50 protein-coding genes and 1 pseudogene (1 of these 51 only partly in view) are annotated in these 57,051 nt (G+C 66.4%); 35 read left to right on the top strand and 16 right to left on the bottom strand.

Features of this window, described 5'->3' with window-relative positions; all coding sequences use genetic code 11:
* Positions 1 to 504, top strand: the 3' portion of a protein-coding gene (locus tag V7778_RS08230; protein WP_335553675.1) for a PRC-barrel domain-containing protein. Its footprint begins 168 nt before the window's first position; only the last 504 of its 672 coding nucleotides appear in the window; its start codon lies off the left edge, out of view; the stop codon is at positions 502 to 504.
* A 169-nt stretch (positions 505 to 673) separates the two neighbouring features.
* On the opposite strand, the gene hrpA is transcribed toward V7778_RS08230, so the two are convergent.
* A complete protein-coding gene (gene hrpA / locus V7778_RS08225; RefSeq protein WP_335553669.1) occupies positions 674 to 4,765 on the bottom strand; it encodes an ATP-dependent RNA helicase HrpA in 4,092 nt (1,363 codons plus the stop codon).
* Between the two features lie 55 nt (positions 4,766 to 4,820).
* Here hrpA and argA point away from each other — a divergent pair, with 55 nt between their 5' ends.
* Together argA and V7778_RS08215 are read left to right on the top strand one after the other, a co-directional pair.
* Positions 4,821 to 6,134: an amino-acid N-acetyltransferase gene (gene argA / locus V7778_RS08220; protein WP_335553667.1), complete on the top strand. Its 1,314-nt coding sequence runs from the start codon at positions 4,821 to 4,823 to the stop codon at positions 6,132 to 6,134.
* 51 nt (positions 6,135 to 6,185) lie between these two features.
* Entirely contained in the window at positions 6,186 to 6,458 is a 273-nt protein-coding gene (locus V7778_RS08215) for an oxidative damage protection protein (protein ID WP_335553664.1), read from the top strand.
* A 97-nt stretch (positions 6,459 to 6,555) separates the two neighbouring features.
* Here V7778_RS08215 and V7778_RS08210 read toward each other — a convergent pair whose 3' ends face one another.
* Positions 6,556 to 6,885, bottom strand: coding sequence for a hypothetical protein (locus V7778_RS08210; protein ID WP_335553661.1), 330 nt, complete (start codon positions 6,883 to 6,885; stop codon positions 6,556 to 6,558).
* 18 nt (positions 6,886 to 6,903) lie between these two features.
* A complete protein-coding gene (rpiA, locus tag V7778_RS08205) occupies positions 6,904 to 7,581 on the bottom strand; it encodes a ribose-5-phosphate isomerase RpiA (RefSeq protein ID WP_335553658.1) in 678 nt (225 codons plus the stop codon).
* A gap of 249 nt (positions 7,582 to 7,830) precedes the next feature.
* On the opposite strand from rpiA, the gene V7778_RS08200 reads away from it, so the two are divergent.
* Positions 7,831 to 8,397, top strand: a complete 567-nt coding sequence (locus tag V7778_RS08200) for a PEP-CTERM sorting domain-containing protein (RefSeq protein WP_335553656.1) — start codon at positions 7,831 to 7,833, stop codon at positions 8,395 to 8,397.
* Positions 8,398 to 8,407: 10 nt separating this feature from the next.
* Here V7778_RS08200 and V7778_RS08195 read toward each other — a convergent pair whose 3' ends face one another.
* From V7778_RS08195 to edd, 3 genes are read right to left on the bottom strand one after another with little or no spacing between them, the layout of a single operon-like run.
* Positions 8,408 to 8,950 (bottom strand): Rhs element Vgr protein, encoded by a 543-nt coding sequence (locus tag V7778_RS08195; RefSeq protein ID WP_335553653.1) that lies wholly within the window; start codon positions 8,948 to 8,950, stop codon positions 8,408 to 8,410.
* Between the two features lie 10 nt (positions 8,951 to 8,960).
* Positions 8,961 to 9,587, bottom strand: coding sequence for a bifunctional 4-hydroxy-2-oxoglutarate aldolase/2-dehydro-3-deoxy-phosphogluconate aldolase (eda, locus tag V7778_RS08190; protein WP_335553649.1), 627 nt, complete (start codon positions 9,585 to 9,587; stop codon positions 8,961 to 8,963).
* Positions 9,584 to 11,503, bottom strand: a complete 1,920-nt coding sequence (gene edd, locus V7778_RS08185; protein WP_335553646.1) for a phosphogluconate dehydratase — start codon at positions 11,501 to 11,503, stop codon at positions 9,584 to 9,586. Before edd ends, eda begins: the two co-directional genes overlap by 4 nt.
* A 224-nt stretch (positions 11,504 to 11,727) precedes the next feature.
* Between edd and pgi the strand changes: the two genes are divergently transcribed.
* From pgi to tal, 6 genes are all read left to right on the top strand, one after another.
* Positions 11,728 to 13,371, top strand: coding sequence for a glucose-6-phosphate isomerase (gene pgi / locus V7778_RS08180; RefSeq protein ID WP_335553643.1), 1,644 nt, complete (start codon positions 11,728 to 11,730; stop codon positions 13,369 to 13,371).
* 27 nt (positions 13,372 to 13,398) lie between these two features.
* Positions 13,399 to 14,295: an SMP-30/gluconolactonase/LRE family protein gene (locus V7778_RS08175; protein WP_335553641.1), complete on the top strand. Its 897-nt coding sequence runs from the start codon at positions 13,399 to 13,401 to the stop codon at positions 14,293 to 14,295.
* Between the two features lie 621 nt (positions 14,296 to 14,916).
* Entirely contained in the window at positions 14,917 to 16,386 is a 1,470-nt protein-coding gene (gene zwf / locus V7778_RS08170) for a glucose-6-phosphate dehydrogenase (RefSeq protein ID WP_335553639.1), read from the top strand.
* 8 nt (positions 16,387 to 16,394) lie between these two features.
* Positions 16,395 to 17,249, top strand: a complete 855-nt coding sequence (locus tag V7778_RS08165; RefSeq protein WP_335553636.1) for an SIS domain-containing protein — start codon at positions 16,395 to 16,397, stop codon at positions 17,247 to 17,249.
* Positions 17,250 to 17,452: 203 nt separating this feature from the next.
* Positions 17,453 to 17,950 carry a GAF domain-containing protein gene (locus tag V7778_RS08160; RefSeq protein ID WP_335553633.1) on the top strand — a complete coding sequence of 166 codons (498 nt, stop codon included), beginning with the start codon at positions 17,453 to 17,455 and terminating at the stop codon, positions 17,948 to 17,950.
* A gap of 217 nt (positions 17,951 to 18,167) precedes the next feature.
* On the top strand, positions 18,168 to 19,097 hold the full coding sequence (gene tal / locus V7778_RS08155) for a transaldolase (protein WP_335553631.1): 930 nt from the start codon (positions 18,168 to 18,170) through the stop codon (positions 19,095 to 19,097).
* Between the two features lie 84 nt (positions 19,098 to 19,181).
* Here tal and V7778_RS08150 read toward each other — a convergent pair whose 3' ends face one another.
* Entirely contained in the window at positions 19,182 to 19,799 is a 618-nt protein-coding gene (locus V7778_RS08150) for a TetR family transcriptional regulator (protein WP_335553628.1), read from the bottom strand.
* 166 nt (positions 19,800 to 19,965) lie between these two features.
* Between V7778_RS08150 and V7778_RS08145 the strand changes: the two genes are divergently transcribed.
* From V7778_RS08145 to V7778_RS08135, 3 genes are read left to right on the top strand one after another with little or no spacing between them, the layout of a single operon-like run.
* Positions 19,966 to 21,186 (top strand): efflux RND transporter periplasmic adaptor subunit, encoded by a 1,221-nt coding sequence (locus V7778_RS08145; RefSeq protein ID WP_335553625.1) that lies wholly within the window; start codon positions 19,966 to 19,968, stop codon positions 21,184 to 21,186.
* A gap of 27 nt (positions 21,187 to 21,213) precedes the next feature.
* A complete protein-coding gene (locus V7778_RS08140) occupies positions 21,214 to 24,369 on the top strand; it encodes an efflux RND transporter permease subunit (protein WP_335553622.1) in 3,156 nt (1,051 codons plus the stop codon).
* Positions 24,366 to 25,796 (top strand): efflux transporter outer membrane subunit, encoded by a 1,431-nt coding sequence (locus V7778_RS08135; RefSeq protein WP_335553620.1) that lies wholly within the window; start codon positions 24,366 to 24,368, stop codon positions 25,794 to 25,796. The genes V7778_RS08140 and V7778_RS08135 overlap by 4 nt, the downstream gene beginning before the upstream one ends.
* A 159-nt stretch (positions 25,797 to 25,955) precedes the next feature.
* On the opposite strand, the pseudogene V7778_RS08130 reads toward V7778_RS08135, so the two are convergent.
* Positions 25,956 to 26,359 (bottom strand): annotated as a pseudogene (locus V7778_RS08130) (helix-turn-helix domain-containing protein); the annotation flags it as partial.
* A gap of 194 nt (positions 26,360 to 26,553) precedes the next feature.
* Between V7778_RS08130 and V7778_RS08125 the strand changes: the two are divergent.
* Positions 26,554 to 26,994 carry a thioesterase family protein gene (locus tag V7778_RS08125; protein ID WP_211518553.1) on the top strand — a complete coding sequence of 147 codons (441 nt, stop codon included), beginning with the start codon at positions 26,554 to 26,556 and terminating at the stop codon, positions 26,992 to 26,994.
* A 121-nt stretch (positions 26,995 to 27,115) separates the two neighbouring features.
* Positions 27,116 to 27,925, top strand: a complete 810-nt coding sequence (locus V7778_RS08120; RefSeq protein WP_335553610.1) for a hypothetical protein — start codon at positions 27,116 to 27,118, stop codon at positions 27,923 to 27,925.
* Between the two features lie 16 nt (positions 27,926 to 27,941).
* On the opposite strand, the gene hemW is transcribed toward V7778_RS08120, so the two are convergent.
* The 5 genes from hemW to V7778_RS08095 form a co-directional block, all read right to left on the bottom strand.
* Positions 27,942 to 29,189: a radical SAM family heme chaperone HemW gene (hemW, locus tag V7778_RS08115; RefSeq protein WP_335553607.1), complete on the bottom strand. Its 1,248-nt coding sequence runs from the start codon at positions 29,187 to 29,189 to the stop codon at positions 27,942 to 27,944.
* Complete coding sequence (rdgB, locus tag V7778_RS08110; protein WP_335553604.1) at positions 29,186 to 29,770, bottom strand: RdgB/HAM1 family non-canonical purine NTP pyrophosphatase; 585 nt, start codon at positions 29,768 to 29,770, stop codon at positions 29,186 to 29,188. Before rdgB ends, hemW begins: the two co-directional genes overlap by 4 nt.
* A 117-nt stretch (positions 29,771 to 29,887) precedes the next feature.
* Positions 29,888 to 30,622, bottom strand: coding sequence for a ribonuclease PH (gene rph / locus V7778_RS08105; protein WP_335553601.1), 735 nt, complete (start codon positions 30,620 to 30,622; stop codon positions 29,888 to 29,890).
* 12 nt (positions 30,623 to 30,634) lie between these two features.
* Positions 30,635 to 31,561, bottom strand: coding sequence for a PP2C family protein-serine/threonine phosphatase (locus V7778_RS08100; RefSeq protein WP_335553896.1), 927 nt, complete (start codon positions 31,559 to 31,561; stop codon positions 30,635 to 30,637).
* 9 nt (positions 31,562 to 31,570) lie between these two features.
* Positions 31,571 to 32,545, bottom strand: coding sequence for a serine/threonine protein kinase (locus V7778_RS08095; RefSeq protein ID WP_335553598.1), 975 nt, complete (start codon positions 32,543 to 32,545; stop codon positions 31,571 to 31,573).
* Positions 32,546 to 32,709: 164 nt separating this feature from the next.
* Here V7778_RS08095 and V7778_RS08090 point away from each other — a divergent pair, with 164 nt between their 5' ends.
* The 5 genes from V7778_RS08090 to V7778_RS08070 all read left to right on the top strand — a co-directional run bounded on the left by V7778_RS08090 (position 32,710) and on the right by V7778_RS08070 (position 39,151).
* Positions 32,710 to 33,597, top strand: a complete 888-nt coding sequence (locus tag V7778_RS08090; RefSeq protein ID WP_335553596.1) for a YicC/YloC family endoribonuclease — start codon at positions 32,710 to 32,712, stop codon at positions 33,595 to 33,597.
* Between the two features lie 141 nt (positions 33,598 to 33,738).
* Positions 33,739 to 34,386 (top strand): guanylate kinase, encoded by a 648-nt coding sequence (gene gmk, locus V7778_RS08085; protein WP_335553593.1) that lies wholly within the window; start codon positions 33,739 to 33,741, stop codon positions 34,384 to 34,386.
* A gap of 54 nt (positions 34,387 to 34,440) precedes the next feature.
* Entirely contained in the window at positions 34,441 to 34,644 is a 204-nt protein-coding gene (rpoZ, locus tag V7778_RS08080) for a DNA-directed RNA polymerase subunit omega (protein WP_093557479.1), read from the top strand.
* A 78-nt stretch (positions 34,645 to 34,722) separates the two neighbouring features.
* Positions 34,723 to 36,966, top strand: a complete 2,244-nt coding sequence (locus V7778_RS08075; RefSeq protein ID WP_335553582.1) for a RelA/SpoT family protein — start codon at positions 34,723 to 34,725, stop codon at positions 36,964 to 36,966.
* Positions 36,967 to 36,979: 13 nt separating this feature from the next.
* Positions 36,980 to 39,151 carry an O-linked N-acetylglucosamine transferase family protein gene (locus V7778_RS08070; protein ID WP_335553579.1) on the top strand — a complete coding sequence of 724 codons (2,172 nt, stop codon included), beginning with the start codon at positions 36,980 to 36,982 and terminating at the stop codon, positions 39,149 to 39,151.
* Between the two features lie 6 nt (positions 39,152 to 39,157).
* On the opposite strand, the gene V7778_RS08065 is transcribed toward V7778_RS08070, so the two are convergent.
* The 3 genes from V7778_RS08065 to greB all read right to left on the bottom strand — a co-directional run bounded on the left by V7778_RS08065 (position 39,158) and on the right by greB (position 40,931).
* On the bottom strand, positions 39,158 to 39,583 hold the full coding sequence (locus V7778_RS08065) for a YciI family protein (RefSeq protein ID WP_335553577.1): 426 nt from the start codon (positions 39,581 to 39,583) through the stop codon (positions 39,158 to 39,160).
* A gap of 169 nt (positions 39,584 to 39,752) precedes the next feature.
* Entirely contained in the window at positions 39,753 to 40,358 is a 606-nt protein-coding gene (locus V7778_RS08060) for a biliverdin-producing heme oxygenase (protein ID WP_335553575.1), read from the bottom strand.
* 3 nt (positions 40,359 to 40,361) lie between these two features.
* Positions 40,362 to 40,931: a transcription elongation factor GreB gene (greB, locus tag V7778_RS08055; protein ID WP_335553572.1), complete on the bottom strand. Its 570-nt coding sequence runs from the start codon at positions 40,929 to 40,931 to the stop codon at positions 40,362 to 40,364.
* Between the two features lie 60 nt (positions 40,932 to 40,991).
* On the opposite strand from greB, the gene V7778_RS08050 reads away from it, so the two are divergent.
* The 15 genes from V7778_RS08050 to V7778_RS07980 all read left to right on the top strand — a co-directional run.
* Positions 40,992 to 41,624 (top strand): hypothetical protein, encoded by a 633-nt coding sequence (locus tag V7778_RS08050; RefSeq protein WP_335553569.1) that lies wholly within the window; start codon positions 40,992 to 40,994, stop codon positions 41,622 to 41,624.
* On the top strand, positions 41,621 to 43,114 hold the full coding sequence (locus tag V7778_RS08045; RefSeq protein WP_335553567.1) for a sensor histidine kinase: 1,494 nt from the start codon (positions 41,621 to 41,623) through the stop codon (positions 43,112 to 43,114). Before V7778_RS08050 ends, V7778_RS08045 begins: the two co-directional genes overlap by 4 nt.
* Positions 43,111 to 43,758: a response regulator transcription factor gene (locus V7778_RS08040; protein WP_335553564.1), complete on the top strand. Its 648-nt coding sequence runs from the start codon at positions 43,111 to 43,113 to the stop codon at positions 43,756 to 43,758. Before V7778_RS08045 ends, V7778_RS08040 begins: the two co-directional genes overlap by 4 nt.
* Positions 43,759 to 43,870: 112 nt before the next feature.
* The gene (locus V7778_RS08035; RefSeq protein WP_335553562.1) at positions 43,871 to 45,475 is read left to right on the top strand and encodes a GGDEF domain-containing protein; all 1,605 of its coding nucleotides are present in this window, start codon (positions 43,871 to 43,873) and stop codon (positions 45,473 to 45,475) included.
* Between the two features lie 351 nt (positions 45,476 to 45,826).
* Positions 45,827 to 47,287 carry a flagellin gene (locus V7778_RS08030; RefSeq protein ID WP_335553558.1) on the top strand — a complete coding sequence of 487 codons (1,461 nt, stop codon included), beginning with the start codon at positions 45,827 to 45,829 and terminating at the stop codon, positions 47,285 to 47,287.
* Between the two features lie 85 nt (positions 47,288 to 47,372).
* Positions 47,373 to 47,723 (top strand): flagellar protein FlaG, encoded by a 351-nt coding sequence (locus V7778_RS08025; RefSeq protein ID WP_335553556.1) that lies wholly within the window; start codon positions 47,373 to 47,375, stop codon positions 47,721 to 47,723.
* 166 nt (positions 47,724 to 47,889) lie between these two features.
* Positions 47,890 to 50,541 (top strand): flagellar filament capping protein FliD, encoded by a 2,652-nt coding sequence (gene fliD, locus V7778_RS08020; RefSeq protein WP_335553554.1) that lies wholly within the window; start codon positions 47,890 to 47,892, stop codon positions 50,539 to 50,541.
* 26 nt (positions 50,542 to 50,567) lie between these two features.
* Entirely contained in the window at positions 50,568 to 51,020 is a 453-nt protein-coding gene (fliS, locus tag V7778_RS08015) for a flagellar export chaperone FliS (protein WP_335553552.1), read from the top strand.
* A gap of 2 nt (positions 51,021 to 51,022) precedes the next feature.
* Complete coding sequence (locus V7778_RS08010; protein ID WP_442920708.1) at positions 51,023 to 51,352, top strand: flagellar protein FliT; 330 nt, start codon at positions 51,023 to 51,025, stop codon at positions 51,350 to 51,352.
* Between the two features lie 16 nt (positions 51,353 to 51,368).
* On the top strand, positions 51,369 to 52,490 hold the full coding sequence (gene fliK, locus V7778_RS08005; protein WP_335553551.1) for a flagellar hook-length control protein FliK: 1,122 nt from the start codon (positions 51,369 to 51,371) through the stop codon (positions 52,488 to 52,490).
* On the top strand, positions 52,483 to 52,800 hold the full coding sequence (locus V7778_RS08000; RefSeq protein ID WP_335553550.1) for an EscU/YscU/HrcU family type III secretion system export apparatus switch protein: 318 nt from the start codon (positions 52,483 to 52,485) through the stop codon (positions 52,798 to 52,800). Before fliK ends, V7778_RS08000 begins: the two co-directional genes overlap by 8 nt.
* Positions 52,793 to 53,542, top strand: a complete 750-nt coding sequence (locus tag V7778_RS07995) for a flagellar brake protein (protein WP_335553549.1) — start codon at positions 52,793 to 52,795, stop codon at positions 53,540 to 53,542. The genes V7778_RS08000 and V7778_RS07995 overlap by 8 nt, the downstream gene beginning before the upstream one ends.
* A gap of 108 nt (positions 53,543 to 53,650) precedes the next feature.
* Positions 53,651 to 55,303, top strand: coding sequence for a PAS domain S-box protein (locus V7778_RS07990; RefSeq protein ID WP_335553547.1), 1,653 nt, complete (start codon positions 53,651 to 53,653; stop codon positions 55,301 to 55,303).
* Positions 55,304 to 55,482: 179 nt separating this feature from the next.
* Positions 55,483 to 55,947: a carboxymuconolactone decarboxylase family protein gene (locus V7778_RS07985; protein ID WP_335553545.1), complete on the top strand. Its 465-nt coding sequence runs from the start codon at positions 55,483 to 55,485 to the stop codon at positions 55,945 to 55,947.
* A 49-nt stretch (positions 55,948 to 55,996) separates the two neighbouring features.
* Positions 55,997 to 57,051: HD-GYP domain-containing protein (locus tag V7778_RS07980; protein ID WP_335553543.1), on the top strand; the 1,055-nt coding region annotated here is incomplete at its 3' end.

The raw sequence follows: 57,051 nt of genomic DNA, 5'->3' as shown, positions 1-57,051 counted from the left end.
CAGGTGGCCTACGCCGTGCTGGCCTTCGGCGGCTTCCTGGGTATGGGCGAGAAACTGTTCGCCGTGCCCTGGCAGGCACTGCACCTGGACACCGCCAACCACCGCTTCGTGCTGAACGTGGAGAAGGAGAAGCTCAAGCATGCGCCGGGCTTCGACAGGGATGCCTGGCCCGACATGAGCGACATGAGCTGGGCCAGCGGCATCCACAGCTTCTACGGGACCGACGTCAACCAGCCGGGTGCGCCCAGCATGGGGCCGGGCGTGGCCGTGGGCGGGCTGGTCGGCGGCGCCAGCACGGGCACGGGGTCGTCGCGCATGGGCAGCGGGATGGGGTCGAGCATGGGGTCCGGGTCTGCCGGCGGTGGCGACCTGGGCAGCGGCACGGCGGGGACCGGTGCGGGGGGATCGGCGTCGTATGGCCCGGGGGGTAGCGCGGATCCGCGGCCGGGGCACGATGGGGATGACAAGGATTTGAGCAGGATTCGGGGGAGTAATATTGGCTGAGTGTGGCTGTGGTGGTATGCGTAAAACTTGGGTCCCCGCCTGCGCGGGGATGACGTTGATTGAGGTGCGTGAGTTTCTTTAGGCGACTCGTTAGCCCGCACCTTTAACCCGTCATCCCCGCGCAGGCGGGGACCCAAGTTCAACCAGCCCAGGAACAGCCGCCCCAGCCTTACCGAATCATCGACTCCCACACCTTCTGCAACCTCTTCGCCGACACCGGCATCGGCGTGCGCAGCTCCTGCGCGAACAGCGACACCCGCAGCTCCTCCAGCATCCACCTGAACTCCACCATGCGCGGATCGTTGTTCTTGCCCGCCTGGTTCTTGAGCGTGCGCTGGAACTGGCTGGCCGCGTTCTGCCACTCCGCCATCAGCTGCGCGTCGCGCGAGGCGTTGGTGCGCAGCTTCTCCATGCGGACGTTGATCGCCTTCAGGTAGCGCGGGAAGTGCGCCAGCTGTGCATACTCGTTGTCGGCGATGAAGCGCTTGTGCACCAGTCCCTGCAACTGCCCCTGGATGTCGGCCGCCACAGCCTGCGGCAGGCTTTGCAGGCGCTTCGGCATGCCGTGAAATTCGGCCAGCACCTGGCCGGCCAGGCGCGCGACCTCGTTGATCAGGAGGCCGAGACGCCCCTTGCCCTCGTCCTTGCGCTTGTTGAACGAAGCCGCGTCAGTCGGCAGCGGATCCTGCAGGCAGGCGATGTCGATCGCCTTGGCCACGATCTGGTCGCGCAGGTCTTCCTGGGTGCCCACGCTCATGAACTGCATGCCCATCTGCTGCAGGCCGGGGATGTTCTTCTCGGCGAACTTGAGCTGCTCCTTGAACTGCAGCGCGAACAGGCGGCGCAGGCCGACGCGGTGGGTGCGCGCCGCCACGTTCGGGTCGTCGAAGACCTCCAGGTCGCAGTGCGTGCCCTTGTCCACCAGCGCCGGGAAACCAATCAGTGTCAGCTTGCCCTGCTTGATCTCCAGCAGTTCGGGCAGTTCACCGAAGCTCCAGCTGGTGATGCCGGTGTGCTGGCTGGCCGGGGTTGCTCCCGCTGCCGCCGGCGCAGGCGCGGCGGCGGGCTGGGCGCCCTTCCCCTTGCCCGCCGGCGGCGGCGCCGCTGCGGGCTGCTGCGCGCGTACGGGCGCAGCCGGAGCGGCCGGCTTGGCCTCGGCCAGCTTCTGGAAGCTCTGGCGCGCCTGTCCGCCCAGCTCGGCCTGCAGGGTCGCCAGGTTGCGCCCCACGTCCAGCTGGCGGCCATGCTCGTCGATCACCTTGAAATTCATGAACAGGTGGGCCGGCAGGGTCTCGAGCTTGAAGTCCGTGGTCAGCACCCGCACCCCGGTCTGGGCGTGGATGTCCGCGATCAGGACGTCGATCAGGTCGCCCCGGCCGAAGCTGCCCGCCACGTCGATGCGGTCGACGAACTTGGCCGCATATTCCGGCAGCGGCACGCAATGGCGGCGCAGCTTCTGCGGCAGGGATTTCAGCAGCAGGTGCACTTTTTCCTTGAGCATGCCCGGCACCAGCCAGGCAGCACGCTCCTGCGGAATCTGGTTCAGCGCGAACAGCGGCACCGCCAGTGTCACGCCGTCGCGCACGCTGCCCGGCTCGAAGTGGTAGCTCAGTCCCATCTCGATGCCGGTGACGGTCATCATCTTGGGGAACAGCTCGGTGGTGACGCCGGCCGCCTCGTGGCGCATCAGCTCTTCGCGGTTCAGGAACAAGAGCTTGGGATTGTCGCGGGCCGCGTCCTTGTACCACTTCTCGAAGCCCGCGCCGTTCACGACCGTGGCCGGGATTTCCTTGTCGTAGAAAGCGTGGATCAGCTGGTCGTCCACCAGCACGTCCTGGCGGCGCGACTTGTGCTCGAGGTTCTCGATCTCCTTCACCAGCTTGTGGTTGTGGGCGTAGAACGCCAGGCGGGTTTCGTAGTCGCCCGCGACCAGGGCGTCGCGGATGAAGATCTCGCGCGCCTCCAATGGGTTGTGCTGGCTGTAGTTGATGCGGCGGTTGCTGTAGACGACGATGCCGTACAGGGTCGCGCGTTCCAGCGCCGTGACTTGCGCCTGGCGTTTTTCCCAGCGCGGCTCGCCCCAGGATTTCTTGAGCAGGTGGCCGCCGATCTTCTCGATCCACTCGGGCTGGATCTGGGCGATGGTGCGCGCGTACAGGCGTGTGGTCTCGACCAGCTCCGCCGCCATGATCCAGCGTCCGGCCTTCTTGCCCAGGGTGGAACCCGGCCAGATGTGGAACTTGATGCCGCGCGCGCCCAGGTACACGCCGCCCTGCTCGTCCTCGGCCTTGAAGCCGATGTTGCCCAGCAGGCCGGTCAGCAGCGCCAGGTGCAGCTGCTCGTAGGTCGCCGGGGATTCGTTCAGGCGCCAGCCCTGCTCGCGCACGATGGTGAGCAGCTGCGAATGCACGTCGCGCCACTCGCGCAGGCGCAACTGCGACAGGAAATTGGCGCGGCAGTTGTCTTGCAGCTGGCGGTTGGTTTTCTTGTGCTCGATCGCTTCCTCGAACCACTTCCAGATCTTGAGGTAGCTGAGGAACTCGGACTTCTCGTCGGCGAATTTCTTGTGCTTCTCGTCGGCCTGCTGCTGGTATTCGATCGGGCGGTCGCGCGGATCCTGCGTCGACAGCGCCGAGGCGACGATCAGCATCTCGCTCAGGCACTGGTTGTCCAGCGCGGCCAGGATCATGCGGCCCACGCGCGGGTCGAGCGGCAGCTTGGCCAGCTTGCGGCCCAACGGGGTCAGCTCGTTGGTGTCGTCGACCGCGCCGATCTCTTGCAGCAGCTGGTAGCCGTCGGCGATGGCGCGCCCTTGCGGCGCCTCAATGAAGGGGAAAGTCTCGACGTCGGCCAGGCGCAGGGATTTCATGCGCAGGATGACCGAGGCCAGCGAGGATCGCAAAATCTCCGGATCGCTGAACTTGGGACGCTTGTTGTAATCGTCCTCTTCATAGAGGCGGATGCAGACGCCGTCGGCCACGCGGCCGCAACGGCCGGCGCGCTGGTTGGCCGCCGACTGGGCGACCGGCTCGATCTGCAGCTGTTCCACCTTGTTGCGGAAGCTGTAGCGCTTCACGCGCGCCAGGCCGGTATCGACCACGTAGCGGATGCCCGGCACCGTCAGCGAGGTCTCGGCCACGTTGGTGGCCAGCACGATGCGGCGCGCGTTGGTGGTGCGGAACACGCGGTCCTGCTCCTCGACCGACAGGCGCGCGAACAGCGGCAGGATCTCGACGTGCGGCGGATGGTGCTTGCGCAGCGCCTCGGCGCAGTCGCGGATTTCGCGCTCGCCCGGCAGGAAGACCAGCACGTCGCCCGAACCGATGCGGCACAGTTCATCGACGCCATCTACGACGGCGTCCATCAGGTCGCGCTTGTCTCTTGCCAACCCGCGGGCAGCCTGCGCCTTCGGCGGCGGCTCGCCCGGCTTGGTGCTCGATCCGACCGGGTCGCGGTCCACCGGGCGGTAGCGCACTTCGACCTTGTACAGGCGGCCCGAGACCTCGATGACCGGCGCAGGCTTCTCGGGCGTGCCGAAGTGGCGCGCGAAGCGGTCGGCGTCGATGGTCGCCGAGGTGATGATGATCTTGAGGTCCGGACGGCGCGGCAGCAGCTGCTTCAGGTAGCCGAGCAGGAAGTCGATGTTCAGGCTGCGCTCGTGCGCTTCGTCGATGATGATCGTGTCGTAGGCCTTGAGCAGCGGGTCGGTCTGCGTTTCCGCCAGCAGGATACCGTCGGTCATCAGCTTGACCGAGGCGCCCTTGTGCAGGGTGTCGTTGAAGCGGACCTTGTAGCCCACGTGCTCGCCCAACGGTGAACCGAGTTCCTGGGCGATGCGCTTGGCGGTCGACGACGCCGCGATCCGGCGCGGCTGGGTGTGGCCGATCAGGCCCTTCTCGCCGCGGCCCAGGGCCAGGCAGATCTTGGGCAGCTGGGTGGTTTTACCCGAGCCGGTTTCGCCCGAGACGATCACCACCTGGTTCTCGCTGATGGCCTTCGCGATCTCGGCGCGCCGGCCTGAGACCGGCAGATCTTCGGGGAAGGTAATCGGTGGCAGAGGATTGCGCGGAACTTCCTCGCGCGGCGGGCGTGGCGGACGCTCCGCGCGCGGCGCGGCGGCGCCGGGCTGCTCTCGCTTGCCGTCGCGTGCCGGCGGCGCGCGGCGCTCGCCCTCCGCACGGCGCGGACGCTGTTCGGATGCTTGGTTCGGGGATGCGGCGCGCGCCGGCTGCGGCGGAGGCTTGTTACTCTGTTCAGACATTGATTTTTACAAGGTATTTGGTGCGCACATCGCGCAGCGAATTATAATGCGGCAAATGGAAAACCCTACCCAATTCGTCCAGTGGCTGCGCTCAGTCGCGCCGTATATTCATGCCTTTGGCGGCAAGACCTTCGTGGTCGCCTTCCCCGGTGAACTGGTCGCCTCCGGCGCCCTGCCGGTGCTGGCGCAGGATTTGTCGCTGCTGGTCGGGCTCGGCATCCGCATCGTGCTGGTGCACGGCTCGCGGCCCCAGGTCGCCGAACAGCTCGCGCTGCGCAATGTCGAAGGCCGTTTCCACAACGGTATCCGGATTACCGACAGCGCCGCGCTCGAATGCGCGAAGGAAGCCGCCGGCGAATTGCGCCTGGATATCGAAGCCGCCTTCAGCCAGGGTTTGCCGAACACCCCGATGTCGCACGCCCAGATCAGTATCGTCTCGGGCAACTTCGTGGTCGCCCGCCCGCTCGGCGTGATCGACGGCACCGATTTCGAACTGACCGGCGTGACCCGCAAGATCCACGCCGAAAAGATCCACCCGATCCTGCAGACCGAGGACAGCCTGGTGCTGCTGTCGCCGCTGGGTTTCTCGCCCACCGGCGAGATCTTCAACCTGACGATGGAGGACGTCGCCGCCGCGGCCGCGATCGCCCTGCACGCCGACAAGCTGATCTACATCACCGAAACCCCGATGATGAAGGATGCCGGCGACGCCGAGCTGCGCGAACTGTCCTCGCACCAGGCCGAAGCGGTGCTGCAGGCGGGCTTCCTGCCGGCCGACGCGGCCTTCTACCTGCAGCATGCGATCAAGGCCTGCAACAGCGGCGTCGACCGCGCCCACATCGTGCCCTTCTCGACCGACGGCTCGGCCCTGCTCGAGGTCTTCACCCACGACGGCGTGGGCACCATGGTCAGCCACGAGAACCTGGAAAGCCTGCGCCAGGCCACAATTGAGGACGTCGGCGGAATTATCAAGCTGATCGAGCCGCTGGAAGCCGACGGCACCCTGGTCTACCGCGGCCGCGAGCTGATCGAGCGCGAGATCGACCAGTTCTCGGTGATCGACCACGACGGCGTGATCTTCGGCTGCGCCGCCCTGTACCCGTTCCCGGAATCGAAAATGGGCGAGATGGCCTGCCTGACCGTGAGCCCGGACGCCCAGACCCAGGGCGATGGCGAGCGCATCCTCAAGCACATGGAAAACCGCGCCCGTTCGGCCGGTCTGAACAAGCTGTTCGTGCTGACCACCCGCACCTCGCACTGGTTCAAGAAGCGCGGCTTCGTGCCGGCCACCGTGGACGACCTGCCGAAGGACCGCCAGCACATGTATAACTGGCAGCGCCGGTCACAGGTTCTGATCAAGTCTTTATAATGGCGGTTTGACACCGTCTCTGAATCACATCTTCGAACACAGGAGTACACGATGGCCCGCACCGTCCACTGCATCAAACTGAACAAGGAAGCCGAAGGGCTGGATTTCCCGCCGGTTCCTGGCGAAATGGGCAAGAAGCTCTACCAGTCCGTTTCGAAGGAAGCCTGGCAGGCGTGGCTGAAGCACCAGACCATGCTGATCAACGAGAATCGCCTGAACCTGGCGGACGACCGCGCGCGCAAGTACCTGGCGACGCAGATGGAGCGTCATTTCTTTGGTGAAGGCGCGGATCAGGCGGTGGGTTACGTGCCGCCGACGGCATAAGCCTCAGTTAGCGGCAGGTTAAGGGACTTGGGTCCCCGCCTTCGCGGGGACCCAAGTTTTTCAGCAAACTTGTAACGCTGCCGAAGCAACTAAGGGCTCACATCTTCCTGCACTGGCGCAACTCACACCGCGCCATGAACACCTTCCCATCCTCGCAGCGCATCCGGTACACCTCGATCGGCCCCGCCTCCGTCACGAGCCCGGCACCCTGCCCGCTCGTACACCCCTGCTCGCGCGCCAGCTTCTCGACCGTCGCGGAAGAAACGCCAGTACGGAACGGCACCCGCTCGATCGGCGCGCCGTTCGCGTCGACCAGCTGCGGCGCCGCCGGTGTCGCGGCGGCCACCGGCGCCGGCGTCTCCATCTTGCTCTTGAACATGGAACAACCGCCCAGCAGGACGGCCACCAGCAGCAGCGCGCGTTTCATGGACAGTCCTCGTTGCGTTTAGAACGACAGGGTCTTGACGCCTTCCGCCATGCCCAGCAGGCAGACATCGGCGCCGCGCTGCGCGAACAGGCCGACAGCGATCACGCCGACGATCTGGTTGATCTGGTTCTCCAGCGCCACCGGATCGGTGATCGCCAGGCCGGCCACGTCGATGATCTCGCCGCCATTGTCGGTAATGAAGGCGTCGTCGCTGCCCGCCTTGGTGCGCAGGCGCGGCTGGCCGCCCAGGGCTGCCAGCTTGCGCATCACGGCCGCGCGCGCCATCGGGATGACTTCGACCGGCAGCGGGAACTTGCCCATGGTCTCGACCAGCTTCGAGCCGTCGGCGATGCAGACGAACTTCTGAGAAATCGAGGCCACGATCTTCTCGCGGGTCAGTGCCGCGCCGCCACCCTTGATCATCGCACCGGCCGCGTCGATCTCGTCCGCGCCGTCGATGTAGACGGCGATGGACTCGACCTCGTTCATGTCGAACACGGGAATGCCGTGGCCGCGCAGGCGCGCCGCGGTGCCTTCCGACGAGGCCACGGTGCCCTTGATGCGGTCCTTGATCTTGGCCAGTTCGTCGATGAAGAAGTTGGCGGTCGAGCCAGTGCCGACGCCGATGATTTCGCCGTCGACCACGTAATCGATGGCGGCGCGCGCCACTGCCTGCTTGAGTTCGTCTTGAGTCATGATGCTCTGTTGGTAGAAGAAGAATCCGCCATTTTAAAGGATTCGTATCGCATTCCGTGCAAAACCACCCACGCGCCAACGAGTGCAGCAGACGAATTTCCAAGCAGAAATAATTGTTAATGTCGAAAAACTTTACATTGGCGTATTGAGCTAGCTCAGCATTTCGCCCCAAGGTATTGTTTGCATTGGAAAATTTCTATCTGGCATCCTAATTGCTTTGAGACTAGAAACATTTCTTAAAGGCAGACCATGAAATTCGCAGCACGCTCTATCCTGACCACCATCGCCGGCATCGGCGCCGCCCTCGTCTCAAGCGCCGCCAGTGCCGGCTATATCGGCAATCAGGTGACCATGAACTTCACCGCCATCGACGCAACTTCGGCGATCAGCTTCTCCGTGCCGCAGACCGTCGGCAGCGGCGTCGAGTTCACCGGCCAGAGCACCGATGTCTTTGGCCAGGTCTGGACCGTCAGCGTCGACGTGTTCGACACCGGCGTCATCGTCAAGACGGACGCCGGCAGCTATGGCAATATCAGCAGCTACGACAACCGCTTCCTCCTGGACCTCAGCTTCAACGGCGCTCCGGTGTCGGCCATGGAACTGACGGATTTCTCGATCGTTGCGCCGTTCGGCAACGCCCTGACCAGCATCACCCCGGGTGAAGGCAACATCCGCTTCGGTTTCAATGCCATGTACTCGACGGCGACCTACACCTTCGAAAACATCGCGGCTACCCAGGTGCCGGAACCGGGCAGCGTCGCGCTGCTGGGCCTGGGCCTCGCCGGCCTTGGCGCCCTGCGCCGCAAGCGCCGCTGATCGACGCCAGTCAGTTCCAGCGTAGGAGCCGGCGCAGCGTGCCGCGATGCAGGCTCGCCCGGCTCGACGGATCGGCCAGGAACAAGGCCAACACCTTTTCATACAGTCCCAGGCTGGCGCGATACTGGTGCTGGCGCATCGCCTCCGGCTTGCCTAGGTGCTTCAGCACGAAGTAATCCGCCAGCAAATCGCCCTGCGCTTCCATGTTGTAGTCCGCCAGGCTCGCGCCTTCGCGCAGGGTGTAGTCGTAGGACAGCCCGATCCGGAAGGCCCCGCGCAGCCGCACCGGATAGCCCAGCTGGTGCTGCCACACATGCACCATCTCGTGCATGAACCAGTGGATCGCGCCCGGATCGCCGCGCGTGTAGTCGGGAAGAAAGCAGGAGTGGTGGAAGTACAGGCTGCCGTTCGGCGTCATGCAGCAGTTCCTGGGCTGGAACGGCAAATACCGCCGGTTGTGCACGCGCACCCGGCGGTAGTCGATGGCGTTGCGGAACAGCAGCGACGCCATCTCGATCTCGCCCGCGCTCAGCGGGCGCGCGAGCGTCGGCATGCGGATCCGCTTACTGCTGCGGACGCAGTGCCGCGGCCGCCTTGGCCAATTCGGTGATCTGGTCCCACTGGCCGGCGTTCATCAAGTCCTTCGGGGTCAGCCAGGAACCGCCCACGCAGGCCACGTTCTTGCAGGCCAGGAACTTGGGCGCCGTCTCGATCGAGATGCCGCCGGTCGGGCAGAAGGTGATGTCCGGCAGTGGGCCGCCGATCGCATTCAGCATGCCCACGCCGCCCGCTGGCACCGCCGGGAACAGCTTGAGCTGGCGGAAGCCCGCCTCGCGCGCCGCCATCACTTCCGAAGGCGTCATCACACCCGGCAGCAGCGGCAGGCCGCTGGTCCTGGCCGCCTCGATCAAGGCCGGGGTCAGGCCCGGCGACACGCCGAACACGGCGCCGGCGTCGCGCGCGGCGGCGAATTCTTCCGGCTGGGTCAGGGTGCCGACGCCGACGATAGCGCCTTCGACCGCGCTCATGTCGCGGATCGCCTTCAGGCCGTGCTGGGTGCGCAAGGTCACTTCGAGCACGCGGATGCCGCCGGCGACCAGCGCCTTGGCCAGGGGTACGGCGTGGTCCGGATCGTCGATGGCGATCACCGGGATGACGCTCGCCGAGCGCATGATGTCAAGTAAGGTCATTTCTGCGTCCTAAAGAGAAAGTCTTCGTCGGAACCCGGCATGATCTCGCCGGCGTCGACGCCTTCATGCAGGGGTACGGTGGTGGGAATCGGCGAGGGCAGCGGGAAGGTGGCCGCGCCCTCTTCCGCCGCGCTGATGGCGTTGCGGAACACGGCGAACAGCTCGCGGCCCATGCCGATGTGGCTCTTCGACAGGTCGGCATGCGCCATCTTGCGCGCGGCCCAGACGTCGCTCGGCACCAGGGCGTCGAGCGTGCCGGCGGTGGCGTCGACGCGGATCATGTCGCCGTCGCGCACCAGGCCCAGCGGGCCGCCGGCCAGGATCTCGGGTGAGACGTGGATCGCCGCCGGCACCTTGCCGGACGCGCCCGACATGCGGCCGTCGGTCACCATCGCCACGTGGAAGCCGGCGTCCTGCAGGTTCGCCAGCGCCGGGGTCAGCGCGTGCAGTTCCGGCATGCCGTTGGCGCGCGGGCCCTGGAAGCGGATCACGGCCACGAAGTCGCGGTTCAGCTTGCCCGCCTGGTAGGCGTGCATGAAATCGTCCTGCGAGTCGAAGGTCAGGGCCGGGGCCTCGACCACGTGGTACTCGGCCTTGACCGCCGAGATCTTCATCACCGCGCGGCCCAGGTTGCCCTGCACCAGCACCATGCCGCCGTTGTTGCTGAACGGGTTGGAGGCCGGGCGCAGCACGGCTTCGTCGCCGCTGTTCTGCGGCAGGTCGCGCCAGACGGCCTTGCCGTCCTCGCCCAGGAAGGGCTCTTTGCAATGGGCGCGCAGGCCATGGCCCAGGATGGTGTTGACGTCCTCGTGCGCCAGGCCGGCGTCGAGCAGTTCGCGGATCACGAAGCCCGGGCCGCCGGCGGCCTGGAAGTGGTTCACGTCGGCTTCGCCGTTCGGATAGATGCGGGTGAGCGAAGGCACCACCTTCGACAGCTCGTCGAAGTCGTTCCAGTCGACCACGATGCCGGCGGCGCGCGCGATCGCGATGATGTGCAGGGTGTGGTTGGTCGAGCCGCCGGTCGCGTGCAGCGCGACGATGGCGTTGACGATGCTCTTCTCGTCGACGATGCGGCCGATCGGCATGTAGTTGCCACCCTGCTGGGAGATCGCCACCGCGTGCTGTGATGCGGCCGCGGTGAGCGCGTCGCGCAGCGGGGTGCCCGGGGTGATGAAGGCGGCGCCCGGCATGTGCAGGCCCATCATTTCCATCAGCATCTGGTTGCTGTTGGCGGTGCCGTAGAAGGTACAGGTGCCGGCGCCGTGATAGGAGGCGGATTCGCCTTCCAGCAGCTCCTCGCGGGTGGCCTCACCCTTCGCGTAGCGCTGGCGGATGGCTGCCTTTTCCTTGTTCGAGATACCGGTGGTCATCGGACCGCCCGGCACGAAGATGCCCGGGATATGGCCGAAGTGCAGCGCGCCGATGAGCAGGCCCGGCACGATCTTGTCGCAGATGCCCAGGTAGAGGGCGGCGTCGAACATATTGTGCGACATGCCCACGGCGGTGGCCATGGCGATGGCGTCGCGCGAGAACAGCGACAGTTCCATGCCCGGCTGGCCCTGGGTCACGCCGTCGCACATGGCCGGCACGCCGCTGGCGAACTGGGCCACGGCGCCGACTTCGCGCACGGCTTCCTTGATCACTTTCGGGAAATACTCGAAAGGCTGGTGCGCCGACAGCATGTCGTTGTAGGACGAGACGATCGCCACCGAGGGCTGCTTGTATTCGCGCAGCTTGAGCTTGTCGTTGGCCGGGAAGGCGGCGAAGCCGTGCGCCAGGTTGGTGCACGACAGCGAACCGCGCTGCACGCCCTGCACGCGCGCGGCTTCGAGGTGCGCCAGGTAGGCCGCGCGCGACGACTTGCTGCGCTGGATGATGCGATTGGTAACCTGTTCAACTACAGGGTGGAGCGCCATGTTCGTTCCTTCCAAAATTTTGTACCTGAAATTTTACTACAGAATCATGCCATGCGCTTGCCACCCGCCTTTACCCCTTTTGACGGGGTGACCTGATCGGTCCGATTGCCGGACCGCGGAGACAATGAGAGAACGCGCACGAACTTTTATGTAGTGAATTTACGAGCGCTTCCCTGTATTATTCGCCTATCTATCATGACAATAGTGCCACGCACCTCGATCCCATGCGCCAGCCTCCCCTGACCAGCACCGCCGCCTTCCAAGCCCTCGATCAACATGCAGAAGATGCCGAACTGTGGCAGATGCGCGAGCTGTTCGCGGCCGACCCGCAGCGCTTCGAGCGCCTGTCGGTCGAGGCTGCGGACCTGTTCCTAGACTATTCAAAAAATCGCCTCGACGGGCGCACGCTTGAACTGCTGGTCCAGCTGGCGAAAGAGCGCGGCGTGGAGGCGCGCCGCGACGCCATGTTCGCGGGCGAACGCATCAACAATACCGAGAATCGCGCGGTCCTGCACACCGCCCTGCGCGCCCCGCGCGACGCCGCGTTGACGGTCGACGGCCAGGACGTTCCGGCCGACGTGCACGCCGTGCTCGGCCGCATCAAGACCTTCAGCGACGCCGTGCGCAGCGGCGAATGGAAGGGCCACACCGGCAAGCCGATCACCGACATCGTCAACATCGGCATCGGCGGCTCGGACCTGGGCCCCAAGATGGTCGTGCTGGCCCTGCGCCACTACGCCCACCCGCGCCTGCGCATGCACTTCGTGTCGAACGTCGATGGCCACGACATGGATGCGGCCCTCGGCCAGGTCGATCCGGAAACCACCCTGTTCATCGTCGCCTCCAAGACCTTCACCACGGCCGAGACCATGATGAACGCGCAGACCGCGCGCAGCTGGTTCCTGACCCATGCCACCGAAGAAGCGCTGGCCAAACACTTCGTGGCGGTGTCGACAAATACCGAGGCCATCAAGACCTTCGGCATCGACCCGGCCAACATGTTCCCGTTCTGGGACTGGGTCGGCGGCCGCTATTCGGTGTGGTCGGCGATCGGCCTGCCGGTGGCGCTGGCGGTCGGCTTCGGCTACTTCCGCGACTTCCTGGCCGGCGCGCATGCGATGGACCAGCACTTCCGCACTGCCCCGCTCGAACAGAACATGCCGGCGATCCTGGCCCTGGTGGGCTTCTGGAATCGCCAGTTCCTGGGCTGCCCGTCGGTGAGCATCGCGCCCTACCACCAGGACCTGAACCGCTTCCCGGCCTACCTGCAGCAGCTCGACATGGAAAGCAACGGCAAGCGCGTCACCCGCGACGGCGAGCCGGTCGACACCGCCACCTGCCCGGCGATCTGGGGCGAATGCGGCACCAACGGCCAGCACGCCTATTTCCAGCTGCTGCACCAAGGTACCGACCTGACCCCGATCGACTTCATCGCCGCCCTGCGCCCGGCGCACGAGATGGAACATCACCACACCGCCCTGCTGGCCAACTGCTTCGCCCAGTCGGAAGCCTTCATGAAAGGCAAGACCGCCGAGGAGGTGCGCGCCGACCTGCAGCAGCAGGGCCTGCCTGCGGAGGAAGTCGAGCGCCTGGTGCCGCACAAGACCTTCCCGGGCAACCGCCCGAGCAACACCATCCTGATGGAGCGCCTGACCCCATCCACCCTGGGCGCACTGATCGCGCTCTACGAGCACAAGACCTTCGTGCAGGGCGTGATCTGGGATGTCAACAGTTTCGACCAGTGGGGCGTTGAACTGGGTAAGGTACTCGCCAAGAAGATCGAAGCCGAACTGGCGGGCGAGCCGCAGCCGGCCCAGCATGACGGTTCGACCAATGGCCTGATCGCACGCGCCCGGGCCGCCGTCTGAGCGCCTAACTTATTAAAAGCGAAGAACATGGCAACGGAAAAATTCGACGTGCTCCACGACACGCCCATGCTCGTGGGCGAATCGGCGATCTGGCACGAGGTCGAGTCGGCCCTGTACTGGGTCGACATCAATGGATTGAGCGTCCATCGCGTGCATCCGGCGAGCGGCAAGTATTCATCCTGGAAGATGGGCTCGGAACCGTCGGCGCTGGCGATCGACGGCGACAACAACCTGGTCGTGGCCACGCGCCGCGGGCTGCTGCACCTGAATACCACGGACGGCTCCGAGACGCCGATCGCGGACGCGCCCTACGACGTGTCGAAGGTGCGCTTCAACGACGGCCGCGTGGACCCCGCAGGCCGCTTCTGGATCGGCACCATGTACGAACCGCGCGACCAGCCGGCCGCCGAGATGTACGTGCTCGACCATGGCCAGCTGCGCCGCGCCTGGTCCGGCGGCATGACCAACTCGAACGGCCTGGCCTGGAGCCTGGACGGGCGCACGATGTTCCATGCCGATACGACGACGCACCGCATCGATTGCTACGACTACGACCTGGCGACCGGGACCCAGAGCAAGCAGCGCACCTTGCTCACCTTCCCGACCGACAAGTCGGCGCCGGGCTATGGCGGGCGCCCGGATGGGGCGACGGTCGACAGCGAAGGCGCCTACTGGGTGGCCATGTTCGAAGGCGGACGCGTGCTGCGCATTTCGCCCTCGGGCGAGATCCTGCGCGAGATCATCGTCCCGGCGCGCTGCCCGACCTCGATCGCGTTTGGCGGGGTGGATCTGCGGACCATGTATATCACCACGGCCAGCCATGGGCGGTCGGCGCAGGAGCTGGCGGAGTATCCGCTGAGCGGAAAGGTGCTGTGCACGCGGGTGGATGTGGCGGGGCGCGAGGAGCCGGAGTATCGCGGCTGAGCTCCGGAACGGCGCTGGAATAGCGCTCGGACAGCTCGTATCGCCTCTCCCCGCCACCATCCTTAAGACCGTCATCCCGGCGCAGGCCCACTGCTGTCCGGGATAAGCGATACCTCTGCCTTTGCAGAGGGTTTGTAGCAGAATTAGCAATATTTGTGCTGCCAGGAGCAAATTTTAACCGTTAGCTCGTCATTCCCGCGAAGGCGGGAACCCAAGTTCGTTGCAGACTGTTAACGTTTGTTGTGGCTACTCACGCAAACTTGGGTCCCCGCCTTCGCGGGGATGACGATTTTCAGCTAGGTGAAATTATCCCGGACAGCAGTGGGCGCAGGCCGGGATCCAAGTTCTGTGCGTAGCCGTGAACGTCAAACGCAAGGGGCCTGCATACAAACTTGGATCCCGGCCTTCGCCGGGATGACGGTTTTAGGGCTCATGATTCGTGTAGCGCTATCAATGCGCGAGCGGTCTCTGTCCCTTCGCCGCGCCCCTCCCTTCTCACTTATGGCACCATCATTCGCCATCCTCCCATAGCGGTTTCGTAGTAAATTTTCTTGCAAATCGAATATTTGTGTAGTAAATTTACATTACGCTTTCCCCCATCTTTTTGCACAGACTCCGACCATGGCCCTTTCCGATTTCGATCTCGTTTTCTTTGGCGGCAGCGGCGACCTTGCGATGCGCAAGCTGCTCCCCGCGATGTACGCGCGCGATGTCTGCAATGACCTCCCAGGCAGCGCCCGCATCATCTGCGTCGGCCGCGACGACATGGCCCAGGACGCCTTCCTGCAATTCGTCGAAGAGAACTCGAAACCGCATATCAAGGAAGCCCCGAGCCAGGAGAACTGGGCGCGCTTCCTCAAGCGCATCACCTACGTGGCCCTGAACGCCACCGACGTGTCCACCTACGGCCCGCTGGTCGAGGCCCTGCGCAAGGACGATTCCCTCACCCGCGTCTACTACCTGGCCACCCCGCCCCACCTGTTCGCCACCATCTGCGACAACCTGGCCGCCACCAGCCTGGCCACGCCGAACTCGCGCGTGGTGCTGGAAAAACCGCTGGGCCGCGACCTGGCCTCGGCCAAGCAGATCAACCTCGACGTCGGCAAGGTGTTCGCCGAATCGCAGATCTACCGGATCGACCACTACCTGGGCAAGGAAACGGTGCAGAACCTGCTGGCCCTGCGCTTCGGAAACATCCTGTTCGAGCCGCTGTGGCGCCGCGAATGGATCTCCGACGTGCAGATCACCATCGCCGAGAAGATCGGCGTCGGCAACCGCCTGGGCTACTACGACACCTCGGGCGCGCTGCGCGACATGCTGCAGAACCACCTGCTGCAGCTGCTGTGCATCGTGGCCATGGAGCCGCCGACCTCGATCGCGCCGGACGCCGTGCGCGACGCCAAGCTGCAGGTGCTGCGCTCGCTCAAGCGCTTCACGCCGACCACACTTGCCCAGAACATCGTGCGCGGCCAGTACCGCGCCGGCCATATCGACGGCCAGGCCGTGCCGGGCTACCGCGACGAGCCGGAGGCGCCCAAGCAGTCGCGCACCGAGACTTTCGTGGCCATGAAGGCCGAGATCGATACCTGGCGCTGGGCCGGCGTGCCCTTCTACCTACGTACCGGCAAGCGCATGGCCGACCGCCTGGCCGAGATCGTGGTGCGCTTCAAGCAGATTCCGCATTCGATCTTCAACCAGCCGACCTCGAGCTTCCAGCCCAACAGCCTGGTGATCCGCCTGCAGCCGGACGAAGGCCTGTCGATGAACCTGATGGCCAAGACCCCGGGCGACTCGATGCGCCTGAAGCAGGCCGAGCTCGAACTCGACTTCCGCGAGCAGTTCACCAGCCCGCGCATGGAAGCCTACGAGCGCCTGCTGCTCGACGTGCTGCGCGGCCAGCTGACCCTGTTCATGCGCGGCGACGAGCTGGAAGCGGCCTGGGAATGGGTTGAGCCCATCCTGGACCACTGGGAAGAAGACGACAGCGCGCCGGCGCCCTACACCTCCGGCACCTGGGGCCCCGCCGCCTCGAGCGCCCTGATCGGCCGCGACGGCCTGCAGTGGCGCGAAGAAGTCCTGCCCGAAGACTGAGGTCCATCATGCTGCTCGACTCGATCCGCACCCAGCTCGATTCGCTCTCCAAGTCGGAGCGCAAGGTGGCGCTCGCGGTGCTCGCCGCCCCGTCCGCGACGGTCAGCCAGAACATCACGGCGCTGGCCAAGAGCGCGCAAGTGTCCGAGCCGACCGTGGTGCGCTTCTGCCGCACGCTCGGCTACGAAGGCTGGCACGAGTTCAAGCTCAAGCTGGCGCAAGGCCTGGCCCTGGCCCTGCCGGGCGCCAACGAGCAGCCGACCCAGGACGACCTGGCGGCGGACCTGATCAACAAGATCTGCAGCCGCTCCATCAACACCCTGCTCGACCTGCGCAACAACCTCAAGCCGGAACTGATCCAGAAGGCGCTCGACATCTTGTCGCGGGCCAACAAGATCGAGTTCTATGGCCAGGGGACCTCCGGCTTCGTGGCGGCGGATGCGCAGCACAAGTTCTTCCGCTCGGGCGTGCCGACCGTGTCCTATACGGATCCGGCCATCCACTCCATCGCGGCGGCCCTGCTGCGCGAGGGCGACGCGGTGGTGGCGATCTCGCAGCGCGGGAACAACCCGGCGCTGACCCGCTCGGCCAAGCTGGCGCGCCAGGGCGGCGCGGAAGTGATCGTGCTGGCGCCGTCCGGGACGCCGCTGGCGGAGATGGCGACGCTCTTCATTCCCATCGACCTGGTGTTTGCCATCGACCCGTATACGCCGATTTCGGCGCGGCTGGCTTATCTGGTTGTCATCGATGTGCTGGCCGTGGGGCTGGCGCTGCGGCGGGGGCCGGAATTCCGCAAGAAGATGCAGAATGCGCAGAAGGCGCTGCAGGAGTTTGATATGCAGTTTGATTCGTTTATTGGCTAACGCTGCTCATCGAAACTGAGGTTCCCGCCTTCGCGGGAATGACGGTTTTAAGGGTAGCGAATCAAGCGCAGCCAACTTTTGACACGCACCCTTCATCCGTCATCCCCGCGCAGGCGGGGACCCAAGTTCGCCGGCGTACCATCTCAGCCAACTTGCAGCACAGGTGTAAAATACCGGGTTTCGACAGTCCATCGCCTCCCGCCATGCACATCAACCCCGAACGCAGCACCCGCCCCGACTACGACCTGCTGGTCCGCCAGGTCACCAGCGTCCTCGAAGGCGAACGCGACCTGACCGCGAACGCCGCGCAATTCTCCGCCCTGGTATACGATACCCTCGCCGACCTGAACTGGGCCGGTTTCTACCTGGCCGTGCCCGCGAAAAAAGGCGACGGCCAGGACCTGCTGGTCGGCCCCTTCCAGGGCAAGCCCGCCTGCGCCCGCATTCCCTTCGGCCGCGGCGTGTGCGGCGCGACGGCTGTCGAGCGCAAGACCATCGTGGTGCCGGACGTGCACGCGTTTCCGGGGCATATCGCCTGCGATTCGGCGTCGGCGTCGGAGATCGTGATTCCGCTGATCAAGGGCGACAAGCTGATTGGCGTGTTCGATATCGATAGCCCCAAGGTGGATCGCTTCTCGGAAGAGGATCGCGTTGGGCTAGAGCGGATGGTGGCGGCCTTCCTTGAGGGGACGGATTGCTGATACGTTGTCGGTTTGCCAGCAAACTTTGGTTCCCGCCTTCGCGGGAATGACGACTCTTGGAGAGCGGGCTCGCGGAAAAACCGAGGGCCGTAGCATGTGAAACGTCATTCCCGCCACTGGCGGCAATGACTCCCCGCGCAGGCGGGGACCCAAGTTCCCCAACCGACGCCCCCGCATTAAAATACAAGCTACACCTCACCCAACACCGAGACCCACCATGAACCAACTCGAACAGCTCAAGCAATATACCACCGTGGTCGCCGACACCGGCGACTTCCAGTCGATCAAGGCCTACGCCCCGCAGGACGCGACCACCAACCCGTCGCTGATCCTGAAGGCCGTGCAAAAGCCGGAATACCGCCCGCTGCTGGAAAAGGCCATCGCCGACGCGCCGCACGCGGAGATCGACGAAATCGTCGACAACCTCCTGATCGGTTTCGGCGTCGAGATCCTGAAGTACGTGCCGGGCCGCGTCTCGACCGAGATCGATGCCGCCCTGTCCTTCGACACGGAAGCCACCGTCGCCAAGGGCCGCGAGCTGATCGCGCTGTACGAGAAGGCCGGCGTGTCGCGCGAGCGCGTCCTGATCAAGATCGCCTCGACCTGGGAAGGCATCCGCGCCGCCGAGATCCTGGAGAAGGAGGGCATCCACTGCAACCTGACCCTGCTGTTCTCGCTGTGCCAGGCCGTGGCCTGCGCCGAAGCGGGCGTGCAGCTGATCTCGCCCTTCGTCGGCCGCATCTACGACTGGTACAAGAAGTCGACCGGCACTGACTACACCGGCGCCGACGATCCGGGTGTGCAGTCGGTCAAGCGCATCTACCAGTACTACCAGAAGTTCGGCTACAAGACCGAAGTCATGGGCGCGAGCTTCCGCAACACCTCGCAGATCCTGGAATTGGCCGGCTGCGACCTGCTGACCATCTCGCCGGACCTGCTGCAAAAGCTGGCCGACAGCGATGCGCCGGTCGAGCGCAAGCTGACCCATGACGCGAACGCCGACATCGCCAAGATCGACATCGACGAGAAGACCTTCCGCTTCATGCTGAACGAAGACGCGATGGGCACCGAGAAGCTGGCCGAAGGCATCCGCGCCTTCGTGGCGGATTCGATCAAGCTGAAGAAGATGATTGCCGAGATGCGTTAAACGTCACGCTGCGCGCACATGAGAACGCCGCCTTCGGGCGGCGTTGTTGTTTGTAGGGTTGGCGGCGCTGCCGCCGCCCCTAGGTCAGCAGGCCTTCAAACCCGCCAGGTAGGTATCCACCACATGCCCGCCCAGCGCCATCAGGTCGAAGCTGGTCGGCTCGAAGATCCAGTTGCGGATCAAGCCATCGATCATGATCCACCCGCCCATCGCCGCCTCGTGCGTGCCGACCTCGGGCCGCAGCATGCCCTTGCCCTTGGCCTGCTTCAGGTGGCCTTCCATCTTTTCCTTCCACATCCCGATCGACTCCCGGCGGCGCGCGCGCACCGAGTCCACCTCGTCCACGAACTCGGTCTTCAGGGTCGCGATCTCGAACACGCGGCGGGCCTTCTCGTCCTCGGCGACGATGCGCAGCACCGTCATCATCTCGTCGCGCAGGCACTGCAGCGGATCATCGAGCTCGCGCTGCTCCAGCACCTGCATCGCCTCGTCGATGGGGAACTTGGCGCGGTCCATCATGGCGTTGAACAAGGCGCCCTTGTCCAGGAAATGCCAATAGATGGCGCCGCGCGTCACCCCTGCGGCGCTTGCGATATGCTGCAGCGTTGTCCTGGACACGCCTTGTTTCGCGAACAATATTTCTGCTGCGTCTAGAATACTGTCGCGGGTCGCGGCCGCTTCTTCCTTGGTACGACGGGCCATTTTTGAACGCCTATACGAAAAATCGGGATGCCGAAAACAACTTACATACAATCGTGATAGTATATAAAACTAACTGCAAAAGCCAGCGATGATACCGGTCACAAGAGAGAAGTTGTCGTTCTGTGAGTGAGTCATCATCCTGTTCACTACCTAGAAGGAAGCATTAATGCGCTCTGCCCACTCCTCTTCCCTGTCCATGACCCGGATCGCCGCCGGCACCCTGGCGGCCCTGGTGCTGCTGTCCGCTTGCGGCAAGAAGGACGGCGCCGCCCCGGGCGCCGGCGGCCCTGGCGGCCAGATGCCGGCCCCGGAAGTCGGCGTCATCACCACCAAATTCGAACCGGTCGCCCTGCAGACCGAACTGCCGGCACGCGTCGAACCCGTGCGCACCGCCCAGGTGCGCGCCCGCGTCAACGGCGTCGTCCTGAAGCGCCTGTTCACCGAGGGTAGCGAAGTCAAGCAAGGCCAATCGCTGTTCCAGATCGACCCCGCGCCCTACCAGGCCCAGCTTAGCAGCAGCCAGGCGGCGCTGGCGCGCGCCCAGGCGACCCTGAACCAGGCCACGGCCCAGGCCAACCGCTACAAGCCGCTGGCCGAAGCCAAGGCGATCAGCGAGCAGGAATACACCAACGCCGTCGCGGCCCAGAAGACCGCCGAAGCCGAAGTGGCCGCGGCCAGGGCCCAGCTGCGCGTCTCGCAGATCAACCTCGGCTACTCCAACGTCTACGCGCCGATCTCGGGCCGCATCGGCCGCGCCCTGGTGACCGAAGGCGCGCTGGTGTCCGCCGCCGAAGCCACCGAAATGGCGCTGATCCAGCAGACCAACCCGATGTACCTGAACATCACCCAGTCGGCCAGCGAACTGCAGCGCCTGCGCAAGCAGGCCGGCGGCGCCAACAAGGCCTCCGGCCTGCCGGTCACCGTGATGCTGGACGACGGCACCGAGATGCCGGTGCGCGGCAAGCTGCTGTTCTCGGACGTGACCGTGGACCCGAGCACCGGCCAGGTGACCCTGCGCGCCACCGTGCCGAACGCGGACAACGCCCTGCTGCCGGGCCAGTACGTGCGCGTACGCCTGGCCCAGGCCGAGCTGCCGAACGGGATCCTGGTGCCGCAGCAGGCCGTGACCCGCGGCGGCGCCCAGGGCGACAGCCTGACCGTGATCGGCGCCGACAACAAGCCGGCCCCGCGCACCGTCAAGATCGCATCGCAGCAGGGCCAGAACTGGGTCGTCACCGAAGGCCTGAAGGAAGGCGAACGCGTGATGGTCGACGGCTTCCAGAAGCTGCAGATGCTGCCGCCGGGCACCCCGGTCAAGGTGGTGCCGTGGACGCCGAAGGCCGCCACCGCCACCGCCGCCGCGCCAGCCGCGCCGGCAGCGAAGTAAGCCGCAGAACAAGAACAGGAACCTCCAATGGCACGTTTTTTCATTGACCGCCCTATTTTCGCCTGGGTGATCGCGCTGTTCATCATGGTGATCGGCGGCGTCTCGATCACCCAGCTGCCGATCGCCCAGTATCCGAACGTGGCTCCGCCATCGATCGTGATCAATGCCGCCTATCCGGGCGCATCGGCCCAGACCCTGGAAGACTCGGTCATCTCCGTCATCGAGCGCGAGATGAACGGTTCGCCGGGCCTGATCTACATGGAGTCGAGCAGCTCCGCCAACGGCAGCGGCTCGATCACCCTCACCTTCGAAACCGGCACCGATCCCGACCTGGCCCAGGTGGACGTGCAGAACCGCCTGTCGCGCGCGGCCCCGCGCCTGCCGCAGGCGGTGAACCAGCAAGGCGTGCGCGTCGACAAGGTGCGCGCCAACTTCCTGCTGTTCACCATCCTGTCGTCCGACGATCCGAAGTGGGACCCGATCGCGCTGGGCGACTATGCCTCGCGCACCGTGCTGCCTGAACTCCAGCGCATCAAGGGCGTCGGCACCGCGCAGCTGTTCGGTACCGAGCGCGCCATGCGCGTCTGGATCGATCCGGCCAAGCTGGTGGGCTTGCGCCTGTCTCCCGCCGACGTCAACAACGCCATCCGCAGCCAGAACGCCCAGGTGGCCTCGGGCACCATCGGCGAACTGCCGCTCGCCGCCGGCCAGGAAATCAACGCGACCGTGGTCGTGACCGGCCAGTTGAACACCGTCGAACAGTTCGGCAACATCGTGCTGCGTGCAAATCCGGACGGCTCCACCGTGCGCCTGCGCGACGTGGCGCGCATCGAGATCGGGGGGCAGGCCTATTCGACCTCGGCGCGCCTGAACGGCAAGCCCTCGACCGGTATCGGTATCCAGCTGGCGCCGTCCGGCAACGCGCTGGAAACCGCGAAGCTGATCAAGACCCGGATGGAAGAACTGTCGAAGTTCTTCCCGGCCGGGATGAAGTACGCGATCCCGTTCGACAGCTCGAAGTTCATTGACATCTCGATCGAGCAGGTGGTGCATACCCTGATCGAAGCGATCGTGCTGGTGTTCCTGGTGATGTACCTGTTCCTGCAGAACATCCGCTATACCCTGATCCCGACCATCGTGGTGCCGGTCGCCCTGCTCGGCTCCCTGGCCACCCTTCTGGCGCTGGGCTTCTCGATCAACGTGCTCACCATGTTCGGCATGGTGCTGGTGATCGGTATCGTGGTCGACGACGCCATCGTGGTGGTCGAAAACGTCGAACGCATCATGAGCGAGGAAGGCCTGCACCCGCTGGCCGCGACGCGCAAGGCGATGGGCCAGATCTCGGGCGCGATCATCGGCGTGACCGTGGTCCTGATGTCGGTGTTCGTGCCGCTGGCCTTCTTCGGCGGCGCGGTCGGCAACATCTACCGCCAGTTCGCGGCCGTCATGGTGTCCTCGATCGCCTTCTCGGCCTTCCTGGCGCTGACCCTGACTCCGGCGCTGTGCGCCCACCTGCTGAAACCCGTCGAAGCGGGCCACCACCACGAAAAGAAGGGCTTCTTCGGCTGGTTCAACCGCAAGTTCACGGCCACCGCCAAGAACTACGAGAGCTGGGTCGCGCGCCTGCTGCGCGGCACCGGCCGCGCGATGCTGGTGTTCGTGGTCGTCACCGGCGTGGTCGCCCTGCTGTTCACGCGCATGCCGAACTCCTTCCTGCCGAACGAGGACCAGGGCTACGTGATCGCCAACATCCAGCTGCCGCCGGGCGCCACCCAGGAACGCACCAGCGAAGTGATGCGCCAGGTCGAAGGCTTCGTCATGAAGCAGCCGGAAGTGGCCAACATGGTCAGCGTGCTGGGCTTCTCGTTCTCCGGTTCCGGCCAGAACATGGCGCTGGCCTTCATTCCCCTCAAGGACTGGGACGAGCGCAAGGGCGACGGCTCGAGCGCGCAGGCGCTGGCCGGCCGCATCATGGGCGGCCTGTCCGGCGTGCGCGACGCCTTCATCTTCGCGCTGTCGCCGCCGCCGATTCCCGAACTGGGCCGCGGCACCGGCTTCACCTTCCGCCTGCAGGACCGCGGCGGCAACGGCCACAACGCCCTGCTGGCCGCGCGCAACCAGCTGCTCGGCATGGCGGCGCAAAGCCCGATCCTGGCCGGCGTGCGTCCGGAAGGCCTGGAAGACGCGCCGCAGGTGATGCTCGACATCGACCGCGACAAGGCGCAGGCCCTGGGCGTGACTTTCGACGCCATCAATACCGCGATCTCGACCTCGCTCGGTTCGTCCTACGTGAACGACTTCCCGAACGCCGGCCGCCTGCAGCGGGTCGTGGTGCAGGCCGAGGCCAGCGCCCGCATGCAGCCGGACGACCTGCTGCGCCTGAACGCGCTCAACGTCCAGGGCCAGCCGGTGCCGCTGTCGTCCTTCGCCACCACGCGCTGGATCACCGGCCCGATGCAGACCATCCGCTACAACGGCTATCCGGCGATGAGCATCGCGGGCGACTCCAAGCCCGGCTACTCGACCGGCGACGCGATGGCCGAGATGGAACGCCTGGCGTCCCAGCTGCCCTCGGGCTTCGCTTTCGAGTGGACCGGCCAGTCGCGCGAGGAAAAGCTCTCCGGCTCGACCATGGGCATCCTGATGGCCTTCTCGATGCTGGCGATCTTCCTGGCGCTGGCGGCGCTGTACGAGAGCTGGTCGATTCCTGCCGCGGTGCTGCTGGTGGTGCCGCTGGGCGTGCTCGGCGCGATCCTGGCCGCCATGCTGCGCGGTTATCCGAACGACGTGTACTTCAAGATCGGCCTGGTGACCATCATCGGCCTGGCGGCGAAGAACGCGGTGCTGATCATCGAGTTCGCCAAGGACCTGCAGGCGCAAGGCAAGTCGCCGATGGAAGCGGCGATCCAGGCGGCGCACCTGCGCTTCCGCCCGATCATCATGACCTCGCTGGCCTTCATCCTGGGCGTGCTGCCGCTGGTGATCGCCGGCGGTGCGGGCTCCGCATCGCAGCGCGCGATCGGTACCGGCGTGATGGGCGGCATGATCACCGCGACGGCCCTGGGCGTGCTCTTCGTTCCGGTGTTCTTCGTCGTGATCCGCAAGTTCTTCAAGGGCAGCGAGCGCCAGCGCAAGAAGTACGCGCATGAAGAAGAAACCCTCGTCGAGGACAAGAAAATATGATCAAACGCATCAAACTCATCGTGACTCCGCTGGCGCTGGCCATGGCGCTGGCAGGCTGCATGTCGCTGGCCCCCAAGTACGAGCGTCCGCAGGCGCCGGTGGCCGCCAGCTTCCCCGAGGCGCCGCGCGCCGCCACGGCCCCCGCCAGCCCGGCGGCCGGCGAGGCGCCGGCGGCCATCGAATGGCAGCGCTTCTTCGCCGACGCGCGCCTGAAGCAGCTGATCGAACAGGCGCTCGCCAACAACCGCGACCTGCGCATCGCCATCGCCAACATCGAGGGCGCGCGCTCGCAGTACCGCATCCAGCGCGCCGACCGCCTGCCGACCGTGGGCGCGGCCATTACCGGCCAGCGCCAGACCACCGGCGAGGACGAGCCGATCAACAGCGTCTACCAGGCCGGCCTGACCGTGTCGGCCTTCGAGCTCGATCTGTTCGGGCGCGTGCGCAACCTGTCGGATGCCGCGCTGGCGCAGTACCTGGCCACCGAGGAAGCGCGCAAGACCACGCAGATCAGCCTGATCGCCTCGGTCGCCAACGCCTACCTGCAGCTGCTGGCGGACGAGGAACTGCTGTCGCTGGCCCAGCGCACCGTGCAGACCCGCGAGGAATCGGACAAGCTGACCCAGCTCCGTTTCGAGAACGGCGTGTCCTCGCGCCTGGAAGTGCAGCAATCGCGCTCGCTGGTCGAGACCGCGCGCACCACCCTGGCGCAAGCCCAGCGCCAGCGCGCGCAGGACATCAACCTGCTCACCCTGCTGGTGGGCCAGCCGATTGCGGAAAACCCGGCCGGCGCCACCCTGGCGTCGACCGAGCTGCCCGAGCTGCCGGCCGGCCTGCCCTCGGACCTGCTCGCCAGCCGTCCGGACATCCGCGCGGCCGAGCAGCAGCTGATCGCGGCCAACGCCAACATCGGCGCGGCGCGCGCCAACTTCTTCCCGCGCATTACGCTGACGGGCAGCGTCGGCAGCGCCAGCACCGAGCTCTCCGGCCTGTTCAAGAGCGGCTCGTATGGCTGGACCTTCGCGCCGCAGGCGATCCTGCCGATCTTCGACTACGGCCGCAACACGGCAGTGCTGGGTGGTGCCAAGGCCCAGCGCGACGTGGCGGTGGCGCAGTACGAACGCTCGATCCAGACCGCGTTCCGCGAAGTGGCGGATGCGCTGGCGGGCCAGGCCACCTTCAGCGAGCAGCTGCGCGCCCAGCGTGCGGTGGCGGAAGCGGAAGCCGATCGTTTCAACCTGTCGGACCTGCGCTACCGCAACGGCGCGGCCAGCTACCTCGATTTGCTGGACGCGCAGCGTTCGCTGTTCCAGGCGCAGCAGCTGGCGATCCAGGCGAACCTGTTGCGCTTGCAGAACCAGGTGAGTTTGTACCGCGTGCTGGGGGGTGGGTGGACGGAGCCTGCGACGCCGGTGGCGGCGCGCTGAGCTGGTATCGGAACGGGCCTGCGGGCCCGTTTTTATTTTGTGGTGTGCATGCAGAACTTGGGTCCCCGCCTTCGCGGGGATGACGTGCGAGAGCCAACGCAAAGTCATCCTTGTCCGCAGCTTAGAGACCGTCATCCCCGCGAAGGCGGGGACCCAAGCTCATGTGCTCCGCAACTCGCGCACGCCCTTGCCCAACCGCTTGCGCAGCAAGGACCGCAGCGTCACCCCATCCTTGTACCCTACCTGCTCCGCAATCCGCTCCACCGCCACATCGCTCGTCCTGAGCAATGCACCGCCCGCTCCACCCGCAAGTCCTGCACATGTTCCACCGGCGTCTTCCCCAGCGTCTCGTCCAGCCTGCGCGCCAGGGTCCGTTTGCTGGTCGCCAGTGCGGCCGCCGCCGCGTCCAGGCTGAAGCGCTCGGCCAGGTGCTCGCGCGCCCAGCGGTCGAAACGGCTGACCAGTGGATCGTCATGGAGCAGGTGGTCGGAGATCACATAGGCGCTCTGGCTCGGCCGCGCGTCCACGATCAGGTAGCGCGCCACCAGGCGCATGCGCATTGGGCGACATGCCTGCCAGCTCGTTGGCGGTGCGGAAGGCATCGAGCACCGTCGCCAATCCGGTGTCGAACACCCCATCCAGGGCGAGAACGGCGATGCGCATGGCAAACCCGGTATCGATATAGTCAATTCTGCCAGTATCCCGCCGCGCCCCTCCCCTGTACAGTGACGCCACGTTTCAAGAAGGAGTACACACCATGTTCCAGAAAACCCTGGTCGCCGGATGGGGCGACATGGATTTCAATGCGCACATGCGCAATACCGCCTACCTCGACAAGTCGGCCGACGTACGCATGATGTATTTCGCCGAGCACGGTTTTCCGATGTCCGAGTTCATGCGCCTGCAGCTGGGGCCGGTCGTGATGCGCGACCAGATCGAGTACTTCCGCGAATGCCGCCTGCTCGACGAGATCACGGTGACCTTCGCGATGGCGGGCCTGTCCGAGGACGCCAGCCGCATGAACCTGCAGAACACCTTCTACCGCGACGGCGTGCTGTGCGCGCGCGTGACGTCGCTGGGCGGATGGTTCGACCTACGCCAGCGCAAGCTGGCGGTGCCGCCGCCCGAGCTGGCCGACCTGCTGCGCAGCCTGGCGCGTACCGAGGATTTCGCGGTCCTCCCGGGCAGCGCGCGCTGAGGCTTGTTGAAGCGCGGAATTGCGCTCCGGCGCACGCAATGCGTCAGCGATTTGGCTACACTGGACGCATCGACCGCGTTAGGACTGGCGCCTCGGGCGCCTGCCGGCCATGCGACAATTCTTGCATTCACACTGGAAGCTGATTGCGATCCTGCTTGCCATCGTGCTGGCGCTGATCACGGCGGAAATCGATTCCGCCCCCGCAGCGCCGCCGCTGTCGGCGCGCCTGCGCGCGCACGTGGAAGCGACCTCCGCAACGAAGCACGATGCTTCCGGGCGCTACATCGAGAGCGCGCTGAAGGCCTTCGGCTACGCCCCCGCGCATGTGGCGCAGGACGCGGGCGGACGCAGGCTGCGCAGCATCGAGGTCGCGCTGCGCAATGTGGCGCCGGGCGCGCGGCCCGAGCGTGTCTTCCTGGTCGGCGACCGCGGCAGCGGCACGGCGGCGGTGCTGGAGCTGGCGCGCTTGCTGAAGACCGTGCAGCCCAGCCGCGGCACCGAAATCAGGTTCGTGTTCTTCCTCGACCACGCCGCACCGGGTCCGGGCGGCTCCGCGGCCGCTGTGGGCAATAGTGCGGGCAGCGGTGCAGGCAACGGTGCGGGAAACTTCGTCGCCTTCGCCGGCACCATGGCCTCGTCGGCGCGGGTGCGCCAGGCGCTGGCCGCCTTCAAGGAGCAGCCGGATACGCTCGAGCATGGCCTGGCGGCGCCGGCCCACGTGATGGGCATGACGCTGTCCAGCCACGGCAAGCCCACCACGCCCCATCTCGGCGCCTACCCCGCCCTGCTGGTGACCGACACCGGTTTCCTGGGCTATCCCTATCACGAGACCACGGTGGACGCCGACAAGGTGGATGTCGAGGGCATGGCGCGCACGGTCACCGGCCTGGCGCGCACCCTCACCGCACTGGCAGGCGCGGTGCGGACCTGACGGTCTTCCTCCGGCCTCAGTCGGCCAGGAACATCTCCTGCAAGTCGTTCAGGAAGCGCTGGCCCAGTTCGGTCGGGCGGATCAGCTTGTGGTCGCGGTAGAGCAAGCCCTTGGCCTCGGCCGCGTCGAGGTCCCTGGCGATGGCGCTGATGCTCATGCCGGTGCGTTCGCCGAACAAATTCGGATCGAAGCCGTCCACCAGGCGCAGCGTATTGAGCATGAATTCGAAGCCCATTTCGGCGCGGGAGAGCTCGCGTTCTTCCTGCACCGGGTTGCCGCGCTGCGCCGCTTCCATGTAGGAAGCCGGCTGCTTGAAGCGCGCCTGGCGCAGGATGCGGTGCGGGAAGGAGAGCTTCGAGTGCGCGCCGGCGCCGATGCCCAGGTAGTCGCCGAACTGCCAGTAATTCAGGTTGTGGCGCGCGCGGCGGCCCTTGCGCGCGTAGGCCGACACTTCGTAGTGCTCGTAGCCGGCGGCCGCGGTCAGCTCAGCGATCATGTCCTGCATGTCGGCGCTGGCATCGTCGTCCGGCAGCTGGGGCGGGTACTTGGCGAAGACCGTGTTCGGTTCCATCGTCAGGTGGTAGAGCGACAGGTGCGGTGGCGCGAAGGACAGCGCCGTCTCCAGGTCGCGCCGCGCTTCCTCCAGCGTCTGCGTCGGCAGCGCATACATCAGGTCGAGGTTGAAATTGTCGAAGGTCGACTTCGCGATCTCGACCGCGCGCAGGGCTTCACCGCCGTCATGGATGCGGCCCAGGGCCTGGAGATGGGCCGGGTTGAAGCTCTGGATGCCGATCGACAGGCGGTTCACGCCGCTGTCGCGGTAGGCCTTGAAGCGCTCGGCCTCGAAGGTGCCTGGGTTGGCTTCCATCGTGACCTCGGCGTCCAGCTCGAGCGGCAGCAGGGTACGCACCATCGCCAGCAGCTGGTCCAGGGCCTGGGCCGACATCAGGCTGGGGGTGCCGCCGCCGATGAAGACGGTGTGGATCTTGCGGCCCCAGATCAGGGGCAGCGACTGCTCCAGGTCGAGGCGCACCGCGTCCAGGTATGCCTGTTCCGGCACCTCGCCCTTGGCCTCGTGCGAATTGAAGTCGCAGTACGGGCACTTGCGCACGCACCAGGGCCAGTGGATGTAGAGCGACAGCGGCGGCAGCGCCGTCAGGTTCAGCGCGCCCGGCTGCAGGTACTGCAGGGCGGCGGTGGCCGGCGAACGCGGTTCGCCGGCGCTTGTGCCCGATGCCTGGCCCGCGACTTTGATGGGAATCATTTCAATTTCTCGACGAGGGCGCGCAAGGCGTGGCCGCGGTGCGACATGCCGTTCTTCTGCGCCGGGTCCAGCTCGGCGGTGGTCTTGCCGAGCGAGGGAATCAGGAAGTACGGGTCGTAGCCGAATCCGTTGGCGCCGCGCGGCTCGGCGATGATCTCGCCGTTCCAACGGCCGTCGGCGATCACCGGCTGCGGGTCGTCGGCGTGGCGCACATAGACCAGCACGCAGTAGTAATAGGCCGACTTGTCGGCGTGGCCGGCCAGGTCGGCCACCAGTTTCTCGCTGTTGCGGGCGTCGGACTTCGGTTCGCCCGCATAGCGCGCCGAATACACGCCCGGCGCGCCGCCAAGCGCGTTCACGCACACGCCCGAATCGTCGGCCAGCGCCGGCAGTCCGGTCAGGCGCGCGGCATGGCGCGCCTTGGCCAGCGCATTCTCGACGAAGGTGCCGAAGGGCTCTTCCGCTTCCGGGACGTTGAATTCGCCTTGCGGGTGCAGGTCGAAGCCGATGGGTGCGAGGAGCTGGGCGAATTCCTTCAGCTTGCCGGCGTTGTTGGAGGCGAGGATCAGGCGTTGGGTCATGGCGGTGTGGGTGTTTTTTACGGCGGGGGGATATTTTACTGCTTTGGGGTGGTGCTTGCTTTAATAGCTGCGGTGCGAACTTGGGTCCCCGCCTGCGCGGGGACCCAAGCTAACTTATCAAACCGCCAAGCCCAGCGCTTGCCGCTGCAGCCTCACCAGATCGGTGATGCCCAGCTGCGCCAGATCCAGCAAACGGTTCATTCCCACCCGGTCGAACGCCGCGCCCTCGGCCGTGCCCTGCACCTCGATAAAGTGCCCCGTGTCCGTCATGACCACATTCATGTCGGTATCGCAATCCGAATCCTCGACATAATCCAGGTCCAGCACCGGCATGCCGCGGTACACGCCCACCGAGATCGCGGCCACGAAGTGCCGCACAGGCACCGCGCCGATCATGCCGCGGCCCGCCAGGGCCTGGAAGGCGTCGTAGGCCGCAACCATGGCGCCGGTGATCGAGGCCGTGCGGGTGCCGCCGTCGGCCTGGATCACGTCGCAGTCCAGGTGCAGGGTGCGCTCGCCGAAGGCTTCCAGGTCGAAGGCGGCGCGCAACGAACGGCCGATCAGGCGCTGGATTTCCTGGGTGCGGCCGGTCTGCTTGCCGCGTGCGGCTTCGCGGTCCATGCGGGTGTGGGTCGAACGCGGCAGCATGCCGTATTCGGCGGTCAGCCAGCCCTGCCCCTTCCCTTTCAGGAAGGGCGGCACCTTTTCCTCGATGCTGGCGGTGCAGATCACCTTGGTGTCGCCGCATTCGATCAGGACCGAACCCTCGGCATGCTTGGTGTACTGGCGCGTGATGCGGATCGGGCGCAGCTGGTCGACCGCGCGCCCGCTCGGGCGGTGTTCAAATGTCATGGATGTGCTTTCTTATTTGAGTAATTGGGAAGACTTCTCGATCGCCTCGCGGATCTCGGCGATCGCCTTTTCGATTTCGTCCTCGTCGAAGGCGTCGGTCTCGGACGGCGCCGGCTGGCCGGCGGTGATCGTCGTGCTGACCCCGTCCTCGGGCAGCATCTGGGTCGAGATGACGTTGTCCGTGGCGGCGCCGGGCACATCGGCCCCTTGCCACATGATACCGAGCGCCGTGGTGTTGTCGGCGCGCGCGCCGCCGATCGCGGCGGCCATCGACACCATGTCGGGAATCGCCTGCACCAGGGTGGAGGTCGAGAGCCGGTGCACGATCTCGGTGTCGGGCAGCATGCCCCACAGGCCATCGGAACACAGCAGCAGCACGTCGCCCGGCTCCAGGCTGGCCTGGCGCGAGAGTTCCACCTTCGGCGTGCCGGAGGCGCCCAGGCAGTTATACAGCTTGTTGCGGTCCGGGTGGGTATTGCGCTCGGCTTCCGTGGCGCGGCCTTTCTCGATCAGGTATTCGAGGTGCGAGTGGTCGCGCGTGCGCGCCAGGATCTGGTTGCGGCGCAGCCAGTACAGGCGCGAGTCGCCACAGTGCGCCCAGATCGCGTAGTTGTGCTGCACCAGGCAGGCCACCACGGTGGTGCGCGGCGTGTCCGGCAGCTGGTGCCTGGCCGCGTAGTCGTTGATGTCGCGGTGCGCCTGCTGCAGCGCCTCCTCCAGGAAGCGTTCGGGCTTCCTCACGTAGGGTTTGGCCTGCATGCGGAACAGCATCGAGATGGTCTGCAGGGCGATGGTGGCCGCGATCTCGCCGCGCAGGTGCCCGCCCATGCCGTCGGCCAGCACCAGCAGCAGCGCGTCGCGCGTGAAGCTGTAGCCCATGCGGTCCTGGTTGACCTTGCGCCCGCCGATGTGGCTTTGCTGGTAGACGGAAAACTGCATCATGCCTCCTTATTTGCGGCCGAGACCCAGGCGGCCCACCAGGCTACGCCAGCCGGATGCCCGTTCTTCTTCAACAGGTTCCGGCTCCGGCAGCGGCACCGCGGGCGCCGCCTGCAAGACCTTCTGGATCGCGAACACGCTCTGCGGACGCGCCAGCGGATCGAGCGCCAGGCAGGAACGCACCATGTCCACCAGTTCGCGCGAATAGCGCATTGCAAGTGCGTCGATCTGTGCCTGGAGCTTGTCGTCCACCCTCCGCGCGTCGACCGCCTGCGGCGTGGCGCAGGCCATGCACGCGAACATGGACGCGCCGATGCTGTAGATGTCGGTCCAGGGACCGAGCGCCGCGCCCCTGGCGCCCAGTTCCGGCGCGGCGAAGCCCGGGGTGTACATGGGTGCCAGCATCGGCGCGTCGATGTTGATGGTCTGGCGCGCCGCGCCGAAGTCCAGCAGCAGCGGCGAACCGTCCAGGCGCAGGTAGATGTTGGCCGGCTTGAGGTCGAGGTGGAGCAGCTTGTTGGCGTGGACTTCGCGCAGGCCGCCGCACACGCCGTTGAACACCTGGCGCACGAATTGCTCGCCCAGGCGGCTGCCGCGCCCCGCCACGCGCGCGATGTGGTCCTGCAGGGTATGGCCGGATTCGTAGGCCATCACCATGTACACCGTCTCGTTCGCGCGGAAGAAATTCACCACCCGCACCACGTTCGGATGGACGATCCTGGCCAGCGCGCGCCCCTCTTCGAAGAAGCACTTCAGGCCGATGCGGAAAATCGGTAGATTGGGCTTTGAAACAAGCGGTATGAGCTCGCCCGGCTGGCGCAAGGCGAGCGCACTGGGCAGGTATTCCTTGATCGCGACCGCGTTGCCTTCGCCGTCATATGCCAGATAAACAATACTGAACCCACCGGACGCAATTTTCTTTACAATGCGGTATCCGGCAATTTCCAGGCCATCGGGCAGGGGTGCGTTATTCTGAGCGGCCATCCAAGTGGGTTTCCTTGCTAAACAGGACGATTGTGTGGATAAATATCGGCTTTGTAAAGAATAAGAGCGTCTAACAAAAATCTCGGGGCAAGCGCTACAACGCCGCCATGGGGGTTTTGTGAGGCGCTCTAAAAATACCGGGGATCCCATTGAGCATTTCAAGCATGACTGGTTATGCGGTCGCCACCAGCGAAGGCGCTGCCGGCACCCTCACGATCGAGATCAAGAGCGTCAACTCGCGCTTCCTCGATCTTCAGTTCCGCATCAACGACGACCTGCGCGCGCTGGAACCCGAGCTGCGTTCGGCGATCATGGCCGCGATCACCCGCGGCAAGGTGGAAGTGCGCCTGTCCTTCGGCCGCAAGGCCAGCGGCGGCTCGCAAGCCCTCAACCAGGAGCTGCTGAACGACCTCGCGCGCCTGCAGGCTGAAGTGACCCGTCACTTCGCGTCCGCGCCCCAGATGACGGTGGCGGAACTGCTGCGCTGGCCGGGCGTGATCGAAGAATCGACCATCGGCCAGGAATCGCTCCAGGCCGACGTCGCCGCCCTGACCAAGACCACCATCACCGCCTTCGTGGAAAGCCGCAAGCGCGAAGGCGCGGCGCTGGACGCCATGCTGCAGTCGCGCATCGACGCCATGGAAGCCATCGTCAAGCGCATCACCCCGCTGATCCCGCAAGTCATCGCCCAGTTCCAGCAAAAGGCCATCGAGCGCATGCAGGACGCGCTGGGCCTGGCCGGCCACGGCAACCCGACGACCCTGACGCGCCAGGAAGTGCTGGAGCGCATCCGCCAGGAAGTGACCCTGTACGGCATCCGCATCGACGTGTCGGAAGAGCTGTCGCGCCTGTCGGCCCACCTGAACGAAACCCGTCACATCCTGAAGAAAGGCGGCCAGGTCGGCAAGCGCCTCGACTTCATGATGCAGGAACTGAACCGCGAAGCGAACACGCTGGGCGCCAAGGCCTCGGTCAAGGAACTGGCGGACGCGTCGATGGAGCTCAAGCTGCTGATCGAGCAAATGCGGGAGCAGGTGCAGAACCTCGAATAAGCGGGCGTTTCAGACGCCGGTTGGACGCGTCGGCGGGAGCACCCGCCAACCCTACGGTAGGGTTGGCGGGTTTCCCGCCGACGCGTTCAGCGTTAACATGAATGATCGCGAATGGATTTCGCAAAGAATAAGGATATGACCATGTTCCCATCCGCCTTCTCCGGCAGCCTGTTCATCGTCGCGGCCCCCTCGGGCGCCGGCAAGTCGACCCTGGTCAATGCCCTGCTGGCGCAGGAACCGGGCATCAAGCTGTCGATCTCGACCACCACCCGCCCTCCCCGTCCGGGCGAGCAGGACGGGCGCGAATACTACTTCACCACCGCCGAGGACTTCGTCAACCGCGCCGAGCGCGGCGAATTCCTGGAATGGGCCGAGGTGCACGGCAATTACTACGGCACCAGCCGCCTGACCGTGGAACAGGAGATGAAGACCGGCACCGACATCCTGCTGGAAATCGACTGGCAGGGCGCGCGCCAGGTCAAGAAGCAGTTCCCGGACGCGGCCGGCATCTTCATCCTGCCGCCGTCGATCGAGGCCCTGGAGGAGCGCCTGCACAAACGCGGGACCGACGAGCCCCACATCATCACCCGCCGCCTGCTGGCCGCCGGGGGTGAGATGGCTCACGCTCCGGAGTTCGAATATGCTATCATCAACGAAGAGTTCAACGTCGCCCTGGCCGAACTGCAGGCGATTGTCAAAGCGACACGTTGCCGTTTCGCCCAGCAGGCGGCCCGCAACGCTGCGCTGTTTGCCCAGCTGGGAATCCACGCGCAACAACCCCAATCGTAAGCGCGCGCACCTTTCGGTACGCCGCACGCATTGCTATTTATTTAGGAGCACACCATGGCCCGTATCACCATCGAAGACTGCCTCAAGAACGTCCCGAACCGCTTCCAGCTGACCCTGGCCGCGACCTACCGCGCTCGTCAGTTGCTGCAAGGCCACACTCCTAAGGTCGACGCCAAGGACAAGCCAACCGTCGTTGCCCTGCGTGAAATCGCTGCAGGCAAGGTTGGCCTGGAAATGCTGAAAAAGGTTCCTATGTAAGACCCCAGGGATTGCCTGGGTTAGTCAATCCGTTAATCTGTTATTCTGATGTTTCACTGCGGTTTGACGACATAGCGTATGAATTTGCCTTATCCGGATTCGACTCATCCAGGCAACACCAGCGGCCGGGCCAAGCGCCCGGATAACCGCCCGCAGGACCCGATCGAGGCCCCCGCACCCGGCGTCGCCTCCGTCACGCAGCTGATCAACAAGCTGTCCGACTACCTCACCCCCGCCGAACTCAAGAAAGTCAAGGAAGCCTACCGCTTCTCGGACGAGATGCACCTGGGCCAGGTACGCAAGTCGGGCGAGCCCTATATTTCCCATCCGATCGCCGTCGCCGAGATCTGCGCCGAGTGGAAGCTCGACGCCCAGGCCATCATGGCCGCCCTGCTCCACGACGTGATCGAAGACCAGGACGTCAAGAAGGACGACCTGGTCGAGCGCTTCGGCGCCCAGGTCGCCAATCTCGTCGACGGCCTGTCCAAGCTGGAAAAGATCGAATTCCAGAGCCAGGTCGAAGCACAGGCGGAGAATTTCCGCAAGATGCTGCTGGCCATGGCCTCCGACGTGCGCGTCATCCTGATCAAGCTCGCCGACCGCCTGCACAACATGCGCACCCTCGGCGTGATGATCCCGGCCAAGAAGCGCCGCATCGCCAGCGAGACCATGGAAGTCTACGTGCCGATCGCGCACCGCCTGGGCCTGAACAACATCTACCGCGAGCTGCAGGACCTGTCCTTCGCGCACCTGTATCCGCTGCGCTACCAGACCCTGTCGAAGGCGATCAAGGCCGCGCGCGGCAACCGCCGCGAGGTGGTCAAGAAGATCCTCGAGGCGGTCAAGAACCAGCTGGCGGCCGGCGGCATCCAGGCCGAGGTCTACGGCCGCGAAAAGACCCTGTACGGCATCTACAAGAAGATGCACAACAAGCACCTGTCCTTCTCGCAGGTGCTGGACGTGTACGGCTTCCGCGTGGTGGTCGACACCGTGCCGAACTGTTACGTGGCCCTGGGGACCCTGCATGCGCTGTACAAGCCGATGCCGGGCAAGTTCAAGGACTACATCGCGATCCGCAAGATCAACGGCTACCAGTCGCTGCATACCACCCTGATCGGCCCCTACGGCACCCCGGTCGAATTCCAGATCCGCACCCAGGAAATGCACCGCACCGCCGAGAGCGGCGTGGCGGCGCACTGGCTGTACAAGACCGGCGACTCGAACATGTCGGACCTGCAGCAGCGCACCCACGCCTGGCTGCAGTCGCTGCTCGACATCCAGCAGCAGACCGGCGACTCGGCCGAGTTCCTCGAGCATGTGAAAGTCGACCTGTTCCCGGATTCGGTCTACGTGTTCACGCCGAAGTCGAAGATCATCGCCCTGCCGCGCGGCGCCACGGCGCTCGACTTCGCCTACTCGATCCACACCGGCATCGGCGACCATACGGTCTCGGTCAAGATCAACAACGAGGAACAGCCGCTGCGCACCGAGCTGCACAACGGCGACATCGTGGAGATCGTCACCGATCCGGAATCGCGCCCGAGCCCGACCTGGCTGTCCTTTGTACGCACCGGCAAGGCGCGTTCGGCGATCCGCCACCACCTGCGCACGGTGAACGTGAACGAATCGGTGGAGCTGGGCCAGGAACTGCTGGCCGGCGCGCTGGCCCTGCGCAACATCCGCCCCGAGCTGGCCCCGGCCACCATCGAGAAACTGCTGGCCGAGTCCTCGGCCAAGTCGATGGACGAGCTGTACGCCGACATCGGCATCGGCAAGCGCATGCCGGCGCTGGTGGCGCGCCATATCTTCGGCCTGATGGACGGCGATCCGGACCTGATGCCGACCAGCCAGCCGCTGCCGGCCAGCAGCATCGATCCGGTCACGATCTACGGCAGCGAAGGCGTGGCCGTGCAGCTCGCCCCCTGCTGCCTGCCGATCCCGGGCGACCAGATCATCGGCCAGCTGCGCCGCGACCAGGGCCTGGTCGTGCACACCTGCGAGTGCCTGCCGGCCAAGCGGGTGCGCGCCAAGGAACCGGACCGGTGGATCGCCGTGCAATGGGGCGAGGAGCTGAACCGCCGCTTCGACTGCCGCATCCGCCTGCTGATCAACAACGAAAAGGGCATCCTGGCCCGGGTGGCCGCCGAGATCGGCGAGTCCGACGCCAACATCACCTATGTCGGCATGGACGAGGACGACGAACACAGCATGACCCAGCTGCGCTTCACGATCCAGGTCAAGGACCGCGTGCACCTGGCGCAATTGATCCGCAACCTGCGGCGCGTCGCGGGGGTCAACCGCGTCGAGCGCGAGCGCTCCTGAGCGGCTGCACACGATGCCGGCGCCCGACGACGCGATCCAGACGCTCATCCAAGAGGCCATGCAGGCCGCGCTGCGCGAGGCCGAAGCCGGCCAGCTCGACCAGGCCGGCGCCTTGTACCGCGCCGTCCTCGACCTCCAGCCCGGCCATGCGGGCGCCCACTTCGGGCTAGGCTGGCTGGCGCTCCAGGCGGGGCGCCTGCCTGAAGCGATTCCCTGCTTTGCCACCGCGGTACAGAACGACCCCGGCGAAGAAAGCTACTGGCTTGCCTACATCGACGTGCTGATGGAGGCGCGCCAGTTCGCGACCGCGCGCGAACTGCTCGAACTCGGCCGCCGCCATGGGCTGCAGGGCGCGACGATCGACGCCTTCGAACAGCAGCTGGCAAGCGCCGGCGAACCGCAGACGCAAGAGATCGACGCCGCCGCCGGCCTGTATGCGCGCGGACAGTTCGATGCCGCCGGCGATGCCGCGCGCTCCCTCACCGAGCGCTTTCCCCAGCATGCTTTCGGCTGGAAGCTGCTGGGCGCCGTCCTCTACAAGCAGCGCGCCGCTGTCGCCGCGCTCGAGGCCATGCGCAAGGCCGTGAGCTACGCACCCGACGATGCTGAAGCGCTCACCAATCTGGGCCTGGTGCTCAAGCGCGTCAACCTGCATGCCGAAGCCGAAAGCGTGCTGGGGCGCGCAATCGCACTCAAGCCGGACAGCGCCCATGCGCACAACCACCTGGCGGCGACGCTGCTGGAACTGGGCCGCCTGGCCGAAGCGCATGCCAGCGCCACGACCGCCAGGAGCCTGGATCCGGACTATCTCGACGCCTGGCACACGCTGGCCCTGATCCTCGACAAGCGCGGCCGTTCGGGCGAAGCGATCGAAGCCTACCGCGGGGTGCTGGAACGGGATCCGGACAATGTCGATGTGCGCACCAACATGCTGTTCTGCCTGAGTCATACGGAGGACGTCACGCCCGCTGCGCTGTTCGAGGAACACCGCCTGTTCGGGCGGCGGCTGGAAGCGCGCGTGCAGGCGTCGCGCCACTGGGAGAATGCGCCCGATCCCGAGCGCCCCCTGCGCATCGGCATCGTGTCGGGCGACCTGCGCAACCACGCGGTCTCCAGCTTCGCCGAGCCGCTGTTCGGCCGCCTGGCGGGGCGGCCGGGCCTGGTGCTGCATGCCTACTACACCTTCCCGGTCCACGACGCCATGACGGCGCGCCTGCGCGGCCACATGGCGCAATGGCGCGATGTTTCCGGGCTCGACGACGCGGCGCTGGACGCGCTGGTCCGCGCCGACGGCATCGACATCCTGATCGACCTGTCCGGTCACACCTCGTACAACCGCCTGTCCATGTTCGCGCGCAAGCCGGCGCCGCTGCAGGCGAGCTGGATCGGCTACCCGGGCACCACCGGCATGGCGGCAATGGACTACTACATCACCGACCGCCACCTGCTGCCGCCCGGGCAGTTCGATCACCTGTTCACGGAAAAGCTGGCCCTGCTCCCGGTGACGATCGCGTTCGCGCCGGCGGTGGAAGCGCCGGAAGTCGCGCCCCTGCCCGCGCTGGCGAACGGGTATCCCACCTTCGCCAGTTTCAACCGGGTCACCAAGATCAGCCGTGAAGTAATCGCCCTGTGGGCCAGGCTGCTGCGCGCCCTGCCGGACGCGCGCTTGCTGGTGGGCGGCATGCCCCAGGGCGGCGGGTACGAGCACTTGCATGCGTGGCTGCAGGAAGAAGGCATCGGTGCGGCGCGCACGCGCTTCCAGCCGCTGGTGGGCATGCGCGACTTCCTGCCGCTGTACGGCCAGGTGGACATCTGCCTCGACACCTTCCCCTATTCGGGCGGCACCACGACCATGTACGCCCTCTACATGGGCGTGCCGACCCTGACCCTGGCGGGCGACACGATGGCGGGACGGCAGACGGCCTGCCTGCTCGAGGCCAACGGCCTGCGCCAGTACATCGCCCGCGATGGCGACGACTTCGTCGCCAAGGGCCTGGCGGCGGCCGGCGACCTGGCGGCCCTGGCCGCCTTGCGCCCGGCGCTGCGCGCCGATTCGCCGCTGTGGTGGCCGGACGGGGTGACGCGGCTGGCCGACAGCGTCGAGCTGGCGCTGCGCATGATGTGGCGGCGCTGGTGCGCCGGGCTGCCGGCTGGGGCGCTGGAAGTTCCCTCCGGCCAGCCCTAGGACCGGCTATTGACCCAGCGCGGCGCGCTGGCGCTCTTCCTGCTCGCGCAGTTCCGGCGTCATGTTGTCGCCGAAGTCTTCCATCTCGAAGATCTGGCGGATCTCGATCTCGGCCTCGCCGGATTCCATCGGCATCGGCACCTTTTTCACCCATGCGATGGCTTCCTCGCGCGAGGCCACGCGCCAGATCCAGAATCCGGCGACCAGCTGCTTCGTTTCCGGGAAGGGACCGTGCTCGACGCTCACGCCGCCGTCCTTCGAAAAACGCACGCGCGCGCCGCGCGAGGACGGGTGCAGGCCTTCGCCGGAGACCATCACGCCGGCCTTGATCAGTTCATCGTTGAAACGGCCCATATCGGCCAGCAGCTGCTCGCTGGGCATGTGGCCGGCTTCGCTGTGGGGGTCGGCTTTGAGCAGAATCATGAAACGCATGGTGTCCTCCAGGTGGTTGTGATCGATGGGCGGCGGCTGGTTTGGCTGCCGTTTATCGTACGACGAATGGGGGGAGGCGGAATCGACAGCGGAACGAAAAATATTTGTGGCCTGCGCCCCTCGCCCGTCATCCCCGCGAAGGCGGGGATGACGACTCGTAGGCTAACGATCAGGATTGACGCAGCGTGGACGCCGAGTGAAGTCCCAGCGCAATAATGCTGTCAAACGCCGCACACGCCCCCGCGCAGGCCTCGGCCGTTTCCTCCGGCGTCCTCACCCCGGCCTTCAGCGCCAGCATGAATGCGCGCCAGCGCGCCCCCGGACCGCCTGCCGCCCCGCGCAGGTAGCGCAGCGGATGCGGCGCCAGGCGCTCGGCCAGGCGGCCGTAGAGCACGGTGCCGCCCAGCTGCGAACCTTCGATCACATAGCACACGCCCCAGCGATAGGCGCTGCTGGCCCCGGCCGGCCAGGCATGGATGGCGGCCGGCGCGCGCGGCGCGGGCATGCCGGGTTCAAGCAGGTCGAGCGCGATCAGGCCCAGGCGCTCCACTGCCGGCAGGGCCGCCTGCGGACCATCGGCATAGCCGGCCAGCCAGGCTTCCAGCGGCGCCAGCCAGTCGCGCACCATGCGCAGGTGGGCCGCGTAGTCGTCCATGCCGGGAACTTCGCCAGAGAGCGGCAGGCTGCTGTCGAGCCGCTCGTGGCGCGTGGCCGTGGCGGCGCGCAGCGCGGCCAGCGCATCCTGCTCGCGCGCGGTGTCGTGTGCCTGGTTCACCGTTCAGTCCGCATGGGGTTCGGGATACTCGACCGCGAGGATTTCGAGCTCGTCGATGCCGAGCGGCGTGTGCAGCTGCACCACGTCGCCCTCGCGCGCCTTGGTCAGGGCGCGCGCCACCGGCGAGACCCAGCTGATCTTGCCCTTCAGCGGGTCGAGCTCGTCGATGCCGACGATGGTGACGGTGTGCTCCTCGCCCGCCTTGTTGAGATAGGTGACGGTGGCGCCGAAAAAGACCTGGTCGTTGCCATGATGAACGCTCGGGTCGACCGGGAAGGCCGAATCCAGGCGCTTGGTAAGAAAGCGGATGCGGCGGTCGATCTCGCGCAGGCGGCGCTTGCCGTAGATATAGTCGCCGTTTTCCGAACGGTCGCCGTTCGAGGCCGCCCAGTGCACGATCCTGACCACCTCGGGCCGGTCGACGTCGATCAGCTGCAGCAGCTCATCCTTGATGCGCTGGTAGCCGCTTGGTGTGATGTAGTTCTTGGCGCCGGCGGGAATCGCCTGCGCCAGGGCCAACGCGTCGTCGTCGTCGTCCTCGTTGTCGGACTCTTTTACAAATGCCTTGTTCATGCGCCCTATTGTAGCGGCTGTGGCTTCGGGACGCCCTGCGGATGACGTATCATGGCAGCCATGAGACGAGCGCCCCCCTCCCGCAGCCGCTTGCTCGCGCCCCTGGCCCAGCTGGCGGCGCTGGTGTTGCTCGCCGAAGCCTGGACCTGGCAGGTCGGCGCGCGCATCGCCGCCGCCATCGCCGCCTGGCCGCCGCTGCGCCGGCTGGAAGGCCGCATCCGCGTCTTGCCGCCCTGGGCCGCGCTGGCCGCCTTCGTGCTGCCGGGCCTGTTGCTGCTGCCGGTCAAGCTGCTGGCCCTGCTCGCCATCGCCCACGGCCACGCCCTGGCCGGCATCGCGGGCTTCATCGTGGCCAAGCTGGGCGGCGCCATCGTCGTGGCCCGCATTTATATGCTGACCCTGCCCACCCTGCTGAGCGTGGCCTGGTTCGCGCGCTGGCACGGCGGCTTCGTGGCGCTCAAGGACCGCCTGCTGGCGGCCCTGCGCGCCAGCCCCTTCTACCGCCGCGTACGGCGCCTGATGGATGGCTGGCGCCATGGCGCACGCCGCCTGGTGCGCCGCCTGCGCCGCAAGGGCCGCGCTGTTCCCGAGCAGTCCGGCTACCTGCTGCGCGTGCTGCGCCGCTTCGGTGCGCGCATGCGCAGCAACGCGCGCGCCCGGCGCCAGAAGAAACCCGAAACCGGAGCCCCATGAGCGACCACCCCTCCCTTGCCGCCGAGATGCAATCGGCCACGTCCGAGATCTTCCTGTTCGACGCCGCCACCCTGGGCGTGGTCGACGCCAACCAGGCCGCGCGCCTGAACCTGGGCTACGACAACGCCACCCTGTGCAAGATGAACGCCTTCGACCTGGCTCCCTCGCTCGACCGCGCCGCCGTCGGCGAGCTGCTGGCCGGGCTGGGCGAGGACGTCGGCGCCCAGGTGGTGCTGCGCACCCGGCTGCAGCGCGCCAACAATGGCAGCTACCCGGTCAAGCTGTGCATCCTGCGCATCGTGCGCGAAGGACGCTCGCTGCTGCTGGCCATCGGCGACGACCTGTCGCTGGAACAGGCCGCGGTGCAGGCGCTCGAGCAATACCAGGCGCGCTTCAACGCCGTCGTCAACAACACACCCGGCCTGGTTTACCAGTTCGTGCTGCATCCGGACGGGCGCACCGATTTTCCCTACCTGAGCGACGGCTGCCAGGCCCTGCTCGGCCTGTCCGTGCTGGAACTGCAGCACGAGGCCGCTTTGTTCGAGCGCCTGATCCTGCCGGACGACCGCAAGGGCTACCAGGAAGCGATGCAGGCCTCGCGCCAGGCGATGTCTGCCTGGAACTGGGAGGGGCGTATCTGGATCGACGCCTGGAAGGACGTCAAGTGGATCAACCTGCGCGCCACGCCCCACCTGCTGCCTGACGGCGCGCTGCAGTGGGACGGCATCATGACCAACATCACGACCAGCCGCGAGGAACAGGAAGAGGTGCGCCGCTCGCGCGCCCGGCTGGCCGAGCTGACCGCCCACATCGAGCAGGCCAAGGAACAGGAGCGCACCCGCATCGCGCGCGAGATCCATGACGACCTGGGGGGCAACCTGACCGCCATCAAGATGGCGCTGGCCATGCTCTCGGCGCGCCTGCCCGAGGACCAGCCGGCCCTGCTCGACAAGGCCGCCTATGTCGACGACCTGGTCGACCGCACCATCGAGGCCGTGCACCGCATCTCGCTCGACCTGCGCCCCACCACGCTGGACCTGGGGCTGGTCGCGGCGCTCGAATGGCAGGCGCAGGAGTTCGAGAAGCAGATGGGCATCGCCGTCATCATGCGCTGTCCCGACAAGGACATCGAGCTCGACCCTGACCACGCCGCCGCCCTGTTCAGGATTTTCCAGGAAGCACTCACGAACATCGCCAAGCACGCCGCCGCCACCCGTGTGACGGTGGCGCTGCGGCGCCAGCGCCAGCAGCTCACCCTGAGCATCTGCGATAACGGACGCGGCATGACGCCGGCGGACCGTCTCAAGCCCCAATCCTTCGGCCTGCGCGGCATGAAGGAGCGGGCCAAGGCGCTCGGCGGCACGCTGGCCTTGTCGCCGGCGCCCGGAGGTGGCACGATGGTGACCATCAAGACCAGGCTGGCGCAGGCCGGCGGCGCGGGACGCTCCGCGCCGGCTGCCCTGCACAATCATGCCGCACAAGAAGAATGACAGATAAAGCAACTATCCGGGTTTTCATTGCCGATGACCATGCCATTGTCCGCGAAGGACTCAAGCAGATCCTGGCCGAGCAGCGCGACATCATCGTCGCCGGCGAGGCCGAGAACGGCATCGACGCCACCAAGCTGATCGGAAAGGCGCGCTGCCACGTCATGCTCCTCGACATTTCGCTACCAGACCGCAACGGCATCGACGTGCTCAAGCAGGTCAAGAAGGACCGGCCGGAGCTGGCGGTGCTGATGCTGTCGATGCACCGCGAGGACCAGTACGCGATCCGCGCGCTCAAGGCCGGCGCCTCCGGCTATCTCACCAAGCAGAGCGCGCCCAAGGAGCTGGTGACGGCGATCCGGCAGGTCGCCTCGGGCCAGAAGTACGTGAGCGCCGCACTGGCCCAGACCCTGGCCAGCCAGATCGGCGACGACCATGAAACGGCGGTGCACGAGACCCTGTCCGACCGCGAATACCAGACCCTGACCATGATCGCCTCGGGCATGACGGTCAGCGAGATCGCCAAGGAATTGTCGCTGTCGGTCAAGACCGTCAGCGAGTACCGCGCCCGCCTGCTGGTCAAGATGAAGCTCAAGACCAGCGCCGAGCTGACCACCTACGCGATCCGCAACGGCCTGGTCGACTAGCTGTCGTTTTGGCACGGCGGACGGAAATAAGGCACTTTGTTACCGTTTATTTATTGATGAGAAGCAAAAAAGCTGCTTATCATGTCGGGATTAGTGCCTGTGTGTTTACATCATGTCGAACCTGCCGTCCCCTTCCGCCGCGCCCGCCGCCCTGAGCGCAGCCTCGAACCCCGCCGCGAATCCTGCTGATATCGCCCGCGAAGCCTTCCGGCGCCTGGCCACGCGCCGCATCGCGCCCACGCCCGACGCCTACCGCGCGATCTATGACGAGATCGCCGGCATTCCGCCGGCCCCGCCGGCGCCGGCGCCCGACAGCGGCGCTGTCGAGGTGCTGGCAGGCTTCGCGCGCCGCCTGGCCGAGACCCCGGGCGAGATCTCGGAATACGGCCGGCGCATGGTGCGCTCGGTCAAGGCCGGCGACTGGAGCGCCACGACCCAGGCCCTGGGACAGTTGTCCGAACGTCACCTGCGCCGCAACACGCCGATCATGGCGCTCGGCGCCGAAGAGCCCGACACCCGCCTGCTGCGCGAAATGCTGGCGCGCACCCTGTCCTTCGCCGTGGCTTCGCTGCTGGACGGCAGCCCGGCCCTGGTGGCGGAGGCCGAAAGCCTGGGCAGCGCGGTCAAGGCCGCGACCGGCGAAACCGAACTGCAGGACATCGCCTCGCGCCTCAAGCAGCTGTGCTACCAGATCGAACTGCGCGGCGGCGACAAGGTCGAAGAGCAGCAGCTGCTGCTGCGCCTGTTCAAGCTCCTGCTCGACAACGTCAGCGAGCTGCTCGACGACGACAGCTGGATGCGCGGGCAAATCGCCACCGTGCAGGACCTGATCGCCGGCCCGCTGGATGCGCGCGCGCTGGAAGACGCCACCCGCAGCTTGAAGGACGTGATCATCAAGCAGGGGCACTTGAAACACGGCATCGCCGATGTCAAGTCGACCATGAAGACCATGATGATGACCTTCATCGACCGGCTCGGCTCGGCGGCGGCGGCCAGCAGCGAGTACCACGCCAAGCTGGGCGGGCTGTCGGAGCGCATCGGCCGCGCCGGGGACATCAATGAACTCAACGACGTGCTGGAAGAAGTGCTGCGCGAGACGCGCAGCGCCCAGGACGAAGCCCTGGCCGCGCGCGACCGCATGGTCGCCGCCCACCGCGAAGCCCAGGCGGCCGAGCAGCGCATCCGCGAGCTGGAAGCGGAACTCCAGCACATGAGCGAACTGGTGCGCGAAGACCAGTTGACCGGCAGCCTCAACCGCCGCGGCCTGGACGACGTGTTCGAACGCGAAAGCGCGCGCGCCGACCGGCGCAACACGCCTTTGTGCGTGGCCCTGCTCGACCTGGACAATTTCAAGCGCCTCAATGACACCTATGGCCACCTGGCCGGCGACGCCGCCCTCAAGCACCTTGTCAAGGTGGTCAGGGACACCCTGCGCTCGATGGACGTGATCGCGCGCTTCGGCGGCGAGGAGTTCCTGATCCTGCTGCCCGAGACCACGGTCGACGCCGCCGCCGCCGCCATGGTGAGGGTGCAGCGCGAGTTGACCCGCCACTTCTTCCTGCACGAGAACGAGAAGATGCTGATCACCTTCTCCTGCGGCGTGGCGCTCAGGCTGCCGAACGAGGACCAGCTGTCGCTGATGGCGCGCGCCGACAAGGCGATGTACCAGGCCAAGAACACCGGCAAGAACCGGGTGGTGGTGGCGGACAACCCTTAAGCCGCCTTCGCTCTTATCATCCAGCTACGCCGCGCTCTGGGAAACCGGTCTGCGGCGTTGTTCTTTTATTAGCGGGTTGCGGAGGATTGCGCCGGCTCTGGAAAAAAATTTCTCAGAAAAAATAATTTTTTTTGCCCTAAAGTCTGGATTTTTCCCGCCGACAGGAGCGCGGCAGAGTGATATGAGAGCGACAAGGGCGAAAAAAATCTGCATTTTTGCCCCTCAAGTTTTTCCCTAGAATAACGTTACCAGCATCAACAGCGGTTTGATCGTCACAAGAACAGCGTGGCGGACCAAAGTGAACAGGGCACAGCAGCCCACCCCTGAAAGACATTAGTCTGGAGAAATACCATGGCATCCGTAATCAACACCAACGTCGCATCCCTGAACTCGCAGCGTAACCTGTCGACCTCGCAGGCTTCCCTGAACACCTCGATCCAGCGCCTGTCGTCGGGCCTGCGCATCAACAGCGCCAAGGACGACGCTGCCGGCCTCGCGATCTCCGACCGCATGAACTCGCAGATCAAGGGCATGACCCAGGCGACCCGCAATGCGAACGATGGTGTGTCGATGGCCCAAACCGCTGAAGGCGCCCTGTCGAGCTCGGGCGACATCCTGCAGCGTATCCGCGAACTGGCAGTGCAGTCGTCGAACTCGTCGAACTCGGCTGGCGACCGCAAGGCCCTGCAAACCGAAGTTACCCAACTGACCTCGGAACTGAACCGCATCGCCGGCACCACCGAATTCAACGGCCAGAAGCTGCTGGACGGCACGATGGGCACCGCGAACTTCCAGGTCGGCGCCAATGCAGGCCAGCTGATCTCGATGACCGGTTCGAACTTCACCACCTCGACCTACGGCAACAACCGTCTGGACGGCAGCGCGGTCCAGGCCAGCTCGGCATCGGCCAACAACGGCATTGCCGGCGGCACCATGACCATCAACGGTTCGCTCGGCTCGGAAGACATCACCATCGCGACCGATGCATCGGCCAAGGAAACCGCAGCCATGATCAATGGCAAGAGCGGCGACACCGGCGTGACCGCCGAAGCCAAGACCGAAGCCCTGCTGAAGGCGACCGCTGGCAAGTCGTACACGCTGGACATCACCTCGGACAACTCGAGCGCCGTGACCGTCTCGTTCTCGGTTGCTACTGACGACGCTAACGGCTACGCCGCGGCAGTCAGCGCCTTCAATGCCCAGTCGGCAAAGACCGGCGTGACCGCTTCCTACGATGCGGCCAACGGCGGCCTGAAGCTGACCAACGCCAGCGGTGAAGACATCAAGGTCGACAACCAGTCGACCGATGCCACCTCCCTGGCCACCCTGGGTACCTACGACGCTGACGGCGCCCCGATCGCCACCCCGGCAACCACCGAAGGCGCAAACGGCGCAACCGCCACCGGCCGCCTCGTGCTGGACTCGGAGCAGAGCTTCTCCGTGGTCGACCCGTCCGGCTTCAACATCGACAACGTGAGCGGCTCGTCGGAACTGAAGTCGGTCGCCGACCTCGACATCAGCACCTTCGACGGCGCCCAGCTGGCCATCAAGGTTGCCGACGCAGCACTGGGCCAGGTGAACAGCCAGCGTGCGGAATACGGCGCACTGCAGTCGCGCTTCGAATCGGCGATCTCGAACCTGCAATCGTCGACCGAGAACCTGTCGGCTTCGCGTAGCCGTATCGTCGACACCGACTTCGCTGCTGAAACCGCGAAAATGACCCGCGGCCAGATCCTGCAGCAAGCTGGTACCTCGATGCTGGCCCAGGCGAACTCGCTGCCGAACGGCGTCCTGTCGCTCCTGCGTGGTTAATCCCGGACTAGCTAGTCCATCCGTGTTGTAAAACGGATCCTCGGCTGAAGAAATTCAGCCGAGGATTTTTTGCTAGGGAAGTCACATGAACATCCAATCGCTTGGTTCACCCGTGGCGTCACGGCTGGAGGAGCGCACGCTTCCGGCGCTCGATCAGCAAAATGCGCAGTCCGCCAAGGCGCCGGCGCAAGCCCTTGATGCCCCCCCGCCTTCGCGCGAGCAGGTCACCGATGCTGTCAAGAAGATCAACGAAAGCATGAGCGCCTCCTCGCAAAGCCTGGAATTCGCGATCGACGAGGACAGCAAGGAAATCGTCGTCAAGATCATCGACCAGGGCACGCGCGAAGTCGTGCGCCAGATCCCGTCCGTCGAAGCGCTCGAGATCGCCAAGTCGATCGACAAGATGCGCGGTCTCCTGATCAGCCAAACAGCCTGATCCTCCTCACCATGGCCAGCGTGCTTCCCGCCCGGGAACGCACGCTGCGCTTGTCTGCTCGTCAACTCCCGCTCAACTATTTGAATTGGGCCCCCTTTCCTACTCTTAAGTCCGGTTTGCTTCTGTCGATAATGACTTACATTATCGCTTTCACGGGAGAAACAAAGTGGGCATCAGTTCATCCGGCATCGGTTCCGGGCTCGACGTCGACGGCATCATCGCAAAGCTGATGCAAGCCGAGGCAGCGCCGCTCGCGAACTTCGACAAGAAGGCATCCGTCCTGCAGTCACGCATGGCCGCGCTCGGCAAGGTCAGCGCCGCCGTGGGCGTGTTCCAGGGCGCCCTGACCGCGCTCAATTCTCCCTCGACCTTCAGCGCCCTGAGCAGCACCTCGAGCAACAAGGACATCCTGACCGGCAGCGCCGGCGCCGGCGCGGTGGCGGGCAAGTACAAGATCAACGTGTCGCAACTGGCGTCGGCGCAAAGCCTGAGCACGGCCGGCAAGGCCAGCATGAGCTCGACCATCGGTTCCGGCGCCAAGACGGTCCTGACCTTCCAGTTCGGCAGTATCGGCGGCGGCGACTTCGGCGTGGCCGGCAGCGCCCTCGCCCCTTCGATCGCGACTGGCGGCATCAGCAACGGCTCGCTGTCGATCAACGGCACCGCCATTCCCACCAGCGCGACCACCCGCAGCGCCGCCCAACTGGCCGAAGCGATCAACGCCAAGAGCGAGACCACCGGCGTGACCGCCAAGGCCGGCCCGGCCACCAGCAGCGCGTCCCTGTTCGCCGGCTACGGCGACGTCAGCGTCGCCAGCGGCGCCAGCTACGGCCTGACCGTCGGCGGCGTGCAGATCGTTTCCCACACCGACGACACGACCCCGCTCGGCGCGGCCGGCATCGACGCGGCCCTGGCCAGCGGCAACGTGAGTTCCGCGCTGGCCGCCGCCAACATCACCGTCAGCGGCACGGCCGCCGCCGGCACCCTGCAGTTCACCGCGGCCGACGGCTCCAACCTGACCGTGACCGAGGCCGTGAGCGGCGCCGTCACCGGCGGCACCAAGGGCGTAGGCAATGCGAACACCGGTTCGAGCGTCACCACCACCGCCGGCGTGACCCTGAGTTCCAGCGACGGCACCCAGATCCTGGTAGGCGGCACCAATCCGGCCGCGGCCGGCCTGACGGCGGGCAGCGCCGGCAGCTACCTGGGCGGCGCCTCCTTCGTGCAGGACGGCGCACAGGCGAGCGGCACCGTGACCCTCGAGGCCGGCGACCAGTCGCTGCAGGGCATCCGCGACGCCATCAACAAGGCCAACATCGGCGTCACCGCGACCATCGTCTCGGACGGTGGCGACAACCCCTATCACCTGGTGCTGACCTCGAACAAGACCGGCGCCAAGTCCTCGATGAAGATCGGCGTCGACGGCGACGGCGGCCAGCCGCCCAACCCGGACATCGCCGCCCTGCTGGGCCACGATCCGGGCGGCGCCCAGGGCCTGACCCAGACCAGCGCGGCCCAGGACACGCTGCTGAACATGAACGGCATCGATATCCGCAGCAGCAGCACCACCGTGACCGAGGCGGTGCAGGGCGTCACGCTCGACGTCAGCGCGGTCGGCAGCTCGACCCTGAACGTCAGCCGCGATACCGCCGCGGTCTCGACCGCCGTCAACGGCTTCGTCAAGGCGTACAACGACCTCAACAAGACGATTTCGAGCCTGACCGGCTACAACGCCGAAACCAAGACCGCCGGCGTGCTGCAGGGCGACGCCTCGGTGCGCTCGATCCAGAGCATGCTGCGGCGCCAGCTCGGCGCGGCCGTCGAAGGCCTGGGCGGCAAGCTGACCACGCTCGGCCAGGTGGGCATCACCTTCCAGAAGGACGGCAACCTGGCCGTCGATTCCGGCAAGCTGAACAAGGCCGTCACCGAGAATTTCGCCGAGATCGGCGGCCTGTTCGCGGCGATGGGCAATGCCACCGACGGCATGGTCAAGTTCGAGAAATCGGGCGCGGCCACCAAGCCGGGTACCTACGGCGTCAACATCACCACCCTGGCCAGCCAGGGTACGCTGACCAGCGCCGCCGCACTGTCGGGTTCGACCACGATCGCCGCCGGCACCACCTGGCGCATCACGCTCAACCAGACCGACCCGGTCACCGCCAGCAAGACGCAGGACATCGCGCTGACCGCCGGCACCTATACCAACGCCCAGCTGGCCTCGATGCTGCGCGCGGCGGTCAACGGCAACACTAGCTTCGCCGGCGCCGGCGACACGATCGAGACCAAGGTCGACGACAACGGATTCCTGTCGATCTCGTCGAGCAAGTACGGCTCGACCTCGAACATCGCGCTCGCCACCGTCAGCGGCACCGACCCGGCCACCCTGTTCGGCAGCGCCACCCCGGTGGTCGGCAAGGACGTCGAGGGCACGATCGGCGGCGTCGCCGCGACCGGCAACGGCCAGAAACTGAGCGCGGCGGCCGGTTCGCCCGCCGAAGGCATCGACCTGTCGATCACCGGCGGCGTGATTGGCGAACGCGGCACCGTCAGCTTCTCGAAAGGCTTCGCCTTCGAACTGACCAACCTGGCCGCCGGCTTCACCGGCAAGGGCAGCCTGCTCACCAGCAAGACGGACGGCCTGAACATCAGCCTCAAGTCGGTCAACACGGCGCGCGACCAGTTCAACTCGCGCCTGGAAGGCATTGAAAAACGTTACCGGGCCCAGTTCACTGCGCTCGACTCCGCGCTGATGTCGATGCAGTCGACCTCGGCCTACCTGACCCAGCAGCTTGCGGCGCTGAACGCGAACGCGGGCTAATCCCACGGAAAACCTGGAGAAGCAACATGTTTGGAACCATGAAACGCGGCGTCAACGCCTACGCCAACGTCGGTCTCGAGACCGGCGTCGCGGCGGCCTCCCCGCACAAACTGGTCGTCATGCTGTATGACGGCGTGATGGTCGCGCTGCTTGGCGCCATCAGCAATATCAAGTCGGGTAACATCGCGGCCAAGGGCAACGCGATCTCGAAGGCGATCACGATCATCGACAACGGCCTGCGCGCCTCGCTCGACAAGAAGGCCGGCGGCGACATCGCCGAGAACCTGGACTCGCTCTACGACTACATGAGCCGCCGTCTGCTGGAAGCGAACATCAAGAACGACGCCGCGATCGTTACGGAGGTGCACAGCCTGATGTCGGACCTGCGCGAAGCCTGGGTCGCCATCGGCGACCAGCCCGCCCCGCCGCCGGCCGCCGCGACGGCCATGCCGAAAACCGCTACCCTGGTGAGCGTGTAATGATGATGATGACCCAGCAAGAAGTCGTGACCGTGTACGAGACCATGGTCGGCATCACCGACCAGATGCTGCACGCCGCCACCGCCAGCGACTGGGACCGCCTGGTCGAACTCGAGCAGGAATGCGCCGCCTGTGCGCGCCGCCTGCGCGAGAACGAGGGCGTGCCCGCCCTGGCCGGCCAGGAGCGCGTGCGCAAGGTCAACGCCATCCGCAAGATGCTCGACGCCGACCGCCAGATCCGCGACCTGACCACCCCGTGGATGGCGCGCCTGTCGGCCCTGATCGGCAATACCGCCACCGAACGCCGCGTCGCGCGCGCCTACGGCGTCTAAGCCGCTTCCCTGACGGATGCTGCCGCGCGACCTGGTCTCCGCCGTCGGCCGGGTCGACCCGGCCCAGGCGCCCGAACGGACCGCCGATCCGCGCCAGCAGGCCTTCCAGCGCGCCGTCGCGCCCCTGCTGGGCAAGGCCATCCACGGCGAAGTGCTCGCCAAGCTCACCGACGGCAGCTTCGTGGTCAAGGTGGCCGATGTCCCGGCCCGCATGCAGCTGCCCCCCGGCGCCCAGGTCGGCGCCGACGTTCCCCTGACCCTCGTCTCGCTCCAGCCGCGCGCCACCTTCCAGGTCGGCGCCCAGGCCACGACCGCCTTTTCCGAAGCCGGTCCGCCGCTGCCTGACGGCGCCGACCCGTCCAAGGCCCCGCTGGCCTACCGCGAAGGCTCTCCGGTCGGCCGCGCGGCCGCCCTGCTGGCCCAGGCCGGCGCCAACGCCACGCAAGCCTTCGCCGCCGGCGCCGAGGCCAACGCCACCCGGCTCAGCCCCACCGGCCAGGCGATCGCGAACGTGCTGGCCGCGGCCGGCAAGGCCGAAACGCCGATGGCCGGCCTGGTGGGCCGCGCGCCCGTGGTGGCCGGCCCCTCGCTCGACTCCGGCGCGATCGCCCAGGGCCTGCAGCAGGCCGTGGGCAAGAGCGGCCTCTTCTACGAATCGCACGTGGCCGAATGGGCGCAAGGCGCCCGCCCGCTGGCCGAACTGGCCGGCGAGCCCCAGCAGCAGGCGGCGCGCGAAGGCGCCCGCCCGGTCCTGACCGATCCCGCCACCGCCCAATTCGTCAATCTGCAGCTGGCGACCCAGGAACAAGCTCAGATCGCCTGGCAGGGCCAGTTGTGGCCGGGCCAGCCGATGGAATGGGAGGTGCGGCGCGAGGATGACGGCGATGGCGACGCCGCCCAGGACCCCGAGCAGGCCGCCTGGCACAGCCGCCTGCGCCTGCGCTTTCCCGAATTGGGCGAACTGGACGCCACCCTGAGTTTCGTCAACGGCGCCCTGCAGGTGCGCTTCGCGGCCGGCAGCGAGGACAGCGCCGCCCTGCTGCGCCGCCACGCGCCCGAATTGGCCACGGCGCTCGAGGCGGCCGGCACGCGCCTGCAGGGCTTCGAGGCGCGCGCCGTGGAAGCGGGCGATGAGTGAGAGCGGCAAGCGCCGCCAGAGCGCGGTCGCCCTCGCCTACGGCGCCGGCGACCCGGCGCCCAAGGTGGTGGCCAAGGGCCAGGGCCTGGTGGCGGAAAAGATCATGGAACGCGCGCGCGAAGCGGGCGTATTCGTGCACGAGTCGAAGGAGCTGGTGTCGCTGCTGATGCAGGTGGACCTGGACCGCGAGATCCCCCCGGCCTTGTATCGGGCGATTGCAGAACTGTTGGCCTGGTTATATCATATCGAGTCGGCACAAGCCGGCAGCCCACCCAGCCCCGTGGCAAGGACAACGAGTAGCAATGAATAATGCAGAACTGGAAAACTGGCACGACTACGAAGTGAGTTCGCGCCGCGAGATCGTGTCCCTGCTGCGCCAGATCGGCGAGAAGAACCAGCTGGTCCGCATGCTCGTCAAGGGCGAAGCGGACGTTGCCGTGACCTCGATCCTGGAAGTCGACGAGGACGGCGACACGCTGGTGCTGGACCGCTCGATCGATCCGCTGCAGAACGACCGCATCGTGGCCGCGGGCGAGGTGCGCTGCGAAACCACGCTCGACAAGATCCGTATCCTGTTCACGGCCGAAGCCCTGGGCGAGACCAGCTACCGCGGCGGCCTCGCCCTGCGCGCCGATATCCCCCCGACCCTGATCCGCCTGCAACGGCGCGAGTACTACCGCATGCCCACCCCGGTAAGCAACCCGGTGCGCGCGCTGATTCCGCTGCCGCTGGAGCTGGGCGGCGGCACCGCCGTCTTCCCCCTGCACGACATCAGCGTGGGCGGCATCGCCATCCTGGACAACCGGATGCAGCTGGACACCACGATCGGCAAGGTGATCGAGAACTGCCGCATCGAGCTGCCGGAGATCGGGCCGATCACGGCCTCGCTCCAGATCCGCAACTCGCTCGACATGACCTTGCTGAACAACAAGACCAACCGGCGCCTTGGCTGCCAGTTCGTCGACATCTCGCGCGGCGCCCTGGCAGGGGTGCAGCGCTACATCACCAAGCTCGAACGCGAACGCAACGCCCGCCTGGCCGGCCTGGCCTGAAGCAGCGGCGTCCGCGTAAAAGCGGTATAGATTTTATACCAATTGATGCTCTTTCCAAGTGACACTTGGGCTACACTAAGGGTATCTGCACCTGCCGACGCGACGCCGATGCCCCCCAGTTCCCCGGAAAACCTGTTTTCTGCCGCATTCTCCCATTCGCAGGTCGGCATGGCCCTGGTGGGCCTGCGCGGCCATTGGCTGGAGGTCAATCCTTCGCTGTGCCGGATTCTCGGCTATTCGCGCGGCGAGCTGCTGGCCACGACCTTCCAGGAACTCACCCATCCCGAGGACCTCGACGGCGACCTGTCGCTCATGCACCGGGTCCTGGGCGGCGAGCTCGATACCTACACGATGGAGAAGCGCTACCGCCGGGTGGACGGGCGCGTGGTCTGGGCCCAGCTGACGGTGTCGGTCACACGCGACGAGGACGGCCAGCCCGAATGCTTCATCGCGCAGGTGATCGACATCTCGGCCCAGAAGGCGGCGCTCGAAGACCGCGACGCCTTCTTCATGCTCTCGCCCGACCTGCTGGCCATCGCCGACACCAAGGGCTACCTGCTCCAGGTGAATCCTTCCTGGACCGATGCGCTGGGCTGGACTGCGGAGGACCTGACCTCGCGCCCCTTCCTCGATTTCGTGCACCCGGACGATGTCGAATCGACCCTGGCCGAGGCCCAGGCGGTCAACGCGGGCGGCCTGACCACTGGCTTCTGCAACCGCTACCGCCACGCCGCGGGCGGCTACCGCTGGCTCGAATGGAGCACCCGCTCGGTCAGCAGCGGCCGCCTGTATTGCACCGTGCGCGACGTCACCGCCTTCGTCGAGAACGCCGAGGCCCTGCGCAGCCAGGAGGAAAAGATCCGCCTGCTGCTCGAGCAGGCCAACGACGCCTTCCTCGGCATGGACGAGCATGGCGTGATCACCGAATGGAACAAACAGGCCGAGCTGACGTTCGGCTGGAAGGCCGAGGAAGCGATCGGCCAGCCCATGATCGAGCTGATCGCGCCGCCGCACCTGCGCCAGCGCCACCTGGACGGCATGGCGGCCTTCCTGGCCGCCGGCGAGGGCCGCCCCCACACCAAGCGGGTCGAAGTGCCGGCCCTGCGCCGCGACGGCCAGGAGATCCTGATCGAGGTCTCGGTCGGCATGCTGGCCCATCGGGGCCAGCGCTATTTCTACGCGTTCCTGCGCGACGTCTCGGAACCGCGCCGCCTGGCCGAACAGATGCACTACCAGGCCACCCACGATTTCCTGACCGGCCTGCCGAACCGCTACGCCTTCATGGAGCGCCTGCAGCACGCGATCGACGCCGCCCAGCGCCAGCCGAATTCGCTGGCCCTGCTGTTCATCGACCTGGACGGCTTCAAGTCGGTGAACGACGTCTGCGGCCACGAGGCGGGCGACGCGGTGCTGATCGACTTCGGCCGCCGCCTGACGGGGGCGGTGCGCCGCACCGACATGGTGGCGCGCCTGGCGGGCGACGAATTCGTGGTCATGCTCGACCAGGCCGGCGATGCGCGCGCCGATATCGAGCAGATCACCCGCAAGATCCTGGTGGCGGCCGCCGCCCCGTATCCGGCGGCGAGCGGCTGCGCCGCCCTCGGCGCCAGCATCGGGGTCGCCTTCCATACGGCCGGCGACAGCGCCGACGCGCTGTTGTCGCGCGCGGATACGGCCATGTATGCGGCGAAGAAGGCGGGCAAGCACCAGGCGGCCATCCTGCTGGGGGATGACCGGGTGATTTATTGCCGGGTGACCTGAACGCGTCAGCTCGCTGCATGCAAATGGGTTCCGGCCTTCGTGTGGCAGTTCATCGCCGGAACCTAAGTTTCCCCGCACCCCCGAACTTTTTTAGCACCCGCGTCACACCACCCCGCCATGGCTCGTCTTAACAGGCATGAGGACAGCAACCGCGTCCCGCCACCCTGAAAGGACACACCATGTCGCACGCCGCCCGCATCAACCTGTTCACCCACGCCCCGGCCAACCTGAAGGCCATGATCAACCTGTCGCACACCAACAAGAAGGGCGCTCTCGGCGAGCGCCTGGTCGAGCTGGTGCAGCTGCGCGTCTCGCTGGTCAACGGCTGCGGCGTGTGCATCGACATGCACTGGCGCGACCTGGTGAAGCAGGGCCTCGACCCGCGCCACCTGAACGCCATCGGCGCCTGGCGCGAAGCGCCCTGGTTCAGCGAGCGCGAGCGCGCGGCCCTGGCCTGGGCCGACGCCGTCAACGCCCTGCCCCAGCGCGACGACACCGACGCCGCCTGGCCGGCCCTGCGCGAGCATTTCACGGACGCCGAGATCGCCGAACTTGGCTATACTATCGCCGCCATCCGGGGCTGGAACGCGATCAACCTGAGCCTGCGCAACCAGATCCCGGAGCAGCCCGCGCCAGGCATGTAAGTCCTGCGCCAGGGCGGCCGGTCTGAACCGAACCAGGAAACCCGCCCACTTGCCACCCCTCCCTTCCTCGCGGCTGCGCGGCCACGACAGCATCAGCCTGGTCCAGGCCCTGCAGCTCGTGGGGAGTGCCGGCGACCTGGCCACGGGCCAGCCGCTGGGCACCGCCGAACGCGCGGCGCGGCTGGCGCAGCTGCTCGCAGGCGCCGCCGGCGTCACCGCTGCCAATGCCGTCTACGCGGGACTGGTGGCGCAGCTGCGCTGGGCCGGCAGCCCGGCCGGCGCGCCCGGCTTCGCCGCCCTGCTCGGCGACGATATCGGCGCACGCCGCGCCCTGCTCGCCGATCCCTTCGCCCGCCGTCCCGGCGGCCTCAAGCCGCTGGCGGACATCCAGGCCGAAGTCGCCGGCGAACTGGCCGCCCTGCTGGGCCTCCCCGGCGCGGTGGAGGACGCCCTGCGCCGCCTGTCCGCGCACGGGGCCAACAGGCCGGAACTGGCGCACATTGCCCTGCTGGCGGGCGACCTCGAGATCCTGGCGCGCAGCCACGGCCTGGAGACGGCACTGCCGCTGCTCAGGCGCCTGGCCGGCCGACGCTATCCCGCATCGCTGGTCGAACTGGCTGCGCCCCTGGCCGGCGCCTGGCTGCAGGAACTCGCGCAGCCGCAGGACAGTATTTTTCTCCTTCCCGCCTTCCTTCCCGTCTCTGCGCCGCTGGCCCCGGTGGCCGATGCGATCGAGCTCAAGCTGCCCTGGCTGGCGGGCTACGCACGCCGGGTGGCCCTTCTGGCGCAGCAGGCGGCCCAGCTGGCCGGCCTGCCGGACGACGTCCAGCGGCGCCTGGTGCGCGCGGCGCTGCTGCACGGCCTGGGCCGCGCCGGCGTGCCGTATCCGGTGTGGCAAGGCCGCGCCAGGCTGGAAGGCGCGGCGCGCGAGGCGGTGCGCCGCGCGCCGTATTGCACCGCCCTCGCCCTTGGCCGCATCGCCGGGCTGGAGGACGAGGCCGCGCTGGCCTCGCAGGTGTACGAACGGCTGGACGGCAGCGGCTATTACCGCAGCCTGGACGCGGAGGCCCTCGGGCAGCCGCAGCGCATCCTGGCCGCCGCCGC

The organism is Massilia sp. DD77 (assembly GCF_036961685.1).
Lineage (GTDB): Bacteria > Pseudomonadota > Gammaproteobacteria > Burkholderiales > Burkholderiaceae_D > Telluria.
This window is presented reverse-complemented; position numbering and strand designations above follow the sequence as displayed.

What these genes read in the sequence shown, in the direction of transcription:
- hrpA (WP_335553669.1), bottom strand. Translation starts at nt 4,765, where the DNA reads ATGTCTGAACAGAGTAACAAGCCTCCGCCGCAGCCGGCGCGCGCCGCA.
- argA (WP_335553667.1), top strand. Translation starts at nt 4,821, where the DNA reads ATGGAAAACCCTACCCAATTCGTCCAGTGGCTGCGCTCAGTCGCGCCG.
- V7778_RS08215 (WP_335553664.1), top strand. Translation starts at nt 6,186, where the DNA reads ATGGCCCGCACCGTCCACTGCATCAAACTGAACAAGGAAGCCGAAGGG.
- V7778_RS08210 (WP_335553661.1), bottom strand. Translation starts at nt 6,885, where the DNA reads ATGAAACGCGCGCTGCTGCTGGTGGCCGTCCTGCTGGGCGGTTGTTCC.
- rpiA (WP_335553658.1), bottom strand. Translation starts at nt 7,581, where the DNA reads ATGACTCAAGACGAACTCAAGCAGGCAGTGGCGCGCGCCGCCATCGAT.
- V7778_RS08200 (WP_335553656.1), top strand. Translation starts at nt 7,831, where the DNA reads ATGAAATTCGCAGCACGCTCTATCCTGACCACCATCGCCGGCATCGGC.
- V7778_RS08195 (WP_335553653.1), bottom strand. Translation starts at nt 8,950, where the DNA reads ATGCCGACGCTCGCGCGCCCGCTGAGCGCGGGCGAGATCGAGATGGCG.
- eda (WP_335553649.1), bottom strand. Translation starts at nt 9,587, where the DNA reads ATGACCTTACTTGACATCATGCGCTCGGCGAGCGTCATCCCGGTGATC.
- edd (WP_335553646.1), bottom strand. Translation starts at nt 11,503, where the DNA reads ATGGCGCTCCACCCTGTAGTTGAACAGGTTACCAATCGCATCATCCAG.
- pgi (WP_335553643.1), top strand. Translation starts at nt 11,728, where the DNA reads ATGCGCCAGCCTCCCCTGACCAGCACCGCCGCCTTCCAAGCCCTCGAT.
- V7778_RS08175 (WP_335553641.1), top strand. Translation starts at nt 13,399, where the DNA reads ATGGCAACGGAAAAATTCGACGTGCTCCACGACACGCCCATGCTCGTG.
- zwf (WP_335553639.1), top strand. Translation starts at nt 14,917, where the DNA reads ATGGCCCTTTCCGATTTCGATCTCGTTTTCTTTGGCGGCAGCGGCGAC.
- V7778_RS08165 (WP_335553636.1), top strand. Translation starts at nt 16,395, where the DNA reads ATGCTGCTCGACTCGATCCGCACCCAGCTCGATTCGCTCTCCAAGTCG.
- V7778_RS08160 (WP_335553633.1), top strand. Translation starts at nt 17,453, where the DNA reads ATGCACATCAACCCCGAACGCAGCACCCGCCCCGACTACGACCTGCTG.
- tal (WP_335553631.1), top strand. Translation starts at nt 18,168, where the DNA reads ATGAACCAACTCGAACAGCTCAAGCAATATACCACCGTGGTCGCCGAC.
- V7778_RS08150 (WP_335553628.1), bottom strand. Translation starts at nt 19,799, where the DNA reads ATGGCCCGTCGTACCAAGGAAGAAGCGGCCGCGACCCGCGACAGTATT.
- V7778_RS08145 (WP_335553625.1), top strand. Translation starts at nt 19,966, where the DNA reads ATGCGCTCTGCCCACTCCTCTTCCCTGTCCATGACCCGGATCGCCGCC.
- V7778_RS08140 (WP_335553622.1), top strand. Translation starts at nt 21,214, where the DNA reads ATGGCACGTTTTTTCATTGACCGCCCTATTTTCGCCTGGGTGATCGCG.
- V7778_RS08135 (WP_335553620.1), top strand. Translation starts at nt 24,366, where the DNA reads ATGATCAAACGCATCAAACTCATCGTGACTCCGCTGGCGCTGGCCATG.
- V7778_RS08125 (WP_211518553.1), top strand. Translation starts at nt 26,554, where the DNA reads ATGTTCCAGAAAACCCTGGTCGCCGGATGGGGCGACATGGATTTCAAT.
- hemW (WP_335553607.1), bottom strand. Translation starts at nt 29,189, where the DNA reads ATGATTCCCATCAAAGTCGCGGGCCAGGCATCGGGCACAAGCGCCGGC.
- rdgB (WP_335553604.1), bottom strand. Translation starts at nt 29,770, where the DNA reads ATGACCCAACGCCTGATCCTCGCCTCCAACAACGCCGGCAAGCTGAAG.
- rph (WP_335553601.1), bottom strand. Translation starts at nt 30,622, where the DNA reads ATGACATTTGAACACCGCCCGAGCGGGCGCGCGGTCGACCAGCTGCGC.
- V7778_RS08100 (WP_335553896.1), bottom strand. Translation starts at nt 31,561, where the DNA reads ATGCAGTTTTCCGTCTACCAGCAAAGCCACATCGGCGGGCGCAAGGTC.
- V7778_RS08095 (WP_335553598.1), bottom strand. Translation starts at nt 32,545, where the DNA reads ATGGCCGCTCAGAATAACGCACCCCTGCCCGATGGCCTGGAAATTGCC.
- V7778_RS08090 (WP_335553596.1), top strand. Translation starts at nt 32,710, where the DNA reads ATGACTGGTTATGCGGTCGCCACCAGCGAAGGCGCTGCCGGCACCCTC.
- gmk (WP_335553593.1), top strand. Translation starts at nt 33,739, where the DNA reads ATGTTCCCATCCGCCTTCTCCGGCAGCCTGTTCATCGTCGCGGCCCCC.
- rpoZ (WP_093557479.1), top strand. Translation starts at nt 34,441, where the DNA reads ATGGCCCGTATCACCATCGAAGACTGCCTCAAGAACGTCCCGAACCGC.
- V7778_RS08075 (WP_335553582.1), top strand. Translation starts at nt 34,723, where the DNA reads ATGAATTTGCCTTATCCGGATTCGACTCATCCAGGCAACACCAGCGGC.
- V7778_RS08070 (WP_335553579.1), top strand. Translation starts at nt 36,980, where the DNA reads ATGCCGGCGCCCGACGACGCGATCCAGACGCTCATCCAAGAGGCCATG.
- V7778_RS08065 (WP_335553577.1), bottom strand. Translation starts at nt 39,583, where the DNA reads ATGCGTTTCATGATTCTGCTCAAAGCCGACCCCCACAGCGAAGCCGGC.
- greB (WP_335553572.1), bottom strand. Translation starts at nt 40,931, where the DNA reads ATGAACAAGGCATTTGTAAAAGAGTCCGACAACGAGGACGACGACGAC.
- V7778_RS08050 (WP_335553569.1), top strand. Translation starts at nt 40,992, where the DNA reads ATGAGACGAGCGCCCCCCTCCCGCAGCCGCTTGCTCGCGCCCCTGGCC.
- V7778_RS08045 (WP_335553567.1), top strand. Translation starts at nt 41,621, where the DNA reads ATGAGCGACCACCCCTCCCTTGCCGCCGAGATGCAATCGGCCACGTCC.
- V7778_RS08040 (WP_335553564.1), top strand. Translation starts at nt 43,111, where the DNA reads ATGACAGATAAAGCAACTATCCGGGTTTTCATTGCCGATGACCATGCC.
- V7778_RS08035 (WP_335553562.1), top strand. Translation starts at nt 43,871, where the DNA reads ATGTCGAACCTGCCGTCCCCTTCCGCCGCGCCCGCCGCCCTGAGCGCA.
- V7778_RS08030 (WP_335553558.1), top strand. Translation starts at nt 45,827, where the DNA reads ATGGCATCCGTAATCAACACCAACGTCGCATCCCTGAACTCGCAGCGT.
- V7778_RS08025 (WP_335553556.1), top strand. Translation starts at nt 47,373, where the DNA reads ATGAACATCCAATCGCTTGGTTCACCCGTGGCGTCACGGCTGGAGGAG.
- fliS (WP_335553552.1), top strand. Translation starts at nt 50,568, where the DNA reads ATGTTTGGAACCATGAAACGCGGCGTCAACGCCTACGCCAACGTCGGT.
- V7778_RS08010 (WP_442920708.1), top strand. Translation starts at nt 51,023, where the DNA reads ATGATGATGACCCAGCAAGAAGTCGTGACCGTGTACGAGACCATGGTC.
- fliK (WP_335553551.1), top strand. Translation starts at nt 51,369, where the DNA reads ATGCTGCCGCGCGACCTGGTCTCCGCCGTCGGCCGGGTCGACCCGGCC.
- V7778_RS08000 (WP_335553550.1), top strand. Translation starts at nt 52,483, where the DNA reads ATGAGTGAGAGCGGCAAGCGCCGCCAGAGCGCGGTCGCCCTCGCCTAC.
- V7778_RS07995 (WP_335553549.1), top strand. Translation starts at nt 52,793, where the DNA reads ATGAATAATGCAGAACTGGAAAACTGGCACGACTACGAAGTGAGTTCG.
- V7778_RS07990 (WP_335553547.1), top strand. Translation starts at nt 53,651, where the DNA reads ATGCCCCCCAGTTCCCCGGAAAACCTGTTTTCTGCCGCATTCTCCCAT.
- V7778_RS07985 (WP_335553545.1), top strand. Translation starts at nt 55,483, where the DNA reads ATGTCGCACGCCGCCCGCATCAACCTGTTCACCCACGCCCCGGCCAAC.